Here is a 41,529-nt window from a genome sequence, read left to right on the forward strand (position 1 = left end):
CGCAACTGGTCACGATAGTCCGTTTTGATCGGTCACGATAGCCGTAATACGCACTTATCGGATAAGCACTATGATGCATGCAAATATTGTGAATATAAAATAGGATGGGTTGTCTGGGTATAAGAGTAGTTGGTATCAGCAATAAGTTATTTGGTGATTATCAACGAATAAAGGGATATCTAAATTTAAGTAAAAAAGACCGTTAATGCCTCATAAATACTTATCTAAGACAGGTTAGCAGCTGACGTACAATCAATCGAAAGTGTGTTTAGTAGGCATTTTTCTCACCTTTAAATACTACGCTTATTGTTCTAAATACAATGTAAATATCTAGTTTAGGGCTCCAATTACGCAGATACTCTAAGTCAAAATCAATGCGTGCCTTCATTTTGTCCAGCGTTTCTGTTTCGCCACGTAATCCATTCACTTGAGCCCAGCCTGTGATGCCAGGTTTAACTTTATGGCGAATCATATATCCTTTAATAAGCTTGCGATACATTTCGTTGTGTGAAACAGCGTGAGGGCGCGGCCCTACCACACTCATGCGACCTTGAAGCACATTGATGAATTGAGGTAATTCATCTAAGGATGATTTACGCAAAAAGGCACCCAGTTTAGTCACACGCTGGTCATTTTTTGTTGCTTGTGTAACTGCCCCACCATCCTCGCAAACAGACATGGATCTAAATTTATAGACAAGGATTTCTTTTCCATCAAGACCGTATCTACGTTGCTTGAAAATAATTGGACCAGGTGAGCTTAACTTAACACCAATTGCAATAATAATAAGTATCGGCAATATGAGTAAAAGTACAGCTAGTGAAAATACAACGTCGGCCGCACGCTTAATAATTCCATTAAAGCCAGTGAATGGTGTTTCGCAAACAGCAACAACAGGAATATCATCGACTTGTCCCATACGCCCCTGAATGAGGTCAGTCATGAAAATGTCTGGAATAAAGTAGATTGAAGCGGTAGTATCCTTGAGGTCATCAAGTAGTTTAAGAATGCGCGGATGACCAGACATTGGTAAAGATAAGTAGATGATGTTAACTTGATGAGACTTGATATACTCAGCTAGTTCATCAATAGTTCCTAGAATCGATACGCCTATTTCTCCATTAAGCAGTACATCAATGTCCGTAGTTTCTGCAACACGTTTTAGAGTTCGATCTTCAAAAAAACCGATAACGTTTGTGGATTGAAGTTTTGTATCATTTAATCTAAGTGCAAGTTCTATGCTCTGCGTGTTAATTCCTGCAATAACAGCCTGTTTGATTGGACCTTGTATAGACATGATGAGCGGTGCCATGCTTCGAAGTAGCAGTAAAGCAAGTACTTGTATGATTGGCGTTAAAATAACCCATAAGACAATAGTTTGAGTGGAAAACAAATACATATAACGAGTTGTATACGCAAACATTATCAGTAACGAAGACAAGATTATCCATGTGGCGATTATATTCGTTACGCCTTTAATAATGGGAAGGTTTACTTTTGACTCACCCGGATACGAGAGGAAAAAGATAATGAGCGAAAGAAATAGATAGATAGGTCCTAAGTGACCTTCTTGAATGAAAGCCACAGCCCATAAACCTATAACTGCTAACAATGGGTCGGCTAAAGATTCTATAATTGAGAGAATATTGTCGCGGGCTAATCTAATGCCTGATGCTCTTCGAACGAGAGGGAGATGATTTTTATTGCTCATTAAGATTGATATGTTCGATTATATTTAGTAGCAGCTTGCGCCCGATTTAAAACATCTAATTTTTTAAAAATACGCTGTAAGTGATTTTTCACGGTAAAAGCACTGATGTTAAGTATCATTCCAATTTCGTGATTAGTTTTACCCATCTTAACCCACAGCATGATTTCTGACTCTCTTTCAGAGAGTATATCAACAAATTCACTTTCTGGTTCGTCACGTGTTACTTGTACCACTGGAAGTTGCTCAGGCAGATGTTCCAACTGCCTTAAAGCTGAATCAATAAAAGGTAAGAATACAGGGGTCATCTTGCTTGTGCGATTAAGTATTCTAGCTGTAGCATTAATGAAAACATATAAGCAGTCATGACCGCCCCTAAAATCTTTTATGCCATGAACGATAGCACATTTCATTTTTTTTAGGTTGATGTTCGCTTCAATACAGCCTAACTCATGCTCATGAAATATGCCTTTATCTACATTCAGGGTAAAGGGAGATTTAGAGTTTTCAAGCCAATATTTAAAAAGGCTTTGCATCAGAGCGGTTAGGCTCTTACTGGAAATTTTTCCCGTTCTAACTCCTGGCAGTGCTGAAACAATATCAACGTATACTATACCCAGTGAAAAGTCGCCCCAAGCGGCAATCATCACTTCGTGAGGAATGTAGCGTTGAAAGTCTCCCTGCAGCCAGAATAGTAATTCAACATGTGAGCGAATATGCAAGGACTCTTGAATTAATTTCTTAAGCCCTGACTCACGCCTATTCATTAAATGTTCTTCTATTATCATTTAAGGTTTCTTTTCAAAGAAGAGAGTTGCTTTCAGAGGTCATTATATTTGTTATAGATGCATTCGGACTATTGAAAGTGATGTTTAAAGGTTATATTATCAAACAGAAATATTTTGTATGGTAATACTTTGTAAAATTAATAGATACAGTTCAGGTGAGCACGAAGCGTGCCAATTTTTGGCTACTATAATAATGGAAAATGTTGTATGGTAAGGTTTGTTTAGAAGTGAAGTAAATAAGGGTGCTAAATGAAATGATGAAAAGAGAAATTATGGAGTTGCATCCAGACTTAGTTTATTTAGGTGGGGCAGATCAATATGAAGAAGAGATTTTTGAAATAATTGAAGATATTAAGCTTTTCGAGGCTTTTAGCCTTGATGAGGTGAGAACTCTATGTCAGTTGATGCAATGTTACGCGGCGCCCAAAGATATGACTTTGTTAAAAGAAGGTGATGCGGGAGACTTTTTAATCTTAATCTTAACTGGCACTGTCGAAGTGACTAAAACGATTTCAGTTGGAGATGTAAAGTTAATATCACAAGTTGGTGTGGGCGCTACACTTGGTGAGATGTCTATGATAGATGGGTGTCCAAGATTTGCCAGTTGTGTCACGCTTTTGCCAACAGATTTTGCTGTCTTAACACGTGAAACGCTCAATGACGTTCTCTTACAAATGCCTAGATTAGGAAATAAGCTATTACTAACTTTACTACAAACTATGAGTATTAGGCTTCGTGAAGCCATTGTTCACACAAAGACAGATATTTCTAATGGATCGTATGTTGCATCGCTGTAAAATTTCCTTTGTGAAGCATAAACACAATAAAAATGCTTTGATGAAGTTTACCTTAGCCTTTTCTAGTTTGTTGTTACAGATTACGACAACCTTTGCTTACGCAGATGGAGACGATACTGTTAATTTTTTAATTGGGACTGACTACAGGCATTATGATAATTTGTTTTTATTGCCAGAGGGTGTAAGTCCAGGCGGTAGTGCAAAGCGATCTGATAATGTACTTGCAACAAATTTTGGCATTAATTTAAATAAGAAGTATGGTCTACAGACCTTCAAGTTTGATTATTCGCACATAGATAATAAATACGATAATGCTGATTTTTTAAATTTCAATTCAAATAATTATAATGCGGCTTGGCTTTGGGCGCTTACTCCTAGCCTAACTGGATATTTATCATCTCAGCGCAAAGTTGATTTGATTCCATTTATCGATAATAGAAACTCAAACACGCAAAATGTACGCACGCTTGAATTGCAGTTATTCACTTTTGATTGGTCACCGCATAATGTTTGGCATTTGCTAGGCGGATATACTAAGGTAAATAGTGTTAATAGCCAGACATTTTTGCAAGAAACTAGTTTTAAGCTGGACGCTTTCGATGTCGGTGTTAAGTATACATTGCCATCTGATAGCTTTATTGCGTTGAAGCTACGCACAAGTAATGGTGAGAATCAAGAAATTAATATCTCGAACCAAGTTGGTAAGGGTTTCTCTGAAAATGAAGCTGAGTTAAGCGCATTCTGGAAGTTGACAGGAAAGTCTAGTTTAAAGGCGAATTTAGGTCATAATATTCATTCTGATGACGAATACAACCTGCGAGATTTCTCTGGTTATTTTGGAGGAGTTAACTACTCTTGGGATGCAAGCGAAAAGCTAAATATAAGTGCTAATTTGACTAGAAAACTTTCATCTTATCAAGATGTTACAAGTAGCTACACTGTTAACGACGAGCTAAGTATAAGGCCAACTTGGGCTTTAACTTCAAAAGTTGTTATTGGAGGCTCTTTGTTAGCAAGCAAAAGAAAATTTCTCGGTGATGGTCCTTCAGCCAGTGCAACAACGTCTACTCGGATTGATGATGGGTTTACGTATGGTATGAATGTGACTTGGATGCCAAGAAGTACTATGCAGTTTGGTGTTACTTTGCAGCATGATGAGAGAGATTCAAACTTTGCAGATAGAGATTTCTCATCAAATACGGTGGGTCTCAATGGGCAGCTTACTTTTTAATCTACTTACAAGGTTTTTATACTGATGAATAAAATTCTAAAACTTTTTCTTGTTATTGTTTTTTGCAATTTAGCTGCGTGTGGTAAGGGCGGTGAAAAAGCTGCAAGTTCACAAATAGCGGCTAAAGTAAATGATGTGGAGATTACAACGCACCAAATAGACGCTGTGATGAAGGGCGCACAAAACGTAACAGCAGAAAACGTTGCGGAATTCAGAAAAAAAGCCTTAGACAAGTTGATTGATCAGCAACTTGTCATTGATAAAGCCAGTAAAGAGAGTTTGGATAGAACGCCTGACGTTATTTTAGAAATAGAAGCGGCTAAAAAAGAAATACTAGCAAGAGCCTATTTAAAGAAAATGTTGGCTAACTCCTCAGAAATGAATGATAGCGAATTCAAAAAATATTACGATGAGCACACCGAGCTGTTTTCTAAACGTCGTATATATAACCTACAAGACATCAGTGCTCAAAATAGTGCGCAGACACTTGATCTGCTTAAGGAAAGTGTAGCCGCTCAGAAATCTATGATGGATATTGCTGATAGCCTAAAAGCTAAAGGCATTAAGTTTTCAAGTGGCTCTTTTACACGCCCAGCAGAACAACTGCCCTTGGATATTTTACCTAAAATGCAGTTGCTTAAAGGTGGTGATATGTTTGTTTGGCAGTCGGGTGATATTGCTCATGCGATTAAATTAACCAGTATTGAAGAGTCGCCAGTCGGCTTGATTGAAGCTACACCAATGATTAAAAATTACTTCATTAATACGCGAGGTAAGCAAATGGTTGAAGATAAAATAAAAAAATTCCGCCAAGAGGCTAAGATTGAGTATTTAGGTGCATTTGCAAATCAACAAGCTGCTAATTTAGCAGATAATAACCAAGTGAAGCCTTCTGTAACAGAGGGAACTAATTCTGCTGCTATTGCAGGTGAGCAAAAGAAAGCAAAGAAAGACTTAACTATTGAAGCTGGTGTAGCAGGCTTAAAGTAGTGTGACTAAATCTTATAACTTTATATTCAGGGACATATTGTGAAACTACGTTTTTTAAGATTCATTACTACAATAGGTTTGTTTTTGACAATTTTGTCGTTTAACAACATTGCTAATGCGGGTGACAAGCAGGACTATTTATTGGGTGCAGGTGATTCAATTCGCATTAATGTTTTTCAAAACCCTGAATTAACCACTGAAACTCAAGTTTCTGGGGCTGGGTTAGTGACGTACCCGCTCATTGGACAGGTTAAGGTTGGTGGGAAAAGCATCCCAGCCGCGGAGCAATTAATTGCTCAAGCCTTAATCAAAGGTGGATATGTAAAAGAGCCACAAGTAAATATTGTATTGTTATTAGTGAGGGGCAATCAAGTAGCTGTGCTAGGTATGGTGAATAGACCAGGGCGTTACCCGCTAGAAACTTCAGATATACCACTTAGCCATGTTTTAGCGACGGCTGGTGGCGTATCAATTAATGCTGGCAATGGTATGGCGCTATTATTAGGCACTCGTGATGGTCAGTCATATAAATATGAGGTTGACCTTGCGTCCTTATTTCTAGGTGATAAAAAGGCCGAAGACGTGCTAGTAAGCAATGGTGATGTGATCTACGTTACACCTGGGAATCAGGTTTCAATTATTGGTCAAGTGTTGCGACCAGGTAGGTTCCCTTTAGATGGTGTTAAAATGCGACTAGTCGATGCACTTGCAATGGCGGGTGGAATGATTCCTAGTGCATCAGATTCTGTTGTTGTGACAGGAATACATGATGGACAGCCATTCAAAAAAGAGTTTGATGTTGCAGGCATTTTCCTCTCGAATGAAACCACTGAAGATATCAATGTTGTTGCCAATGACCAAATCTACGTGCATCGCGCACCGGTGTACTATATTTACGGTGAAGTGCAACGCCCTAGTAGCTATAGAGTAGAAAGAAATATGACCGTAGTGCAAGCCTTAGCTCAAGGTGGTGGCCCAACTGTACGTGGTACACAACGGAATATTAAATTAATGCGACGTAATGATGCTGGTGTGGTAGAAAAGGTAGTGCCTAAGTTGACTGACTTAATTAAAGCAAATGATGTGTTGTATGTTGAAGAAAGTCTATTTTAGGGATATTTATGAATTTACTTCAATTTTTATTGATATTAAAAGCTCGTTACAAAGTTATTCTGATTACTTTCCTTATTACGGTATCAACGGCCACTGTAGTGACATTATTTTTACCCAAGAACTACACTGCAACAACTTCACTACTACTCAATTATAAAGGCATGGACCCTGTAACAGGCATGGTTCTGCCAGCACAATTAATGCCAGGCTACATGGCAACACAGAACGATATTATACAAAGCCGAAATATTGCACTTAAAGTGGTTAGTCAACTTGGGCTGGATAAGTCGGAGCAAGCACAAGAGCTATTTAGAAAATCAGCTAAAGGTGTCGGCGATATTAAAAACTGGTTGTCTGATTTATTGCTGAAAAACCTTACGGTGAAGCCATCTAAAGAAAGCAGTGTAATAGAAATCTCGTTTAATAGTGAGGATCCTAATTTTGCAACTGTTGTGGTCAATTCGTTTGCAGAAAACTATCAACAAACTAGCACTCAATTAAAAGTGGCTCCAGCGCAGCAGGCTGCAGGTTATTTTGGTCAGCAAGTGAAAGTTTTGAGGGATGATTTAGAATTAGCACAATCTAAGTTATCATCTTATCAACAAGAAAAAGGCATTACAAATCCAGAACAGACATTAGACGTAGAAAGCATTCGTTTGAATGAATTATCTACACAATTGAGCATGGTGCAAGCAGCCTCGATAGACTCTCAATCACGTAATGCAAATGCTCAGAGAAGTGCATTAGATTCACCAGATATTGCATCTAGCCCGACAATACAAGGCCTTAAATCTGATTCTGCTCGGGCAGATGCTAAATTAGCTGAGTTAGCCCAGCGTTTAGGTAAAAATCATCCTGCATATAAATCTGCAGAAGGTGAGGCTAATAAAATTAGAAGTCAGTTGCATGAAGAGGCTCAGCGCTTATCAAACAGTATAGGTAATTCGGCCAGTATCAATCAGCAACGAGAGTCACAACTTCGCGCTCAAGTTGAGATGCAAAAGAAAAAAGTACTATCGTTAAATCGCTTAAGAGATGAAATGGGCATTCTGCAGAAAGATGTAGAGGTGGCAAAAAAAGCGATAGATGCTGTCACACAGCGTTTTAGCCAAACCAGTATTGAAGGGCAATCAAATCAGAGTGATATTGCTATTTTAAATCCTGCAATTCCACCAACTTCCCCAAGTAGTCCGAGAGTACTTTTAAATATAGTCTTGGGCGCATTTGTGGGTATGGTGCTAGGCATAGGTTTTGGACTATTAGCTGAATTATTAGATAGACGAGTTCGTGGTAGAGATGATATTTCTATCATATTAGGCGTACCAGTATTTGCCGTGATTGAGGGCAATACTACAAAGACGAGTGAAAACTTATTGCTAGGGCAAGCAAGAAAACTGCTTACTTCTAATTAGAAACATATGGGTGATATTAACGTGGATAAAAAGCAATTAGTGCCAAATGATGCTCGCAAAGCCGACTCAAGTATCGGTAAGTTACTACTTGATTTAGGAAAGATAAATCCAGAAGACGCTGAGCGTGTTCTTAGATTACAAAAAGCAGAAAATATTCGCTTTGGTGACGCGGCTCAAAAACTTGGTTTAATTACTGAGGCCGATATTAAGCAAGTATTGTCATTGCAATTTGATTACCCTTATCTTCAGCCTAATGAAGGTCAATTTAGTAAAGAGCTTGTAGCCGCTTATAAACCTTTTTCTAAACAGGTTGAGGCACTAAGAGCTTTAAGAAGCCAGTTAATCCTTCGGTGGTTTAATGAGGGTTATAAGTCGTTAGCGATTGTTTCTGCAACATCAGGAGACGGATGTAGTAACTTGGCGGCAAACCTAGCCGTAGTGTTTTCTCAGTTGGGCGAGCAAACCTTGCTTGTTGATGCCAACCTAAGAGAGCCTGTTCAACATAAGATTTTTAACTTAAACGAATCAAGAGGGCTTTCCGATATTTTAGTAGGTCGCGCAGGTCTTGAGGTCGTAAAAAAAGTAGACTCATTTGTAGATTTAACTGTGTTAGGTGCAGGTACGGTACCTCCAAATCCACAAGAGCTACTAAGTCGTTCTAACTTTGTAGAGTTTATGAAACAGGCAACCGCACATTATGATGTAGTGATTGTCGATACCGCACCTGCCGTTGAAACCTCTGATGCGCAAACTGTAGCAAGTCGCTGTGAAGGAGCATTGCTAACATCTAGGCTCAATCAAACGCGACTGTCAGATTTAACCAATATTCGCGATCAACTAACACTTGCTGGTGTTCAAATTGTTGGGGCTGTGGTTAACGACTTTTAAGCATTTAAGTTAAGTGTAATAATTTAGACAGTAATACAACTGCGCTACCTTTGGAAAATAGCCATTAACTACTCAGCTTCAAATTTAAGCAAAAACTACCTAATGCCGCTATTGCCATTTCTAACAATATTGCTTGGCCTTTTAGTTGTTTATGTACCCACATTTTATGATTTATTTCATGGCATTTGGAAAACAGATCAACAAGCTCATGGCCCAATTGTATTTGCTGTAGCGCTGTGGTTTTTCTATTACAAGGCTAAGCTATTAGTTAACACTAAAATTCCTATTATTCCCGCTCCAAAGTTAGGATGGCCTGTTTTAGTGATTGGCTGTATATTTTATGCTATTGGCAGATCTCAATCACTCTATATTTTTGAAGTAGGTTCATTCGTGGTTGTGCTCCTTGCTTTAACCCTCATGTTTTTTGGCGTTGGCATAGCTAAACACTTCTGGTTTGCATTCTTTTTTATGTGCTTTATGGTGCCGTTGCCACCCTCTGTGATTGATATTATCACCCAGCCAATGAAGATGGCTGTTTCTTACGCATCTGAGCATTTGCTATATCAAATGGACTACCCTGTCGCTAGAAATGGAGTCATCATCTATATCGGGCAATATCAGCTGTTAGTTGCCGATGCATGTGCAGGCTTAAACTCATTATTCACATTAGAAGCACTAGGCTTACTCTATATGAACGTGATGAGACATGAATCACCCATGCGCAATGCATTGCTAGCCACCTTGATAGTACCGATATCTTTCGCCTCTAATGTCACAAGAGTGATTGTATTAGCGCTCATTACTTTTTACTGGGGGGATGAAGCAGGCCAAGGCTTTGTACACCAATTTTCAGGCATGTTTTTATTTATGACAGCATTAATGTTGATTATGGGTGTTGATAGCTTATTAAGAGTTATTACAAGTAAGTTAGAAAAGCGCTCAACAACGGCGCTTAAGAGTTAGCGAACATGATGAAAATCAACATGTTCGTTTTTCCTCAAATCACTCAAAGAAAAAGCCTATTAGTTGCAGCGCTTTTGATTATAGCCGCATTATTTGCCATTAAACTAACACCAACCTTGCACGCCGTAGATACCACGCCAGATCTTGACAAGATTATCCCAACAGCGTTTGGTGAGTGGAAGCAGATTGCAGACCCATTTACGCAAGTAAGCTTGACTACGGGGGGCAATGACCTAGCTAGTCAGCTCTATGACAAAATAGTAATGCGCACATATGCCAATAGAAATGGCGATAGAGTTATGCTAGCCATAGCCTATGCACGCGAGCAGAAACAAGATATTAAAATTCACCGCCCAGAGGTTTGTTATGTAGCTCAAGGATTTCAGCTATTAAGTAAGAAAAACAACACCATCAATATGCAAGATGCAAAACCTATCAAGGCTCAGCGTTTGTTAGTGAGCAACCAAAATCGTTATGAAACCGTTAGCTATTGGATAAGAATTGGTGATGACTACCCTGCAAGCGGTATGGCGGCTAGGCTGAAGATATTACGTGATGGTTTAAAAGGAAGGGTTTTAGATGGCGTGTTAGTTAGAGTATCAACTGCAATTAGCGACCCTGCTAATGCAGAAGCTACGTACAAAAAACAAGAGGCATTTCTAGTTGAGTTAGTTAACTTTACTAACGCTAAGATCCCTAGTGTGCTAGTTGCTAAGTAGTTCGCACATTAAAATAAAGTATTTATTTTGAAAGACTTCTTTGATCAACTTTAATTTCCGAACTTACAATAAATGACTGCCGCATCGAACTCTAGATGGGCAGCAGTAGGGCAGTCAGCAAGAATATTATCTCAGTTAGCTAATATTTTCATATTAGCAAGAATTCTACCACCATCAGACTATGGATTAATGGCAATGGCAGGGGTTGCCACAAATCTAGCTTTATTGCTAAGGGATATGGGGACTGCGGCGGCTGTCGTACAAAAAAATGAATTAGATCATCATATTGTCAACGCAGTGTTTTGGTTAAATGTGGCAATGGGCTCAGCTCTTGCAATAGTGCTGGTTGCCACCTCACCTTTAATAGCAAATGTGTTTAAAACACCGACATTAGTCGGCGTCTTATGCAGCTTAGCCATAGCCTTTCCGTTATCAAGTTCTTCCGCAGTACATCAAGCATTGCTGGAGAGGCAGTCACAATTTAAGCGTTTAGCACTAATTGATGTAAGCTGCGCCATCCTCTCTATGGCAGGAGCCGTAGCCGCAGCAATGTATGGATTAGGGGTTTATAGTTTGGTTATACAATCAATACTAACCGCAGGGCTAACAACATTATTTTTATGGCTAAACTCCACTTGGAGACCCAGTAAAGATGTTCAGATGTCACGCCTAAAAGAACTATTTGCTTTTAGCAGCAATATGGCTGGATTTCAATTGGTAAATTATTTGTTTCGAAATGCGGATAGCATCGTAGTTGGTCGCTTGCTAGGTCAAAGTGCGCTAGGAGTTTACTCTATTGCGTATAAAATAATGCTAATGCCCGTGCAGAATATTACTTGGGTATCTTCTAGAGCAGTATTCCCAGTGATGAGTCGGCAGCAAAATGACATACCAGCGATGGCTGAGTTGTATTTAAGTACCGTGCGAACAATATCATTTCTAGCGGCACCCATTATGGCGGGCATATTTGCAGCGCGACATGATTTTGTCGCACTTACTTTAGGCCAGCAATGGGGGGCAGTGGCAACATTACTAGGCGTCATGGCTCCTATTGGGTATTTGCAGTCTATCAATGCTTCAGCAGGGCCTGTATTTATGGCGCAAGGTAAAACATCTGTGATGTTAAAATTGGGTATCTATAGTGCAATAATACATATTATTGCTTTTATTCTTGGTAGTAAGTGGGGAGTTCAAGGTGTGGTTTGGAGCTATTTAACAGCCTCTCTACTTGTAATAATACCTAACTTGTACGTTGTTCAAAAAGCACTATCGTTACATATTTTAGATACAATCAAAGCCATTCTACCCTCGGCTATAACGGCAATATTTGCAGCAATAGCGGTGTTACTATTTCAGCAGAGCGCTATGCAAACAAAATATTTAACAGCTAACTTGTTTTTACAGTTTTTAATAGGAGCAAGTATATATTTATCTATATTATTTTTTTTCTTAAAACCATATTTCGTTAATGTTTTAAAACGAAAATAAGTTGTAATAAATATAACTTTAGATAAAGATCACAGATTTAATTTTTCATATAGGTTTGAGGGGAATATGCAGTTAACCAAAGATATTATTCTGGACAATCAAAAAAGCTTTGTGCTTTTTGGTGGTATCAATGTACTAGAGGATGTAGGTAGTACACTAAAAGCCTGTGAGCACTATGTAACTGTTACACAAAAGCTAAATATTCCATTAGTATTTAAAGCCTCATTTGATAAGGCCAATCGCTCATCTATACATTCGCATCGTGGGCCTGGTATGGAAGAAGGCTTAAAGATATTTCAAGCGGTCAAAGCTGAGTTTGGTGTACCGTTGATTACCGATGTGCACGAGCCATGGCAAGCTGCACCAGTGGCTGAAGTGATTGATATTTTGCAATTGCCTGCATTTTTAGCACGTCAAACAGACTTAGTTGTAGCGTTAGCAAAGACAGGCAAGCCAGTTAACGTAAAAAAACCACAGTTTTTAAGCCCGCATCAGATGCTTAATATCGTTGAAAAATTCAAAGAAGCTGGGAATGATAAAGTGATTTTATGTGAACGTGGAAGTACGTTTGGATATGACAATCTTGTGGTGGATATGCTAGGTTTTGGTGTAATGAAAAAAATATGTCCAGATACACCAATAATTTTTGATGTAACACACGCACTACAACAACGAGAGGCGCTAGGTGCAGCATCAGGCGGTAGACGTGAGCAAGTGCTAGATCTAGCACGCTCAGGCATGGCGATAGGTTTGGCTGGTTTGTTTTTAGAGTCACATCCAAACCCCAAAGAAGCCAAATGTGATGGCCCAAGTGCATTGCCGCTCGACCAGTTAGAACCGTTTTTATCACAAATAAAGGCTATTGATGACTTAGTGAAATCTTTTTCACCACTCAAAGTTTTTTAGGCATATTGATAGTAGTGAATGTACTGGTTAGCTATGTTGTTAAAAGATGGCAATTGCTGGAGTGTTAATAAGGTCACACAAGCGACTGTTTAATTTAATGAAATTACGGTGCATTAATGTGTGTTACTAAAAAGTCAGAAATTCAAAAAGTTTTTTTAAAGGCGTAATGTGAAAATCTCAATATATACACCAACCAAAAATAGAAAAGAAGCTTTAGCAAAAGCTATTGATTCAGTTTTGAATCAGACTTATCAAAATGTTGAAATGATAGTGGTCAATGACGGCTCTACTGATGGCACTGCTGAGTATTTAGAAGGTAGGGCAAAGCTTGATAGTCGCCTTAAATTTTTTAATAAAACAGATTCAGAAGGCGCGCCTGTAGCCAGAAATCTTGCTATTACAAACGCCACAGGTGAGTTTGTGACGGGTTTGGATGACGATGACGAATTTACACCAGAACGAATTCAAGCGTTTGTTGAGTATTGGGATTTATTAACCAGAATAGGAGTAAAGCCATCATGTATTTATGCGCAAGATATTTTTGTTCGCAACGGTGAGGTTTGTTTTACTACTCAAAAAAAAGGTATGGTGAATGCGGATGATTTATTTGAATTTAATCATATAGGCAATCAAGTTTTTGCACCTAAATCGCGTTACATTGAGGCAGGGTTGTTTAATGAAAACTTGCCAGCATGGCAAGACATGGAAATGTTTATGAGAATTGTAAAGATGTATGGCACAGCCCATTTGCTTGATTGTGGCACACAACTTTATGATGACTCACCTAAGCCAGATAGAATTTCAATTAAAGCAGAAAGTAAAGTTCGAGATGCATTCAGGCAGTTTTCTGCCTTGCACGCAGCAAATAAACCGAGAAGTGCTCAGTCTTTAATGTTGCAGATGTTCTCTAAGCACTACGGAGTGAGACCAGGTATTACTGATTTTATAAATTTTATTAAGTTAGGTTTTTGGTCTAAAGGTTTACTTAAAATGGTTCGAGCGTTATTCAGAGTTTAAAGAACTAGTATTTATTTTTAATTTCAAAGATGGGTTGATTTAGTATGAAATCTTACAAAATATGTATTGCTGGAACAGGTTATGTCGGGCTCTCAATTTCTGTTTTATTAGCGCAAAATCATGAGGTTGTTGCTTTAGATATAGTGCCTGAAAAAGTAACAATGCTTAATAATAAGCAATCAACCATTGCTGATAATGAAATTGAAGAATATCTTAAAAGTAAAGCATTAAACTTTAAGGCTACGCTTGATAAGCAAGAGGCTTACGTAGGTGCTGATTACGTAGTGATTGCTACGCCTACAGATTATGATTCTGAAAGCAACTCTTTTAATACTGGCTCTGTTGAGCGAGTGATTCAAGATGTAATTTCTATTAATCCTAAAGCGGTGATGGTGATTAAATCAACCATTCCAGTTGGGTTCGTGGCGAGTGTCAAACAAAAGTATCAGACTGAAAATATCATTTTTTCACCAGAATTTCTGCGAGAAGGTAAAGCTCTATATGACAACCTTTACCCGTCGCGCATTGTGATGGGCGAGCGGTCAGAGCGTGCTGAAATTTTTGCAGGCTTATTGCAGCAAGGTGCCATAAAAGAAAATATACCAACGCTGTACACAGATAGCACTGAAGCTGAGGCTATTAAATTATTCTCAAATACTTATCTAGCGATGCGCGTAGCTTACTTTAATGAGCTTGATACTTATGCTGCTAGCCATAACCTAGATACTCGCCAAATTATTGATGGCGTATGTTTAGATCCACGAATTGGGCAGCACTACAACAACCCTTCATTTGGCTATGGGGGCTATTGCTTGCCTAAAGATACCAAGCAGCTACTAGCCAACTATCAAAATGTACCGCAAACCTTAATTCGTGCAATTGTTGATGCGAACACCACTAGAAAAGACTTTATTGCGCAGGATGTACTCAAACGAAACCCACAAGTAGTAGGGATTTATAGGCTGATTATGAAGGCTGGTTCTGATAACTTTAGAGCTTCTAGCATTCAGGGTATTATGAAGCGCATAAAAGCTAAGGGTATTGATGTGATTGTTTATGAGCCTGTTATTACTGAGTCTGAATTTTTTAGATCGCCAGTAGTAAACAATCTTGAAGAATTCAAAAAGCGCGCTGACGTGATTATTGCTAACCGCATTACCGATGATTTAAGCGATGTGCTTGATAAAATTTATACGCGTGACTTGTTTTCCAAGGATTAACAATAGCTTGAATATATGAAAATCATAGCAATTATTAGGGCTGAGTAAATGTTAAGAGTTAATAATTTATTAGTTAGGTTATGCACATGGGCACAGATTTAGATTGGGCTGCTGATTTAGCTCGTTATCCAGAAAAAAGACCTTTTTTAAAAGAGCAGTCAATATGGGCTATATGGGTTTATCGTTTTGGGCGGAGAGTTGATGCTAGTCCAGATGGAGTAAAGAAAAACCTCTTGAATATGATTTACTGGCTATTGTTTCGTATGATAGAAACAGTTACGGGTATTAGCTTGCCTAAGTCTGCTTTGATTGGCGGTGGTTTACGTATTTGGCATTTCGGTGGTGTTTTTATTAATTCAGGCGCTGTTATTGGTAAAAACTGCACCTTGAGACAAGGCGTGACGATCGGTAATAGAACAGAAGACGGACAATTGCCTGTAATAGGTGATAATGTCGATATCGGTGCTTATGCACAAGTTCTCGGCGGCGTTAAAATCAGCAGCAACAGTAAAATTGGTGCTATGTCGGTTGTGTTAACTGACGTGCCAGAGGGGGCAACTGCCGTTGGCAATCCTGCTCGAATAATTAAAAAAAGTTAATAAGGTAAGCATGATCCCAAGGCATAGCTTATAGTATGGACTATATTACCTGTGTTACTTTAAGGATAATTAATTGACAAAATATGTCTCATCATCAACATCGACGTTGTTTTTTATCCTAATAGGATTGTTTGTAGCCGTATTCGTTGGTATTTTTGTTGCTCTTTTTGGGTCTACAGTTGGAGAGCACTATGGTGCTCTCCTAGCTCTCCCTGCAGTAATGATAATAGGCATCTGGTTTTTCTTTGATCGATATAGCCTACTTTTCATAATCTTGCTATCTAGAGCATCAATAGATATGATTTTAGAAGGAACTAGGTTTGGTAATTTTGGATTAGGGGCAGTTCTAAATGCGCTGGTAATCATTATTGCTTTGATAGCAATTTTCGAGAAGTCTACTCTAATACAAAAAACTATTCGGCAAACTTGGATGGTATTTTTAGGTATCGCCTTTGTTTCTGTATTCTTATCACCAGCGCCATTGGTTGCTGTAAAAAGCTTCTTAGTTCTATTGTCTTACGCGTCCATATTCGTAATATCAATCGTACTGATAAAGAGTGAAGAGGATTATGGGAGGTGGATGAGAGCTATATTTCTGTCTTCTGTAATACCCGTACTTTACGCATTTGTGGACATTGCACATGGGGGCTTTAGATCACAGGAGTCAGAAGGTTTTAGAATTAGTAGCACATTCGCACATCCTAATATATTTGCATTTTACTTGGTGCTAATTATTAGCATGGGATTTTTTGTGTTCAAAACCAAAGCTACTTATATGCCAGTATACATGCGTAAATTGTTGCCAGTTTTTATTCTTCTCCTACTCGGGTTGTTAGTGCTAACTAAAACCAGAAGTGCATGGGCGTCTTGCTTTGCTTTTTTTGCGATATATGCTTTGCTTTATGAGCGCAAGTATCTGTTGTATATTTTATTGGCATTAGTGCTAGCTTTAATGATTCCTGAAATAAGGGATAGGCTAACAAATCTAGGGCAAGGCAATGAGGTTGTTAATTATAGTAAGTTAAACTCTTACGCTTGGCGTAAACAAATTTGGCATGACGGTTTAAGCTTTATGACTCCAAGTCATTATTTTTTTGGTTATGGGTTGGAAGCATTTAAAGAGCGCTCCCCTGATTTCTTTACAATGTCTGGCGGGGCAAAAAGTGGTGCACATAGTGTTTTTGTGCAGCTATTTTTTGAGACAGGTGCATTGGGCTTACTAGCATACATCTGGCTACATATTAAAATGGTGACTCTACTTGTCCCATTTTATAAAAAAAATAAACTGATGATTTTTACCATAGTGATGTTTATTCTGGAGTTCGCCTTTGAAGCCTATGCGGATAATATGCTGAGTTACTTATCTTATATTTGGTATCTATGGTTTGTAATTGGTGCGACTTATGCAGTAAATATAGTTAAACAACATAAATATGTTGATGAGTCATCTAAAGTGGTTGCAAATACCTAAAGTGAGCTATGAAAAACCATTTATTAAGACTGGTGTACATTACATATAAGGAGTTATTTCGTAAGTGAGCGCTGTGAGGTTTAATGTTTTAGATGGATGGAGAGGTATCAGCATTTTGCTGGTACTAGCATGCCATCTGTTGCCTATAGGCCCTTCGTTTTTACATCTCAACTTTTTAGTTGGGGTGCTGGGGATGGCCTTATTTTTTACGTTATCAGGTTTTTTGGTTACACATTTCTTAATTGGACGGCCGTATGTTATTGATTTCTTAATCAGAAGGTTTTTACGGATTTTGCCGCTTGCTTGGCTATATATATTAGTCGCACTTTTTTTAAATCCTGTTACCAGAGAAGTTTGGTTAGCTCATTTGTTTTTTTACGCTAATTACCCCCCCAAACCTCTGATACATGTAACAGACCATCTTTGGAGTTTATGTGTAGAAATGCATTTTTACCTAGGGTTGGCTTTAATAGTTTCTCTTTTAAAAAAGAAAGGATTATTGTTAATTCCAGTTCTTTGTATAGTAGTGACTCTACTTAGAGTTATTAACTCTGAGCATGTGAGCGTTATTACGCATTTTCGCGTAGATGAGATATTAGCTGGCGGTATACTTGCTCTTATCTACAATCGCAAGTTAGGCGATGGACTGATTAAAACACTTAGCCATGTTAATTACGTTTACGTTTTAGTTTTGCTATTAGTTTCCTGTCATATAGATGGAGGTTTTATGAGTTATTTTAGGCCATATTTAGCTGCGATATTAGTTGGAGCAACTTTATATAATCAAAATACTCGCTTTGCTAAACTTTTAGAGCACAAATGGTTGTTCTATATTGCCTCTATATCTTATGCGTTATATGTCATACATCCATTATTAGCTTCTTCATGGTTGGGTAGTGGCGATTTAATTGAAAAGTACAGTAAGCGACCATTGTTATTTATCGTACTATTTTTATTAGCACATTTTTCAACTTTTTATTATGAGCATCGACTTATGGCGTGGGGGAAAGCGACTTTTCTGAAACTTAAGCTTAGTAAATTATGATGAATTATTTTTAAGGGAGGTTCTTTAGATGGCTCTTGTAATGATGCAGAATACTTTTAAGAAATGTATGTGGATAGCGTGTTTGTGTGCTGCTATTTCACCTATGGCAGTGCAGGCAGATTTAATCACAGATCACATTTTTTCCTCTACTAGCTTTTGGTACACCCCAATACCAAGCATAGTGCCTCTGCACCCAAATTCGGCTGGATTTGTATCTGATTTTATTCGACAAAAGAAAACTTATTACGGTACTGTAGGTGTGAACACGACTTTTAAATATTCCAGTCCTGTCTATTATGTTGACGCAAGTGTGCGTAAGGTTAAGGTAACACAATGGGATTGTACAAATAGAGGCACGACTGATGCCGGTTTAGCAGCCCAATGGGCAGAGGTACCTATTCCCAGTTATGCAAAGCCTGCAGATGCTAGTGATTCAGAAATGACTATTTACCAACCTTCTACTGATACTATTTGGGAGTTTTGGAAAACTCGGCAAGTGAATGGACAGTGGCAAGCATGTTGGGGAGGGCGCATGCAGAAAGCATCACAGAGCGATGGTGTTTTTAATACTTATTATGGTACTACCGCCACTAGTTTGCCTTTCTTGGGCGGACAAATTACAGCTGAAGAGTTGCAACGAGGTGAGATTAAACATGCTATTGGAATTGCACTTGTAGAAACGGAGGGCGCCAAAGTTTTTTCATGGCCTGCGCATCGTTCAGATGGGCTTAATCCAAACAACGCAGCTAATCGTATTCCAGAGGGAATGCGCTTTAGGTTGGATCCTACAGTGAATGTAGATGCATTAAACATGAATCCAGTTGGTAAAATTATTGCGAAAGCCGCTCAGAAGTATGGCTTTATTGTTTGGGATAAAGCTGGCGCAGTTGTGATACGCGCACAAAATCCTTACTCATATACTGTGTTTAGTAAGCCGAATCCTTATGATGCATTACTTAATGGAGCTCCAAATTGGAGCATTTTACAGAACTTTCCATGGGAACGATTGCAGTTTCTACCCATGGATTATGGTAAGCAAAAGTAATGTTTTCATGAGTAACTACCAACATCAACTTGAAGCAATCATTTATGCTAAATAAAAACACAGTGATGATTGCAAAATTTCCTGTGCAAATGACATCGCCAGATGAATTAACCGAGCATATATACGGTTGCATAGGTGCATCAAAAAAAAGTATTTTATTTTTTGCAAATACCAATTTCGTTGTTAAATGCAAGCTGCTGGTAGAGCGCTTTTTAAATGATGATGTTGTGATTGTTAACGATGGCTTAGGCATGGATATTGCATGTATGTTGTTACATGGGCGCAAGTTTAAATCTAATTTGAATGGTACGGATTTTATGCCGTATTTTTTTTTGCAATCTAAGCAGAAGTTACGCGTATTTTTGTTGGGTGGCCAACCTGAGACTTTAAATGGCGCTGCTTATTATTTAGCTCATACGTTGGGGCATGTGGTGGTAGGTACTTGTGATGGCTACGATGGTATAAAAAATGCTCAAAATTTAGTTGATACTATCAATGAGGCTTGTGTTGATGTCGTGCTAGTTGCTCTAGGTAATGCTGAGCAAGAGGAGTGGATACTGACTAATTATCAGCAAATCAACGCAAAATTTTTTGCGGGTGTTGGGGGGTTGTTTGATTTTTGGAGTGGTGATAAACCTCGTGCACCAAAGTGGATGCAAAATATTCGAATGGAATGGTTTTACCGATTATGTTTAGAGCCTAAACGGCTTTATAAACGCTATACGGTTGATGCTTTAAAGTTCCTAATCAGCTGTATTAAATATAGAAAGCAGCGTGTTAGATCATGATGTTTTTTGATAGTCAGCTTAGTTAAGTGCAACCTGTTGGAGAATGAATGAAAATATTAGTGGTTGGTGGGGCGGGTTATATAGGCTCTCACATGGTGAAAATGCTTCATGACTTAGGTAATCAGGTTTTTACGTTCGATAACTTGTCCTCTGGGTTTAGAGATTCAGTATTGGGTGGAGAGTTTGTACAGGGCGATTTGGCCGATATCTCATCTATTGAAAAAGTATTTCAGCAATATCAGCCAGATGCTGTGATGCACTTTGCTTCCTACATTCAAGTAGGTGAGTCCGTGCTATATCCTGATAAATATTATTTAAATAATTTCACAAATACGCTTAACCTTTTAAATGTGATGGTGAAATATGATGTCAAGAATTTCATTTTCTCTTCAACCGCGGCTGTATTTGGCGAGCCAGAGTATGTTCCAATTGATGAAGCACATCCAAAGGCGCCGTTAAATCCTTATGGTCGTTCAAAATGGATGGTAGAGCAGGTGCTGGCAGATTATGAGCGAGCATATGGTTTAAAGTCTGTTTGTTTGAGATATTTTAATGCGGCAGGAGCGGATCCGTCTGCTTTGCTGGGGGAGCGTCATGAGCCTGAAACGCACTTAATCCCACTGGTATTACAAGCTATATCAGGAAAACGGCCCCACATCAGTGTGTTTGGTCGCGATTACGATACGCCAGATGGCACATGTGTTCGTGATTATATTCATATTGTAGATCTATGCTCAGCACATCTATTAGCGCTGAAACAATTAGCGATAGATGGGGTGAGCAAGCGATTTAACCTTGGCAATGGTGCAGGTTTCTCAGTGCAAGAGGTTATTTCAGTCGCCGAGCAAGTGACTGGCAAGAAAGTGAAGGTGATTGATGCGCCTAGGCGGGATGGCGATCCAGCTAGACTAGTGGCAGATGCAACATTAGCAAAAAGCACACTTGGATGGACGCCTATTTATTCTGACTTAGCGACTATTATTATGCATGCATGGGCTTGGGAGCTAAAACATAAGTAATGCTGGGATAAATCGCCATTTAATTGAGTATTTATAAAATGGATCAGCTAATAATTGAGTTAAAATAAAATGACTGCGGCTTTTGTAATACTGGCTCACCGTAAACCTGAACAAGTTGCACGTTTAACTAAGCGGCTTGCACCACACTATGTATTTGTCCATATCGACTCTAAAGTAGAGGATAGCGTTTATAACGAATTTTGCCGTTTGTTGGAGAATTTGCCACATGTCACATTAATTAAGAGGCATCGTTCTGTATGGGCATCATGGGGGATTGTTGCTGCAGTATTAGAGGGGATTAAAGCTTCGCTTAAGCAAACTGGTTGGACTCACGTTATGGTGATTAGTGGACAAGACTACCCTTTGATAAGCTCAGCCCAAATGGAGGATTTCTTCAATCAATATATTGGTAAGTCTTTCGTGGCTAATTGGGAGTTACCAACAACTCTGTGGGGTAAAGATGGGGGAATGTATCGCGTTAAATACTGGCATTTACCATTTAAAGGCAGGCGATTGTTTATACCAATTCCTAGGCGACAACCGGCAGGAATTAAGCATATAGGCGGATCAATGTTCAGTTGCTTAAGTCGAGATATGGCTAACGAAGTGCTTTCATTTACAGAGAGTGAGCCTGAAGTCACCAGTTTTTATAAACATGTTTGGATTCCAGATGAGCTTTTTATCACAACAGTCGTAATGAATACTGCTCGCAAAGACTCTGTGATAGGTGAGAATTTATCTTATATTAGGTGGTCGAGTCCTGGGTCGCCCCACCCAGATGAGCTAAAAGCTGAAGATGCGCATGAGCTAATTTGTGCAGGGAAATATGGGTCAAGTGTTGGTGGATATGGTCGTAAAAAACTATTTGCTAGAAAAGTTTTTATGGAAAATCATTCTCAATTATTAGATGCACTAGATCAAGTAACTTAATAACTACAATTAAAAACAAGGAAATTTAGTTTGAGCAACATCAAAGTAGCATATTTAACTAGCCAATATCCTAAAGTAAGCCACAGCTTTATTAGGCGAGAAATTTTTGCGCTAGAAAATAATCATGTTGAGGTGAGTCGTATATCAGTTCGCGGTTGGGATGGTGAGCTAGTAGATCCAGTTGATATAGACGAGCGTACAAAAACACAATATATTTTAAAAAATGGTATTACAGGTTTGCTCTCTGCTTCTGTAAGAGTGTTTTTGAGGAATCCCATTAGTTTTTTTAAAGCACTAGGGTTAGCGGTGAAACTAGGCTTAAGAGCTGATAGGTCTTGGCCTTATCATTTAATTTATGTGCTTGAGGCATGCCAAGTGCTGTTGTGGCTCAAACAAAGTAATGCACAGCATATGCATGTACATTTTGGTGCAAATGCAACTGAAGTGGCTTTACTGGTGCGCAGTCTAGGTGGGCCTAGTTATAGCTTTACTATTCATGGTCCAGAAGAGTTTGATAAGCCTGAATTTATCAAGATTGCTGAAAAAATTAATGGCTGTGCTTTTGTCGTTGCAATTTCATCCTACTGTCGTAGTCAAATTTTTCGCTGGATCCCTTATTCTCAGTGGTCAAAAGTAAAAGAGGTGCATTGTGGTATTGAGGATGCTTTCCATAATATCAGCCCTGTGCCTATCACCGAAAAGCCACAGTTGGTGTGTGTGGGTAGAATTTGCGAACAAAAAGGTCAGCTTTTGTTGATCGATGCGGCAAATATTTTGGCTAAAAAAGGCATTGATTTTGAGCTTGTATTAGGTGGCGATGGTGAAATGCGTTCAGAGGTTGAGGCGCAAATTAAGCGTTATGGCCTGAACGACAAAGTACGTATTACAGGCTGGATTAGTAGCGACCAAGTGCGTAATGAAATTTTAAATGCAAAAGCATTGGTATTGCCTAGTTTTGCAGAAGGCTTGCCTGTGGTTATTATGGAAGCTATGGCACTTAGACGGCCTGTAATTAGCACTTATATTGCGGCGATTCCTGAGTTGGTGATTAATGGTGTGAATGGTTTTCTTTTCCCCGCGGGGGATGTAGATGCTTTGGCTGAGACGCTTGAGAAGTTCTTAGCTTTACCAAATGAGCATTTAACTCAAATGGGTGAGTTAGCATATAAACGTGTATTAGAAAGACATTCGGTGGATACTGAGGCTCATAAATTGACGCAGTTATTTAATAATGCAATTGCTAATAATAAGGCTAACGCATGATAATGCTGGAAACTCTTTTCTGTGCAGCAATTGCTGTCATTAGCATTCCCGTGTTTACTTTTTTTGTGCAAATTGTCATGTCACTACTACCTTTAAGCAACAAAAGTAGCAATGACAAACTTACGTTATTAACAACAATATTGATTCCTGCACATAATGAATCCACAGGCATCACTCAAACTTTATTGTCTATTAAGGCGCAATCAACATCGAACATTAAAGTGTTGGTGGTAGCCGATAACTGTAACGATAATACAGCCGAAGTAGCTAGAAGCCATGATGTTGAAGTGATTGAACGTTTTCATGAAACTAAGCGCGGTAAAGGCTTTGCACTCGATTTTGGTATTCAGCATTTAGCTGCAAATCCGCCAGAGATTGTGCTGATTCTAGATGCAGATTGTGTATTAGGTGAAAATGCAATTTCAACCTTAGTAGATGAAGCAATACAATATAAACGTCCTGTTCAGGGCTTATATTTAATGCGAGCTAAAGTCGACTCACCTCTGAAAATTAAGATTGCAGCATTTGCTTGGGCAGTTAAGAACTGGGCTAGGCCGCTGGGGTTTTATCGTTTAGGTCTAGCTTGTCATCTTTATGGTTCTGGTATGGCTTTCCCATGGCAGGTTATTAAGCAGGTAAATTTGGCGAGTGGACATATTGTTGAGGATATGAAACTTGGTGTAGATTTGGCTAAATTAAACCTAGCCCCTAAATTTTGTCCGCAAGCACTGATAACAAGTGAGTTTCCTAGTAGTGAAGAGGGCATTAAAACTCAGAGAACTCGTTGGGAGCATGGGCATCTAGGGATGATTGTGAAAGAGGGCTTGCCGTTAATTTTAGACGGTATTAAGCATGCAAATTTAAATATGCTGGCAATCGCGCTTGATATGTGCCTACCCCCGTTAGCGCTACTGGTGTTAATCATTGGTACATTAAGTATTATTGGGGTTGTTCTAAGTATCGCAACTCAGCAATTTATGCCTTGGTGCTTGATTCTAGTAGATTTTATTTTGGTAGCAATTGCTGTGATACTAGCCTGGTATAAATTTGGCAGAAATATAGTTAAATTTTCAGAGTTGATGACAGTGCCTTATTATGTGTTAGCTAAAATTCCGCTTTATATTAAATTCATTTTTAAGCGTCAATCAGAATGGGTACGCTCAAAGCGTGATAATTAATAAAGTTTTTTGAGAGTCCTAAAAAATATGGCAAATATCATTACAAAAAAAATTAACTTATTTGGGGTTACGATTAATCCTCTCACGATGAACGAAACGGTAGATTTCGTGAGTACATGGATAAAGTTTGCAGAAAGTGATTGCAAGTTTATTGTGACACCAAATGTGAATTGCGTTGTGCAGTTAAGTAAAAATCAAGCTTATCGAGATGCCTTTGAAAATGCCTCAATGGTCGTGGCCGATGGTAAGCCCGTAGTATGGACTGCTAGGCTAATGGGTGAGGAGATTCCAGGCACAGTCACTGGTAGTGACTTAGTGCCAGCTATTTTTCAACACTTTCACGATGAAGCGGATGCTGAATTAAAAGTTTTTTTACTTGGCGCAATGCCTGGTGTGGCGGAGCTTGCTGCAAGTAATATTGAGCGTACATATCAGAAGGTTAAAGTGACAGGCTTGTATAGTCCGCCATTTGGATTTGAAAAAGATGCCGTGGAGTGTGAGCGAATTTGCCAGATGATTAGCCACTCTGGAGCAGACTTTTTGCTGATAGGTCTTGGAGCGCCAAAACAAGCAACATGGGTTAACCAGTATGCTAAACAATTACCTGTTAAAGTCGCAATATGCGCAGGTGCAACGATAGATTTTTTAGCTGGCAATAAGCCGCGCGCACCTAAATGGATGACTAATATTGGCATTGAGTGGTTTTACCGCATGGTGATTGAACCTAGGCGTTTGGTAAAACGTTATGCTGGTGACGCGCTAGTGTTTCCAAAGTTGGTTTGGAAAGAGTGGAAGAGTCGTCATTAAAGAGCCCAGGTGCTATCTTGAATATTTTTTTCTTATTTGAATCAATCTTACTTCTACTTGCTTATGAATAATATAGGCAATTAGGAGTGACAAAGTGGCGGCAGCTAATCCAAGTAATAGCATAGAATATTCAGGAAAGTAGTCGTTTAAAGTTTCGATAATAGTGTGATGTACTAAGTAAAAAGAGTAGGACAGCACACCGATAAAGCGGACTGACTTTAAATTCAGGATTTTGAATAACCCCCAATCAGGAAGCCTAATAGCCGCGATGAAAATTGGAATTAAAGCAACGCCTTGAATAGTGTATCTGAAAGTCTCTCTAAATAAATCTGATCGATATACAAGTGAAAATACAAGCATGCTTATGCCGATAGGCAGCCAAACATATTTAAGTAAACTCTCACTCATTTGATGATTGGTATCAATGACGGGATTTTTGAAAAGAGCAAGGCCACAACCAAATAGTAGGCTGTCAAATCTTGTATCTGATGCGTAATAAGTCCTGTGTTGCGGAGCATGCTCTAGCAATACTAAATAAACTCTCCAAAACAATGCAATAAAGCATAGTGTAATAATTATAGCTAACAATTGATCTTGGGTGATCTCAGGTTTGAATTTTAATAAGTAAATATATATCAGTGGGAAGACTAGATAAAAGTGCTCTTCAACCGCTAGTGACCAAAAAACTCCAGTGCCAATGGTCGTTCCAACCCCGCCCCAGAAAATACCATAATAATTTGCCAAGTGAAGCACTTGCGCCAGCATGCCCTCCAAATTAACTTTACCAGGAATAATATTCAGTGCGGTTAAGATTGCTCCTAAAAATAAAACCAAATAGAAATTAGGCCAAATACGCAACATTCGACGAATGTAAAATTTCTTGAGGTCTATTTTTCCAGTTTTAATGTGTTCTAATCTTAGTAAAGTCGTAATTAAATAACCACTTAGAAAAAAGAAAATAGTAACGCCAAGTCCACCAGGAATTACTTTGCTTAAACCTGCATGCGAGAGAAAAACGATACAAATAGCAACTGCTCTTAAGCCGTCAAGGGAGGGTATGTGGAATTTGTTAGGCGCAGATTCTAGGGAGTTATTATTCATTTATTTTTGTAAAGCTATTTGCTGAAATTTAGAGTGTAAATGAGACTGTTGATCATTGCGTTTGTTATTAAGTATTCGATAAGCTTACTTGTTTGAGTGATGAAATAGTTTTAATCTGAAGCTTTTTTGCTTGAGCTTCCTCTATTTCAGTGATAGTTCGGTCTATGCTGCTACTAATAAATAAATTCGATAGTCCCACTCCTGCAGCAATGGCAGCTTCTAAATCAGAGATGTTATCGCCAACCATCACAGAGGCTTGCATATCAATATTAAATGCGGCCTGAGCTTCTAAAAACATGCCTGGCGCTGGTTTTCTGCAGTCGCATTGAGTATGATATTTATCTAACCCATGCACTGGGTGGTGTGGGCAAAAGTAAATTTCATCAATATGGGCGTAATTGCGGCTAAACTCATTTTTCATCCAAGCGCTGAAGTCTAGAAATTGTGTTTCTGTGTAATAGCCACGTGCAATACCAGCTTGGTTAGTAACGACGATCACTTTGTAGCCTAGTGCATTAGCACGCTTCACTAGGTCGAAAATACCCTCTACAAATATACAATCTTCTGGTTTATGTAAGTAGCCTACATCAACATTAATAACGCCATCTCTATCTAAAAATAGCGCAGGAGTGGGTGCTATCATTGTTGCAACTACTTATTTAATACCATAGCGGGAACTTTTTTTTGTGCTATTGCGTAGTCTTCAGGAATGCCAATATCAATGAAGTCAGTTACTTGGTCGTAAGCAATTAAATTTAATTCACTAATATGTTTCATGAGTATTTCAGTTTCAAATGAAAACTTATTGGGTAAATCAAAATCCTTAAACAAGGTCTTATTGAGTATATAAATGCCAGCGTTGATTAAACCTTCACCAGATTTTCCCTTTTCAGCGAAGCCTGTAATTTGCCTATCTTTAAGAATCACTGTGCCATAACGACCGGCATCACTGACTTTAGCAACTGCTAAATGTAGCTTGGATATAAATTCATTAGAAAACGCTATAAATTTATTCAAGTCTGTTTTAGCTAGTGTGTCGCCATTTAAGATTAATACTACTTCCTCAGGTATTTGTTGGCATGCGTTAAGTATTGCTCCTCCCGTGCCAAGTGGCTCTGACTCTACAATGTAGTGAAGACTCACTTGGTTAAACATAGACCCGAAGTAATTTTGAATATGCTCATGCATGTAGCCGACTGAAAGATACACATCTTTTGCACCTTGATTTTCCAGCTCTTGTAACAACCACCATAAAAATGGTTTGCCATTCACATCTGCCAAGGGTTTTGGTAAATCTGGCACAACACTTTTAAGGCGCGTGCCAAAGCCGCCTGCTAGAATTAGAACGGGATGCATCATGTTGGTGCGTATTGTTCGCGAGGAAATATTTGAAGTTCTACTAGGCCGCAAATGATATGACCTAAAAGTAAATGACCTTCTTGTACTTTTGGTGTCTCTGGAGACGGAATTTCAATAGAGAAATCGACTAGGTCTGGTCTGCTCCAGCCTTTTTGGCCAGTAAAACCAATCACTTTCAAACCTAGTTGTTTTGCAGTTTCCATTGCGGCAATAATATTGGCTGATTTACCTGAGGTTGAATATGCCCAGAAAATATCTCCTGGCACACTGACCGCTTGAATTTGCCTAGAAAATAGCTTTTCGTAGCCATAATCGTTGCCAATAGCCGTTAATATTGAGGTGTCTACTGTGAGAGCGAACGCGGCTAGACCAGGTCTGTCGTAATTAAAGCGGCTGACAAACTCACCAGCAATGTGTTGTGCATCCGCCGCGCTGCCGCCATTGCCGGCCAGCAAAACTTTATTTTTGTTGCCAAGAGCGGCACAAATTTCAGTCACGCAAACTTCAACTTGAGAAAGTAGTTTCTCATTGCTCAGAATGCTAGAAAACGTATTGATTGATTTCTCAATCTCTTGATTGATGAATGATCTCAAGCTTTTCTCCATGATTGTGTGCCAGTATCAGTAAAGTTACATGTAGATACTTGGCCGTTAAATTTAGACAATGCCCGCATCACATAGGGGCGCTGCGCGGGGTCAACAAAAAACATGATGAATCCACCACCGCCTGCACCTGAAACTTTACCTGCTTTCGCGCCAGCTGCAATAGCAGCATTATAGATCTCTTCTATCATTGGGTTAGAAATACTCTTAGCCATTTTCTTTTTAGATTCCCAACCATGCTGCATCGAGGACGCAAAAGCATCAAAATCAGCTTTTAATATAGCCTCTTTCATGCTGACGGCCTCAGCTTTAATCGCATGTAAAGGCTCTAAATACTTAGCATCCCCTGTTTTTACATTAGTTGTTTGCTCATCCACCAGTTTAGCAGACTCTCTAGAGACACCAGTGTAAAACAGCACTAATGAGGATTCAAGCTCCGCTTTAATGTGAGCCTTAATGCGTAACGGATTAACTATGACACGGTCTTTATAAAACTCCATAAAGTTTAGCCCGCCGAAAGTGGCTGCGTATTGGTCTTGTTTACCGCCTGTTAAGCCTAAGTCATTACGTTCAATTTGATAAGCAAGTTGCGCAATTTCATATTCACCTAATGGCAAGGAGAGCAACTCGCAGAATGCCTGAACTAACGCAACGACCATGGTGGATGATGAGCCTAAACCTGAGCCTGGGGGGGCTTCGGAGTGGGTGATGATGCTTAGTGATAGTGGCTTGTTGTTATTGAAGTCTTTGATGATGCGGTTATACACTCCAACGTGTAAATCGACACCAGAAACACGCTCAAGTTTTGGCGACATTTTGCCAAACCAACGATTATTATTATCCGCAGCAATGAGTTCTACGTGATCATCGTGACGACGTATGATGGTTGCGTAAGCATATTTATCGATAGTTACGTTAAGGACTAAGCCGCCAAATTCATCTGAATAAGGCGACACATCTGTACCTCCGCCAGCTAAACCAAGCCTTAAAGGGGCTCTAGCTCTTATTGTTGAGTTGTCGTTATTCATATGCCCGTAGTTAATAATTGTTGAATTGGATTAAGTCTTAAGATGTACTTCAATTGTGAGTTTACTATAAATATTAAGCAAGCATTATGCCAAAGTCAAATAACTAATATTTGCGGTTTTTACAAAGATGTGTCTGATTGCAGATAATAGTTATCATAACGATGAAACTATCTGGTAGGTAAAAAATCACTGCAATATTTAGAATATTACTGATTTATTTTATGGTTTATAATAAAACCAAACCTAATATTTACATTAGTTGCTATATACAAAGCATATTTAAAATACAATTTTGTTAACCTTTTTGGATGATTGGTCATAATGAAAAAAGTCACTAAAGCAGTTTTTCCAGTTGCCGGTTTAGGTACACGTTTTTTACCCGCTACAAAAGCAAATCCTAAGGAAATGTTACCTATTGTAGATAAGCCATTGATTCAATATGCAGTTGAAGAGGCTGTTGCTGCGGGAATTACTGATTTAATTTTTATTACAGGTAGAAATAAACGTTCTATATCAGACCATTTTGATATGGCTTATGAGTTAGAGAATGAGCTTGAGCGTAACGGTAAAACCGAGTTGCTCAAAATTGTACAAAATATTGTTCCTAAAAACGTTAATTGTATTTATATTCGTCAAACGCAAGCTCTGGGTTTAGGTCATGCCGTGCGCTTGGCTAAGCCTGTGGTGAATGATGATGCTTTTGCTGTGATTTTGGCGGATGATTTGCTTGATGGAAAAAAACCCATCATGAAGCAAATGGTTGATGCTTATGACTACTACCGCTGCTCTTTATTAGGTGTTGAAAACGTACCCGCAGATCAAACTAAGAGCTATGGGATTGTTGCAACTTCGCCGCTCAATAAGGATATTGAGCAGGTTTCAGCGATTGTAGAAAAGCCTGATCCAAAAGATGCACCTTCAACATTGGCGGTGGTGGGGCGTTACATTCTGACCTCTAGAATTTTCCATCATTTAGATAATGTTAAAGCGGGTGCAGGCGGTGAAATACAATTAACTGATGGTATTTCAGCATTGCTTACGGAAGAGCAAATACTGGCGTATCGATTCGATGGTGTTCGTTATGATTGCGGCTCTAAATTTGGTTACTTAGAAGCAACGATTCGTTTAGGGTTAAAACATCCAGAAGTTTCTAAAGATCTACGCGCTTTGTTAGAGTCCATTGTGAACGATAAAAAGAAGGCTAACTAAAGCCTGAATTGATTTTAAGTTTAAAAAAATGCCCACAGTGATGTGGGCATTTTTATTGATGATGTTAATAACTTTCAATGCAATTAAACAGCAGGAGTTGTTTCAATGATAGGTATTTTATTGGCGGCGGGCTTCTCTAGACGGTTTGGCGCATCTAACAAGCTATTAGAGGTTTTACCAAATGGCGACACCGTAGCACTAGCGTCAGCTAAAAATCTTATTGGTGCTATTCCTTTTTCCATTGCAGTTGTTCGACCTGAAAATAAGGCGCTTGCCGATTTGTTGCAGGAGGCTGGGCTCAAGGTATTTTTTTGCAGTGAGCAAGACACAGAAATGGCAGACAGCTTATCTGCAGCCATTAGATTTTCTGCCGCTTTTACTGAGTCTAGTGATGGCTTTATTATTGCATTGGCTGATATGCCCTATATTGACTCGCAGACTACCGCTGCTATCGCGACCAAGCTGAATGAGGGCACCTCTATCGTTGTACCTACTTATCAAGGCAAGCGCGGGCATCCTGTTGGGTTTTCTGGCAAGTTCCGTGATGAGCTAGCAAGCCGGCAAGGTGATGAGGGCGCGCGCTCTATACTGAAACGTTACCCAGAAGAGGTTATTTTTTTGGAATGTAATGACTCAGGAATACTAGCTGATATTGATACACCAGCAGACCTTGATCAGCAATTGGCACTGCGCGTTAAGCGCTAGGCAGCGCAATATTTATTAATTGGATTTGAGGCATTAGCCTTTAATTGCTGCGCTCGTACTTGAATAAGTTCGGCTAGTATCGCGATAGCAATTTCTGCAGGCGTACGACTGCCGATAGGTAGGCCAACTGGCCCGTGCAATGTTGCAATCTCTGATTCAGTCAGGTCGAACATACGCATACGCTCACGTCGTTTGACTTGGTTTTTGATTGAGCCAAGCGCTCCAACATAGAATGCATTTGATTTGAGTGCTTCAAGTAAGGCCATATCATCAAGCTTTGGATCATGTGTAACCGCTACAATAGCAGTGTAAGCATCGGGGTTGATTTCTAGCACGGCATCGTCTGGCATTTCATAAATCCACTCCACGCCTTCTACATGCCACTCTGCACGAATTTCTGCACGTGGGTCGCAAATAAGTACGTCAAAATCCAAAACCTGCGCCATGCTCGCCAAAACAGAGCCAAGTTGATTGGCGCCAATAATCAGTAAGCGCCATTGCGGACCAAAGTAGCTATGAAACCAATCGCCTTCTAATTTTGGCGGCCCTTCAGGCAGTACTTGATTAATCGTTACTTGACCTGTGCTTAGACTAACGGAGCGTTTGATTAACTTGCGCTGCTCTATATTTTGCAACAGCAATGATAGGTGTGCAGAATCACTTAAAGGCTCCACAAATATCTGTAAACGACCGCCACATGGAATGCCAAAGCGATGCGCATCATCATTGCTTACGCCATATTCTACTATCGTTGCTGTTTGTGGCAGCTCTTGATGGCGCGCTTTGTCCGCGAGGTCATCTTCAATACAGCCCCCTGACACTGAGCCAATAAGATGTCCATCCTCGCGTACAACCAACAATGCCCCTGGCAGGCGTGGTGCTGATCCCCAAGTGTGAATCACCGTAAATAAGTGTGCTTTATAGCCACTATCCAGCCATTCAACAGCGCGGCTCAGTACTTCCCAATCAAGCGATTTCAATGTTCTAAGCCAGTTGGTTGCCGATTGGCAGGGTACGAATACGTTTACCTGTCGCAGCAAAAACTGCATTAGTGACTGCAGGGGCTACAGGTGGTAAACCGGGCTCACCAACACCGCCCATTTTTTCAGTATTTTGCACGATGTAAACTTCTACTTTAGGCATGTCAGCCATACGCATGACCTTGTAGTCATGGAAGTTTGATTGTTCTACCATGCCATCTTTGAAAGTAATCTCACTTTGCATTGCAGCGCCAAGGCCGAAAGAAATGCACGATTCCATTTGTGCTTTCAGTGAATCTGGATTAACTGATAAACCGCAATCAATCGCGCATACCATACGATGCACTTTTACTTCGCCTTTATTCACTGAGACCTCTGCCACTTGTGTGACAAAGCTACCGAACGATTCATGTACAGCAATCCCGCGGAATACGCCTTTAGGTAAGGGTTTGCCCCAACTTGCTTTCTCAGCAGCTAAGTTAAGTGTAGCCAAATGGCGTGGGTGATCATTCAGTAACGCTCGACGATACTCTAGCGAATCTTTTCCAGCGGCATGAGCTAGCTCATCAACCAAGCTCTCCATGACGAAGGCTGAATGGCTGTGCCCAACTGACCGCCACCACAGCACTGGTACGCCAGTTTTTGGCGTGTGTAAACTCACTAGGTGATTTGGCGTGCCTTTTATATAAGGTGAATCTGCTACGCCTTCTACAGAGGTTGCATCGACGCCATCTTTAATTTGAAAAGCTTCAAATGGCGTGCCTAGCATAATGGATTGGCCCACAGCGGTATGCTCCCAAGCGACTGGCAAACCTTTAGCATCAACAGCAATTTTGGCTTGATGTAGGTACATAGGGCGGTAATAACCACCTTTAACATCATCCTCACGGCTCCACACGGTTTTCACTGGAACGCCTGCCGCTTTGGCTACTTGAACCGCTTCAGAGACAAAGTCCGCTGCCGGATTGGCGCGCCTGCCAAAGCCACCACCAAGAAACAATGTATGTATCTTCACCTGCTCAGGTTTCAAACCAAGTATTTTTGCGGCAGCTTGCTGGTCGGTGCCTTGCATTTGCGTACCAGTCCAAATTTCACAGCTGTCTTGACTGATTCTCACTGAGCAATTCAGTGGCTCCATTGGCGAATGCGCTAAATACGGTAAAACATATTCTGCTTCAATTATTTTTGTGGCTTTAGAGGCCGCTGTTTTAATATCACCCGCTTTGGCGGCTGGTAATCCTTGAGTAGCCGCCATTTTGCGGTACTCGCTGACTAGTGCTTTTGAATCAAGACCTGCGTTTGGACCTAAATTCCATTCTACTTTAAGCGCATCACGGCCTTGTTTTGCCGCCCAGTAGTTATCGGCAATCACTGCTACACCAGTCGGCACTTGCACTACTTGGTGTACACCTTTAATTTTCTTTGCAGCACTTGCGTCGAAAGACTTAACTGATCCGCCAAATACTGGCGAGCGAGCGACCATCGCGGTCATCAAGCCGTCAAAATGAACATCCTGACCAAAGATTGCCGTCCCGTTAATTTTTTCAGGGCCATCTAGACGTTTAGTGGCTTTGCCGATGATTTTCCAATCTTTTGGTTCTTTAAGCGTGACCGCTTTCGGTGTTTCCAGTTTGGCTGCTGCTTCAGCTAAGTCGCCATAACTAATTTTTTTATCGCCACTGATAGCGAAACCATTTTCTGTTTTAATACTTTCAGCCGCAACACCTAATTTTTTTGCAGCCGCGTTAACCAATAGTGCACGAGTTAAAGCACCAGCCTGACGATAGCGGTCAAATTCAGACCACGTGGTTGAAGAGCCGCCAGTGATTTGAATGCCATAAGCGGTATGGATATATTCTGGCGCAGCTGGCGCATGCATGACTTTGATTTTGCTCCAGTCCGCATCTAGCTCTTCAGCAATCAGCATTGGCAGTGTGGTCCAAATGCTTTGGCCCATTTCACTGTGCGCCAACATCACTGTAATCGTGTTATCTGTGCCTACGCGCAAAAAAGCGTTTGGTGTCGGTAGTTTGCTAGCTTCTTCGCTTGCATTGGCATCCGAGATACCTGGCAACAGAAAGCGTTTAGCGTTGGGGATAGAAAAGGCAATCACTAAACCACCAACAGCTAAGGCTGTGGCTTTAATGAAAGTGCGTCTTGAAATATTTAAAGGTGAGTTCATGGTTGGCTCCTTAAGCTAACTTGTTCGCAGCTTCGTGGATAGCCGCACGAATTCTAGGGTAAGTACCGCAACGACAAATGTTGCCGCTCATCGCTGCATCAATATCGTCATCGGTCGGTTTTTTATTGCTGGTGAGTAGGGCAGTTGCCGCCATGATTTGTCCTGATTGACAGTAACCGCACTGTACAACATCAACCGCACTCCAAGCCGCTTGCACCGCCTGACCAACTTTGTCATTTTGCATGTGTTCGATGGTGGTGATTTTTTTGCCAACAGCGGCAGTGACTGGGGTAACGCATGAGCGTATGGCTTGCCCGTCGAGATGCACGGTACAAGCACCACATTGCGCCATGCCGCAACCAAATTTAGTCCCTGTCAGATGCACAACATCTCGTAATGCCCACAAAATTGGCATATCGTCTGGAGCGTCGAGTTGTACGTCTTTACCGTTAATGTTCAAAGTAATCATGTTGGCTTGTCCTTCGATTTATCTTAAATTTGGCTTTATTTTAAAGTGGACTTGTCTAATCTATTTGGATTTTTAAAATATTAAAAATTTAGAATAAATTAATATTTATTTTCGATACTATCGCATAGTGTTAGTTGTCATAGTGTGGAATAATTTGGAATTGATGATTCCAAATTATGGAGCAATTCGATATGCAAAATCAGTTAGACATGCTGCGTATTTTTAAAGTGGTCGCAGAGTCCACAAATTTTAGAGAAGCTTCTAAAAGACTAGGTGTTTCACCACAGTCTGTCACGCGTGCTATAAAAGAGCTTGAAGAATTATTAGGAGAGCCGCTATTTTATAGAAGTACTCGCAATACCAGCATCACCGAATTTGGCAAGCTGATGGCCTTGAGAAGTGAAAGCGTGATTGATCAAATGGATGCGCTCTTTCAACTTAATAAAATTCCAGATACTAAGCGAATCGAAGGGGCAGTGAAAATCACCATGTCTTCTTCTCTAGGGCGGAAATATTTGCTACCTGCACTCAATGATTTGGTGAAAGATTACCCTGGTATTCAGCTCGACCTCAGATTCTCTGATCTAATCGATAATGTCGTCACAGATCAGATGGATATTGGCGTAAGGATAGGTTTTTTCGGTGAGAGTCGAAACGTTGCAAGAAGAGCCCGAGAAATTAAATTTTACATTGTTGGTACTCCCGAGCTTATTGCGAAGGTTGGAGTACCTCAACAAGTGAACGATCTCTGTCAAATGCCACACACAGCTTTGATTGATCAGAACACTGGCAGAATTTGGCCGTGGACTTTTGCAAATGAGCCAGATTGCTTACCCACCGCACCCGCATTTATCACTAATGATCCTGAGGCTGAGTTAGAGGCGGTACTGGCAGGTATGGGTTATGGTCAGCTTGCTGATTTTCTATGTGCAAAGTATATTCGTACAGGTCAATTGGTGTCGGTATTGCCAGATCAGTCACCTGAACCTTGGGGTGTGTATGTTTATCGTCCACAACGAGGCCCAGTGGCTGAACGTGTAAGATTGGTGTTTGATCACTTGGTGAAAACACTGAGTAACGTTAATTTATATTAACTTTTTGGATGAACAATCACGGTGCACGTCATCCCCGCCACTAAAATCATATTTTTAGGTATTTCATCAAGCGTAATTCTTACTGGTATTCGCTGTGACAACCTTACCCAATTAAAACTCGGGTTAACGTTTGCAAGTAACCTCACATCAGTAGGATTGTCGCGGTCAGTAATGCCTCGCGCGAAGCTTTCTACGTGACCTTTTAATATTTGGTTAGAGCTTATTAGCCTTATTTCTGCAGGGTCGCCTATTTGCATCAGTGCGAGTTTGTGCTCTTCAAAATAACCATAAACCCAGAATGAGTGTTGGTCTATCACCGCTAGTTTAGGAGCGCCTATCTGAGCAAAGTCGCCGGGTCGCACTAGTAAATTCGACACCCAGCCATCAACAGGTGAGCGTACAACTGTACGTGATAAATTCAATTTAGCTAGGTCTAACTCAGCCATTGCCGCGTCATATTCAGCTCTGGCACTAGTGGCTATGAGTGAGCTGTCTTCACGATTTTCTTGCGAGATGACTTGGTCGTCAATCTCAGCGCGTCGTTTGGCCTGACCACGTTTCATGGTGAGTTCAACTTTGCGCTGCTCAACCAAGGCTTTTGTTTGGGCAACGGCTGTTTTGTAATGCTCAGCATCAACGGTAAATAGCACATCGCCACGATGCACGAATTGATTATCGCGCACGGCAACTGAGGTGACTAAGCCATTCACATCAGGTGCAATATTCACGATATCAGCCCTCACTCTGCCGTCACGCGTCCATGGTGAATCCATATAGCGTACCCAGAGCATGCGGCCAAGAATAATAGCGGCAATCACGAGTGTCAGCGTAATTGATAGACGAATCAGTTTTTTGCTAAGGTCGTTCATTTTTCATTCCTATTAGTAAATCCACAGCCCGCTCAAGGCGAACATGCAAGCAAAAGCCGCTAATCTAAACAATGCGGGATACCAAATATAGCGGTATAAATGATAGCGTGTGAGTAACCAATCTATGATGAGTGAGCCGCAACTTGCAGCTAAAAAGCCAAATAGCAAGGTAGGGACTAGCGCGTCTAGTAGTGCTATTTCACGTGGCATGGTTAGATTTTCTCCTGAGTAACTAACACAGACTCTTCATCTAATAATGCGCTATGTATAAAGTGCAGCATTGACAGTGCTTGGCGCCTAAGCGCGTGCGCTGCTTCAGGCATGGCTATATCGTTAGAGATATCTAACGTGAGGTTTTCGATGGCATTATCGATTGCATGCAAAGCTTTTATACGTAGCGCTTCCGTGGGCGTTTCATGCAGTACTGCAATAGCCTCGAGGCTTGTAAGCAAAAGATCAGAAAAATATGGATGATTAATTTCAGGCTTAAGCTCTCGAAGTGCAATCACGGCATGACCAATTTCAAGCGTGGATAACAACCAGTCAATCACCAGTCTATCTTGCTCTTCAGCAATACGCTGAGCGCTGCCCGCACGCTGAACCAAATCGAAAGCGGCATTTTCTAGCTGTACGCGCTTCATAATCAATGGACTTTTGCACGCCTTGACCACTAATCCACGCAGGGTTGTCGCGATACGACGCCTAGACCATTGACTACTACTAATATCAATAAGACCATACATCACGCCGGAAACGAGCACTGCCAGCAAATCTGCAATGGCATCGTTAAGAAACGTGACGGGGTTAGCGTTGTACGTGCTATTAAAGCCAATATGCATTAAAAATACGATAAAAATACCTGAGCCAACCACAGCAATTGAAGGTTTGGTTGTTAACCAAGTAGCAAAGATGATAGTTGGTGTAACCGCTAAGGCTAGCATCCAAAAGCCCTGCGCTTGAGTGAGTAAATGGAAGTTGCAAATATAGGCTGAGACAGTACCAATAATCGCGCCTATCATAAACTGTTTAATGGTTTTATTAGGTGAGGGTGACGTCGCGAAAAGCGTACTGGTAATCACGCCAATAGTGATAGCTTCTATCCCAGAACGCCAGTCAGTTAATAGCCACAATGCTGTCATAATGCCTAGCGTCAGCGTGCCTCTAACACCTGCTAAGGCAACGGCTATAGCGTCAAAATGCATTTCTAGTTTTGGCGTCGCTAGAGTTTCGCTTGAACTCAGTTTATTTTCACTACGGTTTATTGATGCGTAAGTAGCGGCATAGGCATGCAACTCATGCGCAAGACGCTGCAATAACTCGGCTCCCGTTTCAAAATCCAGAAGCTCTCGTTCACTCAAGTTCTGCGGCAGCTGCATTCTGTAAAAAGTCATATTTTGAGTAAAAGAATTGCTAAAAGTCGCCAGTTGATTTGTCACAAGCGCAGCCTCTTGTTCATTACGTGCGCTATTTCCATTTAGTGAAATTGCCTCGCTTAACTGAAGATACATCGTTGCTAATGACGCGCCTACTTCAGGATGTCCATTGTTTCGTTGACGACGTAGCAGTTCCTCTAGCGCATGAAAAGTCGTCGCTACTGCCATGAACTCCTTATTCATTTCGCTAATGCGTATGCGATTATGTTTAGCGCCGTCATTTTCCATGATGGCAGAGGCGCGGAAAGACTCTAAGCTATAAATGTCGCCGATGAATCTTAATAGCACTTGCTTTGAGCTTTTAGTAGAAGCTGAGCTTTGTGCGGTGGTGCGTAATAAATCAGAAAAGTCACTGAACCGCTGTCTTACTTTGGCTTGAATGACATCCCATAGGCGTTGTGGAAAAACTAAATCACTGACCATGGTTGCGCATATCAACCCAATGAGAATCTCAGAAATTCGAGTAACGGCAATATTGAATGTGAGCTCAGGGCTAATAGCGGCAGGCAAGCCAACGATACATAACGTATAACCTGCCAATACAAATCCATACGATTGATGGTTACGGTAAACCATAGAGCCTGCCGTACATAAACCAATCCATAGCGCCATGCTCAACAAAAATAACACGCGCTCTTGTGCAAACAATGCGACTAGGACAAGTGATACGGTAATACCAACCAATGTGCCCAATAAGCGGTAATAGCTTTTTGCAAACACCATGCCAGAGCGCGATTGCATCACAATCGCTACTGTTAACATGGCTGTGCGTGGCTGATCTAGCTCGAATTTTAGCGATAGCCACATGGCAAATAGGCTGGCTAACAGTACTTTTAACAGATAGCCAAAAACGGGCGCATCTTCTTTTAACCATTCACTTAAAGCGGCGCTGCAAGTCATTAGCTGTTTACTTTTTCTACTTTTTATTAAATGCAACACACTCATGGCAAAGGCATCGCTTTTGCTGTGGTTTCATCAATCGTGCCGCCGCCAAGTGCGCGCATCAAGCCTGCATAAGCATCCAGTCGAACCGCTTGTAATTGCGTGCGTATTTCTTGTTGGCGTATCACCACGCTGCTTGTGTCTAATACATGCTGATAGTTGCTTAAGCCGCCGCTATAACTTACTTCGGCTAAATGATGGGCTTTTTTCGCTGATGCTAACGCCATATCAACTTGTTGAATTTGTTTGCCATTAGACTGCATGATGACCAACTGATTTGACACATCTTGAAGCGCTTTAACCAGCACGCCATTGTAATTTTCTACCGCAATATCGTAGCTGGCAGTTTTAGCAGATAAATTTCCACGCCGTCTGCCACCATCAAATATAGGTAAAGAAATTGCTGGGCCTGCCCCCGCAATTCCCGCAGCACTGCTCAGCAACTGTCCAAACCCTAACGCCTGAAAACCAATAAATCCCATCAAGTTTATATTTGGATAAAAAGCTTTCTTTGCCCCTTCAATATTTTCTTGAGCGGCTTCCACATGCAATCGATGGGCTAACACGTCTGGCCTCCGTCCAACTAAGTTGGCTTGCAGTGTGTCAGGCAGACCAGCGCTTGCTTCGAGCGTCATGGATGGTCGAGTAATACTTTCACCAGCACCCGGCCCTTGACCAGAAAGCGCCGCTAATTGATTACATAACAGCTTAATGCGTTCGTCAATGGCTTCAACTCTGACTCTTGCTAATGGCAAGGGTGTTTCAGCCTCAATCACTTCCATCTCTGTGCCAAGCCCAGCTTTCATGCTGCGTTGCGTAATAGCTACACGTTGTTTGATTTCAGTTAAATATTCTTCGGCTAGATCTCGTAAGTGATATTCCATAGCTAGTTGAATATAACTTCTTGTAACAGCATTAACCAGTTCAAGTTTAACTTGTTGCAACTCTAATTTGCTTGCATTGGTTTCATCCACTGAAGCATTCCATAGGCTTTCTTGCCTGCCCCATAAATCAAGGTCATAGGCGATGGATGCGGTCATTTTATTGTCCCAATCCCAGTTGCCTGCCGATGGCGGTGGAATGAACTGGAGTTCGGTAAAGCGTTGTCGAACTGCGGAAGCATCAGCGCCGATATTAGGCAATGTTTCTGCGTGCATGCTGTCAGCGTAAGCTTGCATCAGGTTCACGCGACTCTGCGCCATGTGCACTGTTGGGCTATCGTTTACAGCATTATCAATTAAGGTGTTTAGCTGGCTGTCTTGATAAGCTTTCCACCAATCTACCTTTGGCCATTCAATGTGTGAAGCGGACGTAATAGCCTGACCTGATTTCAACGACATAGCTTGAGTAGTTTTCGCTTTAGGGTTGATACCAGACATGCTGACACAGCCCACCAACGAAAACATCAAGCCAGCCACTAAGATATGGCTAGCGATATGAATGAATGTGCTTTTATTAAATTTGTGAAATTTAAACATTGATATTTATTTAGTACGGTTCCGAACTATATGTGTAAAAAAACTAGTGTGCTATTTCATTACATCAAGGCCAGCAGATAAAATGTTCACATTAACCAGCAAATTTTCTCGTTGATTAGCATTAAGAAGTGACATAAGCGCACTGACTTTTTTATAGTAATCTGGCAGCACCATATCTAACTTTTGCTGGCCAGTATGAGTCAATTTAATAAGAAGTTTTCTGCGATCAACATCATCTGTAATCCTTGTAACTAAGCCTTCTCTAACCAGACCATCAATAAATCCTGTCATGGTTGCTTTAGTCACACCAGCTTTTTCAGCCAAATCTGTGGGGGTGGAAGTCAGATCATCCTGACGCATTAACAATACAAGTACCCACCAGCGTCCTTGCAAAAGCTCATGTTTAGCCAGTAGTTTATCGAGCGCCGTAGAAATGTCTGAGCTTGCACGAAGTAAGTTCACAAAGTCAGAAATAGCCGCGATGTCAGCGTCTGGATAGCGCTTTACAAACTTTTCAAGGCTTTTAGAGGTAGGTAATTCTTTAAGTAGCAACATAGTATGGACAATGATAATATGGCTCCGTACTTTAATGCAAGCTTAATTTCTTTAGAAATATCATTCTTATGATAGCAATAACTTTGTAATGGTCTAACAAACTGCCACACTTGCTAAGGTTTTTTGCTGATACTTTTG

At 40.4% G+C, this 41,529-nt stretch carries 40 protein-coding genes; 25 read left to right on the forward strand and 15 right to left on the reverse strand.

What is annotated here, in order from left to right:
- Window positions 1–268: 268 nt before the first annotated feature.
- Window positions 269–1,711, reverse strand: coding sequence for an undecaprenyl-phosphate glucose phosphotransferase (locus tag PSU78_RS03525; protein WP_300384343.1), 1,443 nt, complete (start codon window positions 1,709–1,711; stop codon window positions 269–271).
- A complete protein-coding gene (epsA, locus tag PSU78_RS03530) occupies window positions 1,711–2,496 on the reverse strand; it encodes an XrtB/PEP-CTERM-associated transcriptional regulator EpsA (RefSeq protein ID WP_300384346.1) in 786 nt (261 codons plus the stop codon). Before epsA ends, PSU78_RS03525 begins: the two co-directional genes overlap by 1 nt.
- A gap of 254 nt (window positions 2,497–2,750) precedes the next feature.
- Between epsA and PSU78_RS03535 the strand changes: the two genes are divergently transcribed.
- The 22 genes from PSU78_RS03535 (at window position 2,751) to PSU78_RS03640 (ending at window position 25,385) form a co-directional block, all read left to right on the forward strand.
- Window positions 2,751–3,293, forward strand: a complete 543-nt coding sequence (locus PSU78_RS03535; protein WP_300384349.1) for a cyclic nucleotide-binding domain-containing protein — start codon at window positions 2,751–2,753, stop codon at window positions 3,291–3,293.
- Window positions 3,268–4,524, forward strand: coding sequence for an XrtB/PEP-CTERM-associated polysaccharide biosynthesis outer membrane protein EpsL (gene epsL / locus PSU78_RS03540; RefSeq protein ID WP_300384352.1), 1,257 nt, complete (start codon window positions 3,268–3,270; stop codon window positions 4,522–4,524). The genes PSU78_RS03535 and epsL overlap by 26 nt, the downstream gene beginning before the upstream one ends.
- A gap of 24 nt (window positions 4,525–4,548) precedes the next feature.
- On the forward strand, window positions 4,549–5,514 hold the full coding sequence (locus tag PSU78_RS03545; protein WP_300384355.1) for an EpsD family peptidyl-prolyl cis-trans isomerase: 966 nt from the start codon (window positions 4,549–4,551) through the stop codon (window positions 5,512–5,514).
- An 84-nt stretch (window positions 5,515–5,598) separates the two neighbouring features.
- Entirely contained in the window at window positions 5,599–6,627 is a 1,029-nt protein-coding gene (locus PSU78_RS03550; protein WP_300384358.1) for an SLBB domain-containing protein, read from the forward strand.
- Window positions 6,628–6,635: 8 nt separating this feature from the next.
- A complete protein-coding gene (gene epsF, locus PSU78_RS03555; RefSeq protein ID WP_300384360.1) occupies window positions 6,636–8,039 on the forward strand; it encodes a chain length determinant protein EpsF in 1,404 nt (467 codons plus the stop codon).
- 6 nt (window positions 8,040–8,045) lie between these two features.
- Window positions 8,046–8,927 carry a chain length determinant protein tyrosine kinase EpsG gene (gene epsG, locus PSU78_RS03560; RefSeq protein ID WP_300384363.1) on the forward strand — a complete coding sequence of 294 codons (882 nt, stop codon included), beginning with the start codon at window positions 8,046–8,048 and terminating at the stop codon, window positions 8,925–8,927.
- 102 nt (window positions 8,928–9,029) lie between these two features.
- Complete coding sequence (gene xrtB, locus PSU78_RS03565) at window positions 9,030–9,890, forward strand: exosortase B (protein WP_300384366.1); 861 nt, start codon at window positions 9,030–9,032, stop codon at window positions 9,888–9,890.
- A 5-nt stretch (window positions 9,891–9,895) separates the two neighbouring features.
- Window positions 9,896–10,609 carry an exosortase-associated protein EpsI, B-type gene (gene epsI, locus PSU78_RS03570; protein ID WP_300384369.1) on the forward strand — a complete coding sequence of 238 codons (714 nt, stop codon included), beginning with the start codon at window positions 9,896–9,898 and terminating at the stop codon, window positions 10,607–10,609.
- A 72-nt stretch (window positions 10,610–10,681) separates the two neighbouring features.
- Entirely contained in the window at window positions 10,682–12,097 is a 1,416-nt protein-coding gene (locus PSU78_RS03575) for a lipopolysaccharide biosynthesis protein (protein WP_300384372.1), read from the forward strand.
- A 66-nt stretch (window positions 12,098–12,163) separates the two neighbouring features.
- A complete protein-coding gene (gene kdsA, locus PSU78_RS03580; RefSeq protein ID WP_300384375.1) occupies window positions 12,164–13,003 on the forward strand; it encodes a 3-deoxy-8-phosphooctulonate synthase in 840 nt (279 codons plus the stop codon).
- Window positions 13,004–13,171: 168 nt separating this feature from the next.
- The gene (locus tag PSU78_RS03585) at window positions 13,172–14,020 is read left to right on the forward strand and encodes a glycosyltransferase (protein ID WP_300384378.1); all 849 of its coding nucleotides are present in this window, start codon (window positions 13,172–13,174) and stop codon (window positions 14,018–14,020) included.
- A gap of 44 nt (window positions 14,021–14,064) precedes the next feature.
- On the forward strand, window positions 14,065–15,240 hold the full coding sequence (locus PSU78_RS03590) for a nucleotide sugar dehydrogenase (RefSeq protein WP_300384381.1): 1,176 nt from the start codon (window positions 14,065–14,067) through the stop codon (window positions 15,238–15,240).
- Between the two features lie 86 nt (window positions 15,241–15,326).
- Entirely contained in the window at window positions 15,327–15,839 is a 513-nt protein-coding gene (locus PSU78_RS03595) for a serine O-acetyltransferase (RefSeq protein WP_300384384.1), read from the forward strand.
- Window positions 15,840–15,912: 73 nt separating this feature from the next.
- Window positions 15,913–17,310, forward strand: coding sequence for an O-antigen ligase (locus PSU78_RS03600; RefSeq protein ID WP_300384387.1), 1,398 nt, complete (start codon window positions 15,913–15,915; stop codon window positions 17,308–17,310).
- A gap of 64 nt (window positions 17,311–17,374) precedes the next feature.
- Window positions 17,375–18,355 (forward strand): acyltransferase, encoded by a 981-nt coding sequence (locus tag PSU78_RS03605; protein ID WP_300384390.1) that lies wholly within the window; start codon window positions 17,375–17,377, stop codon window positions 18,353–18,355.
- A 40-nt stretch (window positions 18,356–18,395) separates the two neighbouring features.
- Window positions 18,396–19,400 (forward strand): DUF4124 domain-containing protein, encoded by a 1,005-nt coding sequence (locus PSU78_RS03610; protein WP_300384393.1) that lies wholly within the window; start codon window positions 18,396–18,398, stop codon window positions 19,398–19,400.
- Window positions 19,401–19,444: 44 nt separating this feature from the next.
- Window positions 19,445–20,188 (forward strand): WecB/TagA/CpsF family glycosyltransferase, encoded by a 744-nt coding sequence (locus PSU78_RS03615; RefSeq protein ID WP_300384396.1) that lies wholly within the window; start codon window positions 19,445–19,447, stop codon window positions 20,186–20,188.
- A gap of 47 nt (window positions 20,189–20,235) precedes the next feature.
- A complete protein-coding gene (gene galE, locus PSU78_RS03620; protein WP_300384399.1) occupies window positions 20,236–21,207 on the forward strand; it encodes a UDP-glucose 4-epimerase GalE in 972 nt (323 codons plus the stop codon).
- Window positions 21,208–21,276: 69 nt separating this feature from the next.
- Window positions 21,277–22,137, forward strand: a complete 861-nt coding sequence (locus tag PSU78_RS03625; protein ID WP_300384402.1) for a beta-1,6-N-acetylglucosaminyltransferase — start codon at window positions 21,277–21,279, stop codon at window positions 22,135–22,137.
- Window positions 22,138–22,167: 30 nt separating this feature from the next.
- Complete coding sequence (locus tag PSU78_RS03630) at window positions 22,168–23,400, forward strand: glycosyltransferase (RefSeq protein ID WP_300384405.1); 1,233 nt, start codon at window positions 22,168–22,170, stop codon at window positions 23,398–23,400.
- Window positions 23,397–24,578, forward strand: coding sequence for a glycosyltransferase family 2 protein (locus PSU78_RS03635; protein ID WP_300384408.1), 1,182 nt, complete (start codon window positions 23,397–23,399; stop codon window positions 24,576–24,578). The genes PSU78_RS03630 and PSU78_RS03635 overlap by 4 nt, the downstream gene beginning before the upstream one ends.
- 27 nt (window positions 24,579–24,605) lie before the next feature.
- Complete coding sequence (locus tag PSU78_RS03640; RefSeq protein ID WP_300384411.1) at window positions 24,606–25,385, forward strand: WecB/TagA/CpsF family glycosyltransferase; 780 nt, start codon at window positions 24,606–24,608, stop codon at window positions 25,383–25,385.
- A gap of 12 nt (window positions 25,386–25,397) precedes the next feature.
- Here the strand turns inward: PSU78_RS03640 and PSU78_RS03645 are convergent, their stop codons facing one another.
- The 5 genes from PSU78_RS03645 to PSU78_RS03665 form a co-directional block, all read right to left on the reverse strand.
- Window positions 25,398–26,486 carry an acyltransferase gene (locus PSU78_RS03645; RefSeq protein WP_300384414.1) on the reverse strand — a complete coding sequence of 363 codons (1,089 nt, stop codon included), beginning with the start codon at window positions 26,484–26,486 and terminating at the stop codon, window positions 25,398–25,400.
- 67 nt (window positions 26,487–26,553) lie between these two features.
- Complete coding sequence (gene gmhB / locus PSU78_RS03650) at window positions 26,554–27,129, reverse strand: D-glycero-beta-D-manno-heptose 1,7-bisphosphate 7-phosphatase (protein WP_300384417.1); 576 nt, start codon at window positions 27,127–27,129, stop codon at window positions 26,554–26,556.
- Window positions 27,130–27,137: 8 nt separating this feature from the next.
- Window positions 27,138–27,845, reverse strand: coding sequence for a nucleotidyltransferase family protein (locus PSU78_RS03655; protein WP_300384420.1), 708 nt, complete (start codon window positions 27,843–27,845; stop codon window positions 27,138–27,140).
- Complete coding sequence (locus PSU78_RS03660; RefSeq protein ID WP_300384422.1) at window positions 27,842–28,438, reverse strand: SIS domain-containing protein; 597 nt, start codon at window positions 28,436–28,438, stop codon at window positions 27,842–27,844. Before PSU78_RS03660 ends, PSU78_RS03655 begins: the two co-directional genes overlap by 4 nt.
- Window positions 28,435–29,475: a dehydrogenase gene (locus PSU78_RS03665; protein WP_300384425.1), complete on the reverse strand. Its 1,041-nt coding sequence runs from the start codon at window positions 29,473–29,475 to the stop codon at window positions 28,435–28,437. The genes PSU78_RS03660 and PSU78_RS03665 overlap by 4 nt, the downstream gene beginning before the upstream one ends.
- A gap of 321 nt (window positions 29,476–29,796) precedes the next feature.
- Between PSU78_RS03665 and galU the strand changes: the two genes are divergently transcribed.
- Together galU and PSU78_RS03675 are read left to right on the forward strand one after the other, a co-directional pair.
- Entirely contained in the window at window positions 29,797–30,684 is an 888-nt protein-coding gene (galU, locus tag PSU78_RS03670; RefSeq protein WP_300384428.1) for a UTP--glucose-1-phosphate uridylyltransferase GalU, read from the forward strand.
- Between the two features lie 105 nt (window positions 30,685–30,789).
- Entirely contained in the window at window positions 30,790–31,389 is a 600-nt protein-coding gene (locus tag PSU78_RS03675) for a nucleotidyltransferase family protein (protein ID WP_300384431.1), read from the forward strand.
- Here the strand turns inward: PSU78_RS03675 and PSU78_RS03680 are convergent.
- The 3 genes from PSU78_RS03680 to PSU78_RS03690 are packed head-to-tail and all read right to left on the reverse strand — an operon-like array spanning window position 31,386 to window position 35,020.
- Window positions 31,386–32,369 carry an XdhC family protein gene (locus tag PSU78_RS03680; RefSeq protein ID WP_300384461.1) on the reverse strand — a complete coding sequence of 328 codons (984 nt, stop codon included), beginning with the start codon at window positions 32,367–32,369 and terminating at the stop codon, window positions 31,386–31,388. The two genes, PSU78_RS03675 and PSU78_RS03680, sit on opposite strands and share 4 nt — an antisense overlap.
- A gap of 4 nt (window positions 32,370–32,373) precedes the next feature.
- On the reverse strand, window positions 32,374–34,551 hold the full coding sequence (locus tag PSU78_RS03685) for a xanthine dehydrogenase family protein molybdopterin-binding subunit (protein ID WP_300384434.1): 2,178 nt from the start codon (window positions 34,549–34,551) through the stop codon (window positions 32,374–32,376).
- Between the two features lie 10 nt (window positions 34,552–34,561).
- Window positions 34,562–35,020, reverse strand: a complete 459-nt coding sequence (locus PSU78_RS03690; protein ID WP_300384437.1) for a (2Fe-2S)-binding protein — start codon at window positions 35,018–35,020, stop codon at window positions 34,562–34,564.
- Window positions 35,021–35,211: 191 nt separating this feature from the next.
- Here PSU78_RS03690 and PSU78_RS03695 point away from each other — a divergent pair, with 191 nt between their 5' ends.
- The gene (locus tag PSU78_RS03695) at window positions 35,212–36,114 is read left to right on the forward strand and encodes a LysR family transcriptional regulator (protein WP_300384440.1); all 903 of its coding nucleotides are present in this window, start codon (window positions 35,212–35,214) and stop codon (window positions 36,112–36,114) included.
- On the opposite strand, the gene PSU78_RS03700 is transcribed toward PSU78_RS03695, so the two are convergent.
- Genes PSU78_RS03700 through PSU78_RS03720 form a run of 5 tightly spaced genes read right to left on the reverse strand, consistent with a single transcriptional unit; the run spans window position 36,111 to window position 41,391 of the window.
- The gene (locus PSU78_RS03700) at window positions 36,111–36,983 is read right to left on the reverse strand and encodes an efflux RND transporter periplasmic adaptor subunit (protein WP_300384443.1); all 873 of its coding nucleotides are present in this window, start codon (window positions 36,981–36,983) and stop codon (window positions 36,111–36,113) included. The genes PSU78_RS03695 and PSU78_RS03700 overlap by 4 nt on opposite strands.
- A 12-nt stretch (window positions 36,984–36,995) precedes the next feature.
- Complete coding sequence (locus PSU78_RS03705; RefSeq protein WP_300384446.1) at window positions 36,996–37,193, reverse strand: DUF1656 domain-containing protein; 198 nt, start codon at window positions 37,191–37,193, stop codon at window positions 36,996–36,998.
- A gap of 2 nt (window positions 37,194–37,195) precedes the next feature.
- Window positions 37,196–39,316, reverse strand: coding sequence for an FUSC family protein (locus PSU78_RS03710; protein WP_300384449.1), 2,121 nt, complete (start codon window positions 39,314–39,316; stop codon window positions 37,196–37,198).
- Window positions 39,317–39,357: 41 nt separating this feature from the next.
- Complete coding sequence (locus tag PSU78_RS03715; RefSeq protein ID WP_300384452.1) at window positions 39,358–40,836, reverse strand: efflux transporter outer membrane subunit; 1,479 nt, start codon at window positions 40,834–40,836, stop codon at window positions 39,358–39,360.
- Between the two features lie 51 nt (window positions 40,837–40,887).
- The gene (locus tag PSU78_RS03720) at window positions 40,888–41,391 is read right to left on the reverse strand and encodes a MarR family transcriptional regulator (RefSeq protein ID WP_300384456.1); all 504 of its coding nucleotides are present in this window, start codon (window positions 41,389–41,391) and stop codon (window positions 40,888–40,890) included.
- Between the last annotated feature and the right edge of the window lie 138 nt (window positions 41,392–41,529).

The sequence above is a fragment of the Methylotenera sp. genome (assembly GCF_029945705.1).
Classification (GTDB): domain Bacteria; phylum Pseudomonadota; class Gammaproteobacteria; order Burkholderiales; family Methylophilaceae; genus Methylotenera.

What these genes read in the sequence shown, in the direction of transcription:
- PSU78_RS03525 (WP_300384343.1), bottom strand. Translation starts at nt 1,711, where the DNA reads ATGAGCAATAAAAATCATCTCCCTCTCGTTCGAAGAGCATCAGGCATT.
- epsA (WP_300384346.1), bottom strand. Translation starts at nt 2,496, where the DNA reads ATGATAATAGAAGAACATTTAATGAATAGGCGTGAGTCAGGGCTTAAG.
- PSU78_RS03535 (WP_300384349.1), top strand. Translation starts at nt 2,751, where the DNA reads ATGATGAAAAGAGAAATTATGGAGTTGCATCCAGACTTAGTTTATTTA.
- epsL (WP_300384352.1), top strand. Translation starts at nt 3,268, where the DNA reads ATGGATCGTATGTTGCATCGCTGTAAAATTTCCTTTGTGAAGCATAAA.
- PSU78_RS03545 (WP_300384355.1), top strand. Translation starts at nt 4,549, where the DNA reads ATGAATAAAATTCTAAAACTTTTTCTTGTTATTGTTTTTTGCAATTTA.
- epsF (WP_300384360.1), top strand. Translation starts at nt 6,636, where the DNA reads ATGAATTTACTTCAATTTTTATTGATATTAAAAGCTCGTTACAAAGTT.
- epsG (WP_300384363.1), top strand. Translation starts at nt 8,046, where the DNA reads ATGGGTGATATTAACGTGGATAAAAAGCAATTAGTGCCAAATGATGCT.
- xrtB (WP_300384366.1), top strand. Translation starts at nt 9,030, where the DNA reads ATGCCGCTATTGCCATTTCTAACAATATTGCTTGGCCTTTTAGTTGTT.
- epsI (WP_300384369.1), top strand. Translation starts at nt 9,896, where the DNA reads ATGATGAAAATCAACATGTTCGTTTTTCCTCAAATCACTCAAAGAAAA.
- PSU78_RS03575 (WP_300384372.1), top strand. Translation starts at nt 10,682, where the DNA reads ATGACTGCCGCATCGAACTCTAGATGGGCAGCAGTAGGGCAGTCAGCA.
- kdsA (WP_300384375.1), top strand. Translation starts at nt 12,164, where the DNA reads ATGCAGTTAACCAAAGATATTATTCTGGACAATCAAAAAAGCTTTGTG.
- PSU78_RS03590 (WP_300384381.1), top strand. Translation starts at nt 14,065, where the DNA reads ATGAAATCTTACAAAATATGTATTGCTGGAACAGGTTATGTCGGGCTC.
- PSU78_RS03595 (WP_300384384.1), top strand. Translation starts at nt 15,327, where the DNA reads ATGGGCACAGATTTAGATTGGGCTGCTGATTTAGCTCGTTATCCAGAA.
- PSU78_RS03610 (WP_300384393.1), top strand. Translation starts at nt 18,396, where the DNA reads ATGATGCAGAATACTTTTAAGAAATGTATGTGGATAGCGTGTTTGTGT.
- PSU78_RS03615 (WP_300384396.1), top strand. Translation starts at nt 19,445, where the DNA reads ATGCTAAATAAAAACACAGTGATGATTGCAAAATTTCCTGTGCAAATG.
- galE (WP_300384399.1), top strand. Translation starts at nt 20,236, where the DNA reads ATGAAAATATTAGTGGTTGGTGGGGCGGGTTATATAGGCTCTCACATG.
- PSU78_RS03625 (WP_300384402.1), top strand. Translation starts at nt 21,277, where the DNA reads ATGACTGCGGCTTTTGTAATACTGGCTCACCGTAAACCTGAACAAGTT.
- PSU78_RS03635 (WP_300384408.1), top strand. Translation starts at nt 23,397, where the DNA reads ATGATAATGCTGGAAACTCTTTTCTGTGCAGCAATTGCTGTCATTAGC.
- PSU78_RS03640 (WP_300384411.1), top strand. Translation starts at nt 24,606, where the DNA reads ATGGCAAATATCATTACAAAAAAAATTAACTTATTTGGGGTTACGATT.
- PSU78_RS03645 (WP_300384414.1), bottom strand. Translation starts at nt 26,486, where the DNA reads ATGAATAATAACTCCCTAGAATCTGCGCCTAACAAATTCCACATACCC.
- gmhB (WP_300384417.1), bottom strand. Translation starts at nt 27,129, where the DNA reads ATGATAGCACCCACTCCTGCGCTATTTTTAGATAGAGATGGCGTTATT.
- PSU78_RS03655 (WP_300384420.1), bottom strand. Translation starts at nt 27,845, where the DNA reads ATGATGCATCCCGTTCTAATTCTAGCAGGCGGCTTTGGCACGCGCCTT.
- PSU78_RS03665 (WP_300384425.1), bottom strand. Translation starts at nt 29,475, where the DNA reads ATGAATAACGACAACTCAACAATAAGAGCTAGAGCCCCTTTAAGGCTT.
- galU (WP_300384428.1), top strand. Translation starts at nt 29,797, where the DNA reads ATGAAAAAAGTCACTAAAGCAGTTTTTCCAGTTGCCGGTTTAGGTACA.
- PSU78_RS03675 (WP_300384431.1), top strand. Translation starts at nt 30,790, where the DNA reads ATGATAGGTATTTTATTGGCGGCGGGCTTCTCTAGACGGTTTGGCGCA.
- PSU78_RS03685 (WP_300384434.1), bottom strand. Translation starts at nt 34,551, where the DNA reads ATGAACTCACCTTTAAATATTTCAAGACGCACTTTCATTAAAGCCACA.
- PSU78_RS03690 (WP_300384437.1), bottom strand. Translation starts at nt 35,020, where the DNA reads ATGATTACTTTGAACATTAACGGTAAAGACGTACAACTCGACGCTCCA.
- PSU78_RS03695 (WP_300384440.1), top strand. Translation starts at nt 35,212, where the DNA reads ATGCAAAATCAGTTAGACATGCTGCGTATTTTTAAAGTGGTCGCAGAG.
- PSU78_RS03700 (WP_300384443.1), bottom strand. Translation starts at nt 36,983, where the DNA reads ATGAACGACCTTAGCAAAAAACTGATTCGTCTATCAATTACGCTGACA.
- PSU78_RS03705 (WP_300384446.1), bottom strand. Translation starts at nt 37,193, where the DNA reads ATGCCACGTGAAATAGCACTACTAGACGCGCTAGTCCCTACCTTGCTA.
- PSU78_RS03710 (WP_300384449.1), bottom strand. Translation starts at nt 39,316, where the DNA reads ATGACTTGCAGCGCCGCTTTAAGTGAATGGTTAAAAGAAGATGCGCCC.
- PSU78_RS03715 (WP_300384452.1), bottom strand. Translation starts at nt 40,836, where the DNA reads ATGTTTAAATTTCACAAATTTAATAAAAGCACATTCATTCATATCGCT.
- PSU78_RS03720 (WP_300384456.1), bottom strand. Translation starts at nt 41,391, where the DNA reads ATGTTGCTACTTAAAGAATTACCTACCTCTAAAAGCCTTGAAAAGTTT.